The following is a 57,671-nucleotide window of genomic DNA, read 5'->3' as shown; positions in this document are numbered from 1 at the left end:
AGATGAGTATCTGGTTTTATCATTACCACCATTAATCGAAAGTCTATAATTTTTTTCAATAGCTGTGCGGGTTATATTCTCAAGCCAATCATCAACTATCAGTCCAGGGTAATCTGCTGTAATTGGAACATAAGTCCCCGTGCCATCATCAACTCTAAACGTTTCTGCTAAGTATTTTTTTTGATCCGTTAGACCCGGAGACCAAGGTTGGAAATCATTTCTAAAATTTATAAATTCTTGTGTAGTAAGAACATCTAGCCTACTTGATAAAGTTGAAAACCCCGTGAAGGTTTCCAAATTCAAATTGGCAACGCCGGGCCTCCCTTTTTTAGTGGTAATAATAACAACACCATTTGCACCTCTAGATCCATAAATAGCTGTCGCGGAGGCATCCTTTAAAATATCAATAGATTCAATATTACTCGGGTCTAAAGTTGCTAAAGGACTAACTGAGCTATTTCCTAAACCAGTTGAAGACGAAACGCCACCTCCAGAAATTGGAAACCCATCCACAACGTATAAAGGATCATTACTAGCATTAATTGAGGTTCCTCCTCTTACCCTTATTTTAAAAGCTGCATCTGGACCACCTTCAGAACTTACAACTTGTACACCTGAAATTCTGGACGCTAATGAGCCTTCAAACGATGTGGTTTTAATCTTGTCTATTTCTTCTGATTTAATGGTTGATACCGAACCTGTTAAGTCTTTTCTTTTAACAGAGCCGTATCCAATTACGACCACTTCGTCTAATTTAGAAACATCTTCAATCATGGATACATTGATTTTTATTTTGCCTTTAACAACAATCTCTTGATTTTTGTATCCCAAGTAAGTAAATACTAAAATATCGTTTTCTGAGACCTCTAGTTTATAGATTCCATCAAAATCAGTTACAGCTCCAACTTGCTTACCTTTTATAGTAATACTTACTCCTGGAAGCGGCATACCGCTACCTGTTACTGTACCTGTTATACTTTTTTGTTGTGCATGCAATTCTAAAAACCCAAAAAAGGCTAATAGGACTGTGAGCATCAAAATCTTTTTTGATTTTTCTGAAAATGAATTTTTCATAATTTAGTTTTAATTTAGTTTAATCAATTATAACCCCAAGCTTCAAAAGTGTAAATGCCTTAATAGAAGGGCCTAGTTATAACTGCAAGTTCATATTTTGTGTAAAATTATGGAGGTTATCCTTTTTTGATTAGCTTCAAATTACCAAGAACTGCTCAAAAATTATCAATTATAATTTAACTTAAAACATGAAATGGTAAATTCTGATTTGTAGATGATAGAATCTGCAACAATAATTCTATGTATCTTTATAATATTTGTTTTATTCAATTTTTAAGCACTATTCGAAAAAGATATTTTCAAAAAAACAACTAACTTATTTACTAAAAGAAACTAATAATGAAATATTTAAGTAAACAACTTACAATTGTAATGATTTTGATGTTAAATCTAAATTGTTCTGCGCAATCTCATCAAAACCTTGAAATATCCTTAAATGGGACATGGGATATTATATTTGATGATGCCAATGAAGGAGTACAAAATAAATGGTATTTAGATGAAAAATTTGAACAACATCCAAACAGTAAAAATATTCAAGTGCCAAGTTGTTGGGAACAAACTGAAAAGGATTACGAAGGTGCTGCTATTTACAGAACAAAATTCAATATCCCAACAAACTGGAAAGACAAAGTCATTGAATTGCATTTTGAGGCCGTCAACTACAAATCCGAAATTTGGCTGAATGATCAAGTGGTAGGTTTTCACGAAGGCGGGTACACCCCCTTTAACTTTAGGGTTGATAAACTCGCTAAACTAGGAGAAGAGAACACATTAATTGTTCGGGTTATAAGTCCTATTATATTAACCGACAAATACATTGATGGTTTAGGCAGACAAGAAGTTCCTATGTGGAGAGGTGCTATTACTGGTGGTATTTGGCAATCTGTTTCTATCGTTGCCAAAGGCGCTGTTGGATTAAAAGATGTATTTATTGAGCCGAAAATAGATACCAATACGGCTACCTTTAATATAGAAATTGAAAACACCAAAACAACTATAAAATCTGCTGAAGTACTTGTAAATATACTATCTGAAGACGGAAAAGAAGTAGCTTCAAAAGTTGAGCCAATAGAGGTGTTACCAGGTAAAAATAACATGACTTGGGATCTTCCTATAAAAGATGCCATCTATTGGGATACAGAAAATCCTTATTTGTACAAAGCAGATGTGAGTATAAAAATTAATGGCGAAACTTCAGACCAATGGGAAGCAAAATTTGGAATGCGTGAATTCACTGTAAAAAATGATGAATTTTATTTAAACGGGAAACCACTTTATTTAAAAGCTGCCTTTTTCGAAGGACTATATCCTGTGGGATTAGCCTATCCTGATAGCAAAGAAATGGCAAAAAAAGAAATACGACTAGCCAAAGAAGCTGGTTTTAATATGATTCGTCCTTGGCGTAAACCAGCTCCACCAATGTGGTTAGATTTATGTGATGAAATGGGTGTTTTAACTGTGGGTAGTTTGGTTGTAGAATGTATGCACCGCCCTATTTCATCACCACGTTTACCTTTTGTGGTTGAAAATGAATTACGTAAAACCATCCTAAGCAATCGTAATCGAACCTGTATTGTACAATGGGAATTGTTTAATGAAATAAATAGACCCATTTTAGCGCAAATGCTTAATTCTATGTCAGTTTTAGCACGGGAGTTAGATCCTACACGGATGATTTTAGATGAGTCTGGTGGCTGGGGTGAAGGCGCCAATATTTATTTACCTTTTGAGCGAACACCCACAAAATTTAACGACATCCACCATTATAGTGGTTCACAAATTGACCAAAAAGAATTTGATGGCTACTTAGCCACAGCAAAAACAAAAGAAGATTTAGTAAAATCTGGCTTAGAAGGGGTTAAAAGTTATGGTAAAAATGTTGTACCTGGAATGATGACTTATATTTCTGAATTAGGCTATGGAAGTACACCAAATTTAGGAGAAAATATTAAGGAGTTTGAAGCTAAAGGTAACCCTATTGTTGCTCCAACAATATATCACAAAGCGATACATGAAGGTACCATTGCAACATTAAAAAAGTTGGACTTTGATAAAATTTATCCAAATGTTGAAGATTTTTATTTAGAGCAACAAAAAATGCATGGTATTGCCAATAAGCGCATGATAGAAGCAACAAGGCTTAATAACACTATTAAAGGATATTGTGTTCATGCCTTAGTTGGAGGAGACTGGGTTCTTGGCGCAGGTTTACTGGACTTATGGCGTAATCCAAAAACCTTGGTATATAGTATGACACAGGAGGCCAACCAAAAACAAACAACTCCTATACGTATTCTTCCTCGTAACGTTTATGCTGAAACAGGCACAAAGCTTGAGATACATGGTGTTAATGAATTAGCAGATGAGAATGTCAGTGTTTCTATCAAAATAATTTCTGAAAACAAAGAAGTTGTTTACAATGAAAACGTACAAAAAGTTTACAAAAATGGTATTTCAAATCTGTACTCTACTAAATTAAACACCAGTAATTTAAATGGTAACTATACGGTACATGTTGAAGTTAAAAACCAATCAGGAGAAATTATAGTTAGTAATAATCAATCTTTTGATGTGTTTAGTAAGGAAAGAATGCCTATCCCAAAATCAAAGATTGCAGTGGTAGATCCTGAGGGGACACTAACTAAATTTCTTAAAATTAATAAGATTGATTTTATTCCTTTCAATAATGAAATAGATAAGGATATTCCTGTTTTTATAGGTAAGGCTCTTAAAAATAATGAGCAATACAAGAATAGAGTTAGGAACGTTGTTGCATTTGTTAAATCTGGTGGATATGCAATTAATTTAGAAGTAATTGGTAATATGGTGCCAGGTTTTGATCGCGAATTAAAAGAAGTGGAAAAAAGTGCCTTACCATTTAATTCGGAAATTCAAGGTGATTGGGCAACCCTTGGAGGTTGGGCAGCTAGATCGCATGTCGTTACAGAACATCCCATATTTAATGATTTACCAACCAATTTAATTATGCATGGAGCCTACGAAAATGTACACCCAGTAAATTCTATGCTCAAAATTGAGGGAACATATATTGCAGGGTTAGTGGGCTATGATCACTATCCAAATAATGATGATATGAGACGTCATTATAATGGTACAGGAGACGTATGGTGGGCTGCAGATGTACTAGAAGTACCTTTTGATAAAGGTGAAATGATATACTCTACACTAAGAATAGTTGAGAATTTGGGAAAGGATCCTGTTGCAGATAAAATATTATTTAACATGATAGCGTATGCATCTTCAAAAGAATAACTCTGATTTGATCCCATCACCTAGATATAAAAACTTAAAAGTGGTTGCTACTATTTTAGCAATCACTTTTTTTTATTTTTCTCAAGCACAAATATCTCAACTTTCAAACCGAGTAAAGGGAATCTGGGAAACAGCCGATATAGCGGGAACTAAAAAGTTTAACTGGGAAGCGCAATGGATTTGGTTACCAAATTCTAATAGTTCTCATACTATGCTAGCACGAAAAAATTTCAATTTGGGCAGTCTTCCTGATACAGTACAATTGCGTATAACGGGATCATCTAAATATGAATTGTATATCAATGAAACCTTCGTTTGCCAGGGTCCTGCCAGAAGCGCACCTCATCACCAATCATTTGATATTCTGGATGTGACTAGTTTATTAAAAATAGGAACTAATAATATCTCTGTACGTGTGCATCATCAACAAGGTAAGGTATCTTATCATTTAAAAGGACGTGCAGGGCTTTTAGCGCAGTTAGATTTCAGTTCAAATAAAGCATCTATTTTCACAAATAGTGACTGGAAAGTAAGTAGGGACCTCTCTTGGAATAATGATTCGCCAACGATTAGCAGATTTCAAAATGTTGTTAATGATCGTGTGGATTTAAGAAATGAAATCAAAGTATGGAACCAGATAGAATTTAACGATACTTCATGGGAAAATGCATTGCCTCTTTTACGAAATTCGGGTTGGCCAGCACCAAGGAAAGACGAAAAAGCGACGACTTTAACCACACCATGGACTTCTTTAATTGCAAGAGATATCCCCTATTTAGAAGAAAACACTATTAAAGCAACCCGTTTAATTGAGGCAAGGGTTTTAGAGAACACTAGTATACCAGACTCGATTCAACTTACGAAAATTATATCTAAAGACATTCGGAAACAGCTGAAACACTATCTAAAAAATGATAACCCCATCATTTTAGAATCACTTAAAAGAAACAATACTTGGTTTTTATTATTTGATTTTGGGAAAGTAATTAATGGCATGCCGAAATTAACTATAGAAGGTGCCTCAGGAACCGAAGTCAATATCTATTCAGCACCCTTTATGGTGGATAATATCTTTTCTCATAATATTGTAGATTCTAGCCTTCATGATCAAATTTTATTATCGGGTGATGTTGACACTTGGCAATCTACCTATTTCAAACCCTCTCGATATTTAGGTATTATAATTAATGGAAATACAAGTGCTGTTAAATTACATGGGGTTGGTATACACCAATTAAAATATCCATTTAAATTAAAAGGAAGTCTTTCAACACCAGAAGCGCCGTGGATTGAAAATCTATGGAACGCCTCCGCAAAGACTATTGATGTTTGCACCACAGATACTTTTACAGACAATTATCGAGAAAGACGCCAATATGCCCAAACAGGCTATTACGCAGCACTAGGGAATTATTTTACTTTTGGTGATACCGCATTACAGCGTCGTTATTTATTGCAGGTTGCCCAAGAACAAGAGGCTAATGGCATGATGCCAGCTTATGCACCCTTAGCAGGAGATGATTATATGGTTATTTTAGATTCTAATTGTTTATGGATTCGCAGTTTATACAATTACCTATTATACTCTGGAGATTACAAAACAGTAAAGCACATATTGCCAACCGCCAAAAAACTAATGACGCTTTTAGATTCTTTTACGAACGATTTGGGATTATTAAACAATCCTCCTTATGCCTATTGGTTAGATCATGCCTTGAACGATAGACGTGGAGCCAACTTCAATTTAAATGGTCATTATCTAGGAGCACTTAAAGATTTTAGAAGATTATTAGAGTTTCTTGATGATGATGAAAGTGGTAAGGTTAAGAAACGTGCGACACTTTTAAAAGAATCTTTACAAGCTTATTTTTGGGATCAAGACAAACAATTATTTGCAGATGCTTGGATTGATGGCAAACGCTCTACACAATTTAGCGAACATGCGAATGCCATGGCTTTAGCAGAACATTTGGCAACAGAAAATCAAGCTAAAAATATCATTGAACAATTACTAAAAAAGGACAATCATAATTTCATAAAAAGAACAAACGGGATGACTGTGGTAACGCCTGCTATGTCCTATTTTCTTCATAAAGGCATTGCGGAGTATGGTTATGAAGAAGCGTCTTTAAAAATGTTACACGAACGGTTTAACAAGATGTTGAGTTCAAATAGTAATGGCACACTTTGGGAAGAATGGTGGCTAGATGGTACCGGAAGAACCGGTAGATTCCAAGGCCAAAGAACGCGAAGTGATGCACAAACTGAAAGTGCATTTCCTCCTGCTTTGTTCGCTGAATATATTTTAGGAATCAAAGTAACCAAACCAGGAATGGAAGAAATTTCAATTTCAAAGCCAGCTACATCTTTAACCAAAATTGAAGGTGAAATACCGAGTCCTTTTGGTAGTGTTTCCATTCAATGGAACTTAAAATCACAAAAGGATTTTAAAATTAGTATTCCTAAAGGCATGCTTGTAAAAGTTCAAATTAATAGCCTAAACTCTGATAATAAAGAAGACATAAAACTCAATGGTAAAAAAGTTATAAAATCTGATTTTATTGAATTGATAAATGGTGAATATACAATCTGTTTTTAGCTAATACCTATATAAAATGGAATAATCTACTTGGTAATTTATGATGTGGTTCAGTTAATTTTCGGCATGAAGACAATCTTATAGTGTAGTAACTTTGCTTAAACCTTAGTAGTAATATTCTAAAATTTATATTTAAAATGCAGAAAATCTATATGAATGCTTTGAAAGGCTTATTTATAATAGCATCATTTTTCTTATCGTGTGAAAAAGATAATTCAGTTGTAAATCAAGAACCTATGCAAGAGCAGGGTTTACTTGATTACGTGCCAGAGAATTATGACCTCATTCTCAAAGACGATTTTACATCTTTCAATCGTGAAAATTGGTCTAAAGGAATGACCAATGATATAGACCCTACAATTAGGATGATTTGGAATCGAAAAACCGGAGGAGAATATTTATTGAACGATAGTTATGCAGGATATCTAATAGATGAGAATGTGTATATTCAAAACGGGCATTTATATTTAGATAACAAGAAAGAAACTTTGCAAGGCACAGATCCAGTGGGCATTTTTGATTATACTACGGGTTGGATTAATTCTCTACAAAAAATTAACTTTAACGGAACTCAAAATAGTATTTATATAGAAATTAAGGCTAAGTTCCCAAAGGGAGATAAAGTTTGGCCTGCTATTTGGCTCATAGATGATTCTGAAGTAAGAAGCTGGCCACCAGAAATTGATATTTGGGAATATTTTGGTAAATACTTTAATACTGTTAATTCCGATCAAATGTATATGCGTTTTATTTATGGAAAATGGTACGACCATGATAATCACAGCGTTGCCATTGAGAATTTTCAAGAAGATTACAATGCATCTGATGACTGGCATATTTATGGCTTCCAATGGACTAATAATACAATGAATTGGTTTATAAATGGAGAGGAAGTTCATACCAAAACAAAGGGCGTACAGGTGAAAGATGAAGATTGGCCAAATCAACCAATGTGCTTTGTAATTAATAATGGGCTAATGACTGTTGTGGAAGAGGGAAACACAGTCTTTCCTAATTCTCTTGTTTTAGATTATTTGGAAGTTTATCAGGAAAATTAATTAAACATTTGAAAGCCTATTATTTTTGGCGTTACTTATTTAATTACTTACACCTAATATGTCATTTCGATATTAAAATAAAAAGTATATCATCTGAAGAATGTTTAAGAAATAATCCAATGCTACATGGCTTTTTCAAAGTTAAAGAAAACCTACAGATTAACCGTTTGACTATTTAATATTAATAAAAGGCATGCCCTTAATCACTTTTTAAAAAAATCATTATGAAATTAATAGGGAAAATATTTATTTTATCAATAGGCATTCTATTGTTAGCTAGTTGTCAAATTAAAGCTCAAACAACTTATTATTTGGACGCTGAAAATGGTTCTGACTCTAATAAAGGAACCTCAAAATCTCAACCTTGGAAAACGTTGTTTCAAATTTCTTCAACAGTTTTAAAACCTGGTGACGTTGTAAAATTCAAAAAAGGAAGTCGTTTTAATGGTCATTTTGTTGTAAATGGATCTGGGTCTAAAAAAAAACCAATAGTTATTGGTTCTTATGCTAGCGGAGAGCTACCTATACTGAGTGGCGAAGTCGGAGAAGAAAAGGGCGGTGACTACCAAGAAGCGGTATTAATTTTAAATAATGACAATATCATTGTTGAAAATATTGAGATTCAAAACAACAGATTAAACTCTAAGCAGGGTGTAAGGGATCAAGATGCCTATGGCATATACGTACTAAACAACGGAAATAAATCTCTTGAGAATTTTGTTTTTAGAAATATTATCTTCAAAAATATTTATGCGGCACTTCCTGTTTTAAAAGAAAAAGGAGAAAATGCTTTTAACGGACTAGAAGTATCCGCCCTTCGGTTTTTTTCCACAAGAAATACTAAAAAATCTATAAAAAATATTAAAAACACACTAATTGAAAATTGTCATTTTTCCAATTTACAACGCCTTGGTGTTCATATAAAACATGCTGGAGGAGTTTCAGAAGTTGGCACCGATAAAACCAATAGCAACGTTGATTTTGTCTTAAGAGATAATGAATTTCATAATACTGGAGGAACATGTATTTTACCAATAAGAACTTACAACTGTCTTATTGAAAAAAATATTTTTGATCGCCCAGGGGACAATTCAGATCCAAGAATGGCCAATCGAGGTAGTTCTGTTTGGACTTGGAGATGCCACAATACCATTATTCAATATAACGATTGTTTACACATTCGAGGCTATTTAGATTCGCACGGTGTACATATTGATCATGAAAATGTAAATACATTTATTCAATACAACTACATGGAAGACTGTGAAGGTGGTTTTGTAGAGATTTTAGGAGGAAATAAAAATTCCGTATATCGATTTAATATAAGTGTGAACGACGGTTGGAGAGAGAACCTCAAGTGGAAGACTAGTAATCATACCTTATGGATAAACGAAGTTGTACCAAAAGGAAAACATAGAGCCGATGGAAATTATATTTATAACAACACCATATATATTGATAATCCATATGCCACATCAATAGACATTGACGGAAAAAACAACTTCATTTACAATAATATTTTCACAGGAATCAATGGTGCTAAAATTGGAGCAAAACAAGTTCTTGTAAAGAATAACGACACTCCGTTATTTATGAAGAACAATCTATATGAAGGTCAAATAAATATCCGGTTTAAAAGTCTAGATAGCAACCCTATAGATGGTTCTACCCACTTCACTAATCCAAAAGCTGGAAATAAATATGGTTTTCAATTAAAGGCTAACAGCAGTGCAATTAACAATGGTGTTGCAAAACTAGGTCCACCAATTCCAGGAGCTGGAAAAGGTATCTTCAAAAATATTTCAAAATATCCAACTGTCGATTTTTATGGAAATCCTGTAGATTTAGCTAAAGGGACACCTAATATTGGGGCTTGTAATGCCAAAAAATGAGTATAAACTAAATAAAAATGTATTATTTAAAACAAAACCTCTTTTAATTATTAACAGTAACTATGAAACTCTTAAAAAAAACATATATAGTTAGCCTCTTTTTTGTAGGCATTTTTGCTGTTAATGCGCAAATTAAACTTCCTAAACTTATTAGTAATGGTATGGTATTACAGCGAGATACCAATATTAAAATTTGGGGATGGGCTCAACCAAATGAGAACATCTCTATTCACTTTTTAAATAATGAATATAACATTTCTGCAAATAAAAAAGGTGAATGGGACCTTATACTTTCCAGCTTAAAAGCTGGTGGTCCATACAAAATGATCCTTACTGCAAGTAATTTAATTGAAATAGATAACATTTTAATAGGAGATGTATGGCTAGCTTCAGGGCAGTCTAATATGTCTTATGAAATATACAAATCCTCAAAATTATATAAAGATGATATTGAAAATTCTGAAAATACTCATATTCGACAATTTCAAATACCACGTGATTTTAATTTTAAAGCCCCTCAAAAAGATGTAACCCATGGTGAATGGGTTGCTTCAAATCCAAAATCTGTTGGTAATTTTTCTGCTGTTGCCTATTTTTTTGCTCAAAAGCAGTTCGAAAAACATAACATTCCAATTGGTATTATTAATTCAAGTGTTGGTGGCACACCAGCGCAGGCATGGTTCCCTAAAGATGGATTAAGACAATTTCCTCATTATTTTGATGAAATACAATTCTTAAAAAACGATGCGTTTATCATACAAATTCAAGACAAAAACGCCAATAATTTAAAGAATTGGGTAAAGAAAACAAATACCAAAGACCTTGGTTTACAAAACAATTGGAAAGCCAAAAATATAGATGATTCTGATTGGAACACCTTGATGCTTCCAGGTTTTTGGAATAAGAAGATTGGTAATAAACAAGGTGCTGTTTGGTTTAGAAAAAATTTTCACTTGAAAAAAGCTCCAATTAAAAAATTTATAGCACTAAACTTAGGACGAATTTCAGATGCAGATTCTGTTTTTGTAAATGGTAAATTTATTGGATCAACCACTCATAAATATGCGATTAGAAATTATAAAATACCTAACAATATATTAACCCAAGGAAAAAACACAATTACTATTAGAGTGTTATCTTATAGATCTAATGGCGGATTTATTAAAGGAAATCCTAGAAATTTACTGATTAACAATCAAGTCGTAGACCTTAATAATGAATGGAAATTTAAATTGGGTACACGATCCAAAGCTTTAGATCGTCCTATCCAACTAACTTGGAAACCAACAGGCTTGTACAATGCAATGATTAGTCCTTTGTTAAATTATAAAATAAAAGGCGCCATTTGGTATCAAGGAGAAGGGAATGTTCGTAAAGCTAAAGAATATAAAACCTTGTTCCCAACACTAATTAACAATTGGAGACAAGCGTTTCAGCAAGGAAACTTTCCTTTTGTATTTGTGCAGTTAGCTAACTATTTAGAACCCCAAAAACAACCTTCTGAAAGTGGTTGGGCACTCCTTAGAGAGGCACAAATGCAAACCTTAAAACTTCCTAAAACAGGAATGGCTGTTATTATTGATATTGGTGAAGCATACGATATTCACCCAAAAAACAAAAAGGATGTTGGCTATAGATTGTCTTATGAAGCAGAACGGATTCAAGGAGATACCAAAAATCATCCTAAAACACCTATGCTGAAAGAGCATAAAATAAAAGGAAACATGATAGAACTATCCTTTTCTAATGCAAATCTCTTAAAAGTATTAGATAACAAACCATTGACCCAGTTTGCTATTGCAGGAAAAGACAAGAAATTTGTTTGGGCCAAGGCCGAATTAAAAGGGTCTAAAATAATCGTCTATAATGACACCATATCGAATCCCGTGGCGGTAAGATATGCCTGGGCTAATAATCCAGATAATGTAAATCTATTTAGTATTTATGATATGCCTATATCGCCTTTTAGAACGGATTCTTGGGACGAACAAAAATAAATTATAACAATATGGCCCTAACTAATCTTTAAACTTTTAAATCTATATCGAAAAGGATAATTATTGATAGTAAACTGATAATCATTGGGTTATTTTAAAACTGTCCAAGAGTGAATTTTGTAGCTAGTTGAATAAATTTTAATTAAAAAAATAGCATGAAAAAAAGTAAATTTTTATTCTTTTACTCTACATTCTTATTAGCTATTACTTATGTCTTAATAATAAGTTGTAGTAATGATGATAATCTTGAAAAAAAATATTCTATAACATATGATGCACAAGGAGGTCAAAACCCTCCGGTTGACAATACACTTTACTCAAATGGGGCAGAAATAAAAGTATCTGACTTAGGTGCGATGATTCCCGAATCAGACGAACTTATATTCATGGGATGGCAGTTTCAAGAAGAAATTTATCAACCAAACTCCACATTCGTCATTTCAAATTCTGATGTTGTGTTTTTAGCTATATGGGAAAGCAGGGAAATTATCCCCCCATTAAACAACCCTAATGGAAGAATTTTTTATTTGGATTCTAACAATGGAAATGATGGAGCTGATGGTTTAACAATTGAAACAGCTTGGAAAAATTTATCCCGTGCTAATAATGAAAATTTTATTGAAGGAGATTGGGTTATGCTGAAAGCAGGTCAAGTATTTAACGGAGGATTAAACTTTAATAATACAAATGGCTCCGTAAATGCTCCAATTGTTATTGGATCCTGGGGGCGTAATGATAGCAATCATAGAGCAATTATCAATTGTGAGTCAACAGAAAACGGTATAAATCTACAATATTGTTCATTTGTTGAAATTGAGAATATCGAAATTCATGGAGATGGTGGTACAAGTAATAGTGCTAATAGAAGAGGAATTTATATTCAAAGATGGGGGCAAAACGGTCTAAATGAACATTTTTATTTTCGAAATCTTTACATACATGATTTATTCGCACCACGAGAAAGTGCAAGTGAGGGCAGAAAGCCTACTGTTAACAAAGGTAATGCTATAGCTTTTATAACAAATAATAGCGGGTCAAGTCATTTTGAAGATATAGACATAAGAGGTTGTCATTTTGAAAACCTTGGATCTTCTGGTATAACCATAGGGAAATGGGCTAGAGATAATGACTTACCTGGTGTAACGTGGCATAAAAATGTCGTAATTGAGGATAACTACTTTAATAAATTAGGTGAAGACGGGATAGTAACTGCTGGCGTTGAAAATGTTTATATAGCTCATAATACCATTTTAAATCCAGGATGTTTTGATGATACCCGCATGAATGGCAGAGGTGATGGCTTATGGACCTGGTTCACATTTGATTGTATTGTTGAATATAATGATTTAAGAGGTGCTAGAGGGCGTATTGATTGTACAGGAATGCATATAGATATAGGGTCGAGAAACAATATTTTTCAATATAATTTAAGTATCGATAACGAAGGTGGTTTTTGCGAAATAATAGGAGATTCGTACAATAATGTCTATCGTTACAATGTAAGTATAAATGATGGTACTAGAGTTAGAGGGGATAATGAATTTGGGAGGCGTAAAGTTGATGGAATGGTTATCAGTATTTCAGGATATAATGGTGATAGATTTGGAGTAAATGTTAAAAGAGGACCATTTAATTCGTACTTCTACAATAATACAATTTATACAAATTCAGAAATTGTAGCACGTTTTGATGTAGATCATACTGCGAAAGGCGCCCTTATTGCAAATAATTTATTTTATATTGAAGGTTCTTCTGATGATATTTCTGGTGGTTGGTTAAAAACAAATGAAGACCATGAAAATATAATTATTAGAAATAACAGAACTGTGATAGGAAAAGCCTCCTTACCTAGTAATGTGAGTCAATCAATTAATGATAATTATGCTTGGGATATTTTTGAAGACAACATAGCTATTGATCCACAACTTATAAACGCTGGTGGTTTTGAAGCTCTAGATTATGTCCCTCAAAATACACCTGTCATAAAAGACCAAGGTATAGACCTATATAAATTACCTGGGGATGAATTAGGTGTTCTGGGAGGCTTTGTGCCTTCTGGTGATTATAAAGGAACGACAATAACTGGGAAGCCCGATATCGGGGCATTTGAAATGGACTAAAATTAAATCGTAGATTCACTATTTATTTTCCTATAGGCATTGCTTAAGTGCAATAACCTTATAACAAATTACTAGTATATTCCTTTTTGCATTTTAAGTTATAATCTTAAATTATTTAGCAGTTCGTATAACTGTTAATAGAAAATCGTGTCGATAACGGTTTGAAAAATAAAATTTGATTACAAATAAAAATTTCACTTACAAAATTGAGTGAGATTCACCTCTGTAATTGATAAATTTTAATCTAAATTTAAAACGAATTAATATAAATAATTATGGGGATTTTAAAAACACCTTCTTCCTTATCTTTATTAATTTGTATATATTTTTAAGTTGAAATTTTAGACCAAACAGACTAAATTATATTTGTATTTACAATATGATTTATATACGAGGAAAAAGGAAATTAAATTATTCTTTTCGAATAAATTAGTAAATATAAGTTCTAAGGATAACTTGTTAATAACAGTTATCCTCATTAAACTATACTTTTTGATAATTAAAAAGAATACTTACAATAAACAAGTTTATAAACTTCTTTTAAGGCAAGCTCTTTTTATCATAAATCTTTTGATTGACATTTACATTTTAATAAACTTAAGAGCAATTTGTGAATCAATGACTAGTAAATAAAATCCATTTTTAAGAAAGCTAATATCTACCTGTCCATTGGAAACACCTTCGGCCTGAACAGCGCCTAGAATTGATATTACTTGGTATGTCACAGGCGCTTTTAATCCATTTATTTTAAGTTTTGACGTGGCTGGAACTGGTGAAATTGACCATTTAGCAGAGCCCGGGTCTACTTCTTCAGAACTTAAACTAGGATTTAAAACCTCTCCATATAAATGCACAGCTCCAAATTGACCTAACCAAGCATTAGTACCTCCTTCTAGCTCCACCTTGAAAAACTTCGTATCAGTGGGTATGTTCGCATCTGGCACAATAGCAAACTGCTCTAAACTACTATTGATTCTCAATTCGACCATTTTATTTGAAATCTCTGTAAACTGCTCATCCTCTCCGGCAATATATGTCTTGATTACTCCGACTTCTGTATCATGGTTGGCTTCTGTTAAATTAGACTTACCAAAAAACTCTACTCTGAAATGATCAAGTTCTTCCATCTGATATGTCAAACTTGCTTTAGCCAACGCCCCTCCTTCAGGTACACATCTTACTGCTCGTCCGCTATCATCAAGATAATTTGTATTCTCTTCGCCTTGACCAGTAATATATAGACAGCCCTCATTAGCATAGACCATATTTAAATTATCTAATGTATCAGTCATAGTAGGTAATTCAGGTGCTACTTCACGTAATTGTGACGAGTCATACTGAAATAAATTTGGATCTACGGTAACAGGAATAGTCTCAATTCCAGTATTAAATATAACAGGATCAGAATCAAATAATCGTATTGCACTAATATATCCCTTGTCCAGATTTGGTTCTTCACCCGAAATCCATTCAATTTTTAAATATTTACTACCTTCCGGAATAGGGCTAGTAGGTGTATGAAATAAAAGTGTGTTAGCTGTATTCCAAGTTTGACGGGACGAGGTATAACTCATCGTTACTTCGGTATAAATTTCATCTAATCCTGCAACATAGGCTTTTAATTCTCCTACATCTATTGGACCACTTCCATCATTTGTATTCCAAAAATCAATACTAAATTTATTCAATCCATCTAATTCATAAACTATCTCTGCCACGTCACTTGTTATTTTTTGCACCTGATCTGAATCACTTTCTCCCATGTTTCCTGTTGAAAGTGTGCTCAGTTTTAGATTGCTATGTGAAGACATTTTTGAAAAATCTTGCATTTGGTCCTCAATTACTATTGATGGGTATGTGTGTTTAATCAAATTTTCTCTAAAAGCTGAAATTACACTTGTATAAGCAGATTCGTTAGCCATGTTAAACCACTCATTCGGATCATATTGGTGGTCGTAAAATTCTTCTTCTCCACCTGCCCTTTTAATATATCTATATCGATTTGTTGCCAAGGCATAATTTTGTCTGCTAGGGTCAAAATAACCCCATCGCTCTACTACTATTAAAGCCTCTTCATTTCCTTCCCAGACACCATTAATTGGGTCGTCTAAAAGTGGCATTAAACTATGACCATCCAAATCCACTCCTTGACCATTTTTCTTGGTATCGCCAGTCAATTTGCAAAAATCCTTTATTGTAGGAAATATATCTACAAGTGTAACTGGCTTGCTTATTTCCATACCAGCTTTGTCTTTATGTTTAGGTGACTTGATGATTAAAGGAACTCTAGATGTTTGTTTCCATAGATTGTATTTCCACATATAATCTTTTTCTCCAATAGCATAGCCATGGTCACTAAATAAGAGAACTAGCGTATTATCAGCATAATTACTATTTTCAAGGGCAGTCATTAACTGTCCAACCATATCATCGGCAAAAGCAATACTAGCTAGGTAGGCTTGTAAATAACGTCTAATACCTTCTTGTTTATCTGTGTATGATTGGTCAACAGCAGCTCCGATATTAAAGCCTCTATCTCCAAGATTTCCTTGTAAATCCGCTATATCGTTTAGAAAAATATTTGGTAATTGAATGTCTTCTAAAGGAAATAGGTCAAAATATTTTTGAGGAACAATGAAAGGTGAATGAGGTCTTATAAGACCAGCAGCCATTAAAAATGGGTCTTTACTATTTGCATCAGATAACATTTCCAGTTGTTCTGTAATCCATTCTACACTTTTTTCATCAGGCATTAAATCACGATTCCCATCATTTACATAGCTAAACGGAGCATTCGATGTAGTAGAGTACCAACCAGTATAACCGGGATTACTAGCATCTGCAGGAACACTAGGAATATTGGCTAGTGAACCAAATGAACCATCTAAGGAACCTCCTTCTTTGGCCATTTCTATAGTAGAGAATGGGTGAACTGCAGCCCTATTTCCATTGTAAGCAAGAGGACCATAATCTTGAGAATTTTCTAAAACATAATCCCACCAAACATCCTCTCCAGAAGCACTGTGTGTAATTTTACCTGTTTTGTAAGTGGTATAACCATTATCCATCATATACTCCGAAATCATTTTTGAATTTTTAAGTGCTGGAAATGATTTAAAGTTTCCCGTACCATATAAACCTGAGGAAGTTGGGAGCACTCCAGATAAGAAACTAGCTCTCGATGGTGCACAAAGTGGTGCATTACTATAGGCATTTGTAAATAAAACGCCTTCACCTGCCATTTTATCAATATTTGGTGTTTTTGCTTGTGGGTGTCCTCCCATAACGCCTATATAATCATTTAAGTCATCAAGAACAATCATCAGTACATTGTAATTTTGTTCTGTTACTTCCACCTCAAAAGATTTCGCTGTAGTACCTCCAATTCCATCTGAAATTGTAATTTCTATTTCGTAAATATTGTCAAGATTAGCATCGGCTGGAGCATCATAAACAGGTGCTGTATTAAAAGTTAATATACCAGTTGCCGAGATAGATAATTTTGTTTTGTCTAATCCATCTGTAATATTATATAAAAGCGGTTCATCATCATATGCTATGATTTGATAGGATGGTATATCTTCTGCAATTTTGATGTTGGATGGAGAAACAAATAACGGAGATAAATTAGCACCTGTTCCAGCCTCGTAAGATCCAATATCTGGATTTATTCTTAACGCTCCATTAATATCTGTTGTGGATGCTGTTGGTGCATCTGCAGCATCTTTAGCAATACTAGAAGAATAAACAGGTAAGTAATAAAGACCATCATTATTTAAGGTTAAATCACCGAAAACAATTTTTGATGCGTCAACTTCCTCAGCATTCACATAATTCCCTGAAGCCAAAGTAATAGATTGGTTATCATCATAATACACGGTATTACTTGCGTAAGATATTATGTTGTTTTTAGATATGACTTCAGTTGGTGTTGAGCCAGCTAAATCAAGACCTCCATCTTTGTCGTTGTCAGCTTCAATATTATTGAATAAAATATTATTAGTCAGTACTAATTTACCTGCATAGCCATAATGTACGCCTTCTGTTTTATTGACTGCGTCGCAGGTGTTAAAAGCAATAGTGTTGTTATTTAAAGTAACTACTTTAGACTTTATAAACATGGCAGCACCGTTATTTGTTGCTGAATTGTTTTGATAGAATAAACAGTTTGTTATTGCAGAGTCATAAACACTCGTGTTGTGATATACTGCTCCTGCTGCTGCCCCAGCGATATTACTTACAAAAGAAGAGTTACTGATATTTAGGGATCCTTTAACTGATATTGCAGCTCCTTGGTTGGTTGTATAGTTATTAAGAATATTACAATTATTTATATTTAACCCTGCTTCAACACTTGCATAAATAGCTCCTCCTTGAGCTGAAGCAAGATTTCCGTGTCTGATTGTCAAGTTGTTAAAAGTTACTGTGCTTGCAGCAGACGTCAATCGAAAAACCCTATTATTAGCAACAGGAGCTCTAGGAATTTCATTATGAGGATTTCCTTCTTGAGCTTGGACAATAGAAGTACCTGGTGTATTCCCTTCTATAGTCAAGGTCTTGTTAACTTGAATATTATTCTCTGTAATCGTTCCTAAAACATGAATTATATCATCGGCAACCGCTTGACTAATAGCATAAGTAATAGTCCTAAAAGGGGCTGCTTGAGAGCCATTATCGCTATTATTTCCAGAACTACTCACATAATAGGTGGTTTGGCTTGTAGCAGAAAAAATTATGAAAAACAACAATATTAAGAAAGTCGTTTCTTTTTTTAAGGTGGTGTAGAGTTTCTTCATATAACAAATATTTATAATTTGTTATTGATTTTTGTAGCATCTTTTACCAATTCTTACTTATAAATTATCCTGTTAATTAATTTATATGTTTCTAACATTTATAAGGTCTTGCCTTCAAAAGGTGTAGAATACTATAAAATTACAAAATGATAAAAATGCCCTGTCTTTAAGTTTTGTTGTGATCCGCTTTTATGCTAATTTATGTTTGAAAAATTCTATAAAATTTAGTCCTATCCCCTTCTCAAAACTATTCTAAATAGTAAAAAAAGACTTACAGTTTGTGTTTTATTTTTAATGATTGGTATTAATTTGTTACAATAAAATTTATAAACTCAAATGAATAAAGTCCAACCTTGCAAAGTAGCAAAATGTATTGACTTGATTGTAATCAAGGATAAATTTCACTGTTAATCTTTTGCTTGGTATGTAACGAAAATCTATTTTCCTTGCAATTACTTTATGAGTATAAAGAAAACAAAGACTTGTGAACATTATTTATATACATTCCTTCTATTACAAAAAAACAGATTAATATTTGTAATTATAGGAGTTTCATATTGCTATTGAACATAATTTTTTTGTGCAAAGGTTTATAAATAAAAAATAATATTTTTTTGATGAAACAAGAAAAACCAAAGCACTGCAAAATTTGCTTAGACCAATAATTCTAATAAATTAAATTTAATAAATACTGAAGAATTCTATTTCTCTTTTTAAAAAAACGTCTGGTATATCTTATTTATTTATAGACTTAAATTGTGTTTCTATAGGAACACCATAAATAGATTCTATTTCCTCTATGCTTTTTGTGTAAAAACTAGTGGCAGGTGGTGCCGAAAAATTATTCCAGAATACAGTATTATATGGCACTTTTAAATCTCCAATATCCATATTAAGTGCTCCACGATCTTTCACTTTTATGTTCTTTTTATCGGTTTCTAATCCTAAAACAAACATTTCGTGTCTGTATGCTGTATTAACTTGGGGCTTCTTTTTACCTAATATTTTTTGCATTTCTGGGGTTATTTTTCTCTTTTGTTTAAATTCGCGATTATGATAACTTAAATATAATTTACCGTCAATATTTTTTTTGTAAACATAAACAGAATTCAAGCTTGAATTCTCAACTTTATAAATACTATATGTATCCATACCAATATATAGTCTTAAATAATCATTTTTCCATCTAGATCCTTCAATAATAATAACATCTTCCCCATCATAAGTAGTATCACCTTTACGTGTCCATTTATATTTATTAAAACCATCCCTAGTTCTTAGCACGTTAGACCAATTCATAATTTGAATAGCATGGACTTTTTGTTTTACCTTAACGAACCTATAATCTGCAGATTTTCGACCTTGTAAAACTTCTATTTTGTCAAATGTAGGGGAATTAGGTCCTCGATCTACTGTTTTTAAATAATGCTCAACAAAAAAACGTGCTTTGTTATCTTCCACAGAAAACCTCCTATATAACAAATTTAATTGATAGGGTTTACTTATCGTGGTGATTTTAATATTCTTAATAGCATTTTTTATATAGTCTTTCGGTTTTAAAATATTTATTGCAGAAAGTTCTGCTATATCCTCTTCCAGAATAATAACCTTGTCTTTTAAATTAATATAATCTTGTACCTTTATTTTAAAAGACTTATAACCTATACTAGAAACAATAAGTGAATCTGATAAATGTTTAATACTTAAAGATAATTGAAAATCCCCTTCGTCATTAGTTGCGGAACCTATATACTTAGCAGGTATAGAAACGGCCGCATAAGGAATTCCTATATTAAATGGGTCTAAAACACTACCTCTAATTTCAATGGATTTATTTTGTGTATTAATGGAATTAACAAAACAAAGGACAAAAAGGATCAGGATAATATTTAAGTTTGAATTTAAATTCATGTGAACTGAAGGGTATTATAATTTTCTATAATAATATTTAGTGTAATTCTATTTGTTCAATTTTTGTATTAATATTGCCTTTAATAGCTTTAAAAGCAGCAACCAATTCAGCAAGTTTTTCTGGGTTAGTTGTGGCTAAATTATGCTGTTGTCCAGCATCTTCTTTTAAATTATACAGTTGATATTCCTTTGAGTTACCAATCTCAATATTTACTTGTTTAGAAACTGCGGGACCATTGTATGGTGGAATCATAGCCCAATCTCCTTTTCTAAAAGCTGTTCTTGAAGTCGCTTCAATAACCAACTCATCACGTCCTAAAAAGCTTTCTCCTAAAAACACCTCTAATAATTCTTCACTGTCATTTTCACGAATATCGCTGTCAATCAATTTCGCTAAAGAGGATAATAAATCCATTTGGCATACCATAGCATCAGACACCGTTGGCTGAATTCTTCCTTTCCAATAGGTAATAAACGGTACATGCGTACCAGCTTCAAACAAACTGTATTTCCCACCTCTAAAAGGGCCAGCTGGAGTATGATTTCCTAATTTTTCCACAGCGTCATCATAATAGCCATCATTTAAAACGGGGCCATTATCACTTGAAAATACAATCAAAGTATTTTCTAACAGACCTTCAGATTCTAAAGTTTTCATAAACTCGCCAATAACCCAATCAGCCTCCAAAATCACATCACCTCTTGGTCCCATTCCAGATTTACCAACAAAACGAGGATGTGGTGTTCTGGGAACATGAGGCTGTTGTAAGGCATAGTATAAAAAGAAAGGTTCGTTTTTATGCTGCTTTACATAATCTTGTGCTCCCTTTAAAAAGTGGTCAGCCATATCTACATCACTCCATTTAGCAGATTCTCCGCCCTTCATAAAACCAATCCTTGGAATTCCATTCACAATACTACTATTATGACCGTGATGCCATTTCATAGATAATAACTCTGGGTTATCGATCCCATTTGGTTGCCCTTCGAAATTCTTTTTATAGTCAATTTCTATTGGGTCGTTAGGATCTAAACCAACAACATCGCCATTTTCTATATACACCGTAGGAACCCGATCTTGAGTGGCTGCCATAATATAAGAATAGTCAAACCCTACTTCGTTTGGCCCTGGTGAAACCGTTTTGTTCCAATTTACATTTCCTGACCCTAAGCCTAAATGCCATTTTCCAACAATACCCGTATGATAGCCTTTGGTTTTTAACATTTTCGGAATCGTCATTTGAGTGGTGTCTATAATCAATGATGCAGTGCCCGGTAGTATTTTTGCGCTTTTGTTCTTCCAAGGATACACTCCTGTCAATAAAGCATACCGACTAGGTGTACAGGTCGCAGAACTTGCATAACCATTAGTAAACCTTACCCCTTCATTCGCTAAAACATCAATATTGGGTGTTTTAATTTCAGTAGCCCCATTGGCACTAATATCGCCATAACCCAAATCATCAGTATAGATAATGATAATATTTGGCTTTTTTATTGTAGGTATAGACTTTTGAGCATCACTATCTTTACACGAAAGTATGCATATAAATATTGTCAGTACTGCAGTAAATAATTTTAGTCTTGTTTTTTTCATCAGATATTTAATTAGTTTATCGCACTTGTAAATTAATAATTTTAGTCCTTTCAATAATAGTGGACAAATTACCCAAATAAAAGCATAAATTATTAATATTTGATCCTAATGCATGGAGTATTTAAGATTGAGATAATTTTTGATATTAAAAAGATAATAAGTAAGCGCTAAGAGATTCACTTCTAAAGTAATTTTACTTAAAAAAAAATAATTATCTATGAAAATTAAAAATATACTTCGTAAAAATCCTGATTCAAGGTGTTTTATTGATCTGCGAATATTTCGAACTACACTAACGATTCTTTTTTTTTACTTTTTTTCATTTTTTGGGTATTCACAAACCACCTATTATTTAGATGCCACGAATGGCTCTGATGATAGTAGTGGTACTTCAATAAATTTAGCTTGGCAAAGTTTAACTAAAATTTCAATGCAGGTTTTACAACCAGGAGATGAGGTGTTGTTTAAAAAAGGCGAGCGATTTGATGGTCATTTTGTTGTAAACGGTTCTGGGACTCAAACTCAACCCATACTAATTTCTTCTTATGGAACAGGCAATAAACCTATAATTACAGGTGAAGTGGGTGCAGCTGAAGGTGGCGATTACCAAGAGGCCATTTATGTAAATAATAATGAGCATATAATTTTCGACGATTTAGAAATTAACAATGAAAGATTGGTAACAAGAAATGGTATTGATGATAAAGATGCATTTGGCATTTATATTCATAATACAGGGCCGGATGTATTAAGAAATTTCACGTTTAGAAATCTCACGCTTCAAAATGTATATGCTGTCCAGCCTATGCTAGACCCAGAAGATTTTAATGGTTTAGAAGTTGCAGGAATACGTTTTTTTTCTACTTGGAACACTGCCAATAATCACAAAAACATTCAGGATGTCCTGGTTGAAGATTGTTATTTTACAGATTTACAACGCTTGGGGGTACACGTTAAACATGATGGAGGCAATGGCGATGATGATGAATCAAGAAATAAGAATTTTGTGTTTAGAAATAATACCTTTTACAAAATTGGAGGTACATGTATATTGCCAACCCGAACTTACAATTGTTTAATAGAAAATAACATTTTTGACTATCCTGGAGATAACTCAGATCCAAGAATGCCTGCAAGAGGGAGCTCGGTTTGGACGTGGCGTAGTATCAACACCGTTATACAATACAACCAATGCTTACACATACGAGGATATTTAGATTCTCACGGTATTCATGTAGACCATGAAAATGTAAATACATTTATTCAGTACAATTATATGGAAGACTGCGAAGGTGGGTTTGTAGAAATACTGGGTGGTAACGTAAACGCGGTTTACAGGTTTAATGTTAGTGTAAATGATGGATGGCGAGAAAATCCGGGTTGGACAAATAGCAATCATACCATCTGGATAAATGAAAAAACTCCCGGAGATCAAGTTCACTATTCAGACGAAAGCTATATCTATAATAATACGGTGGTAATGAATTATAATTATTCTACTGCAATAGATATAGATGCCACCAATACACATATTTACAATAATATATTTTATGCTATAAATGGTGCTTCTTTAGGAGGTAAACAAATGGTAATAAGAAACAATGGTACGCCACTTTTTATGACTAACAACCTGTTTTTTGGAAGTGTACGCGGTAGTTTTAGAAATAGCGATTCTAGCCCTGTAGATGGGGAACCCTTTTTTAATAATGAAAATTCAGGAGACAAATTTGGCTATCAATTAAACACAAATAGTAATGCCATCAATACAGGTGTTGCTCATCAAGGACCTCCAGTAGCTGAGGCAGGAATAGGAATTTTTGTAAATGTACCGGAATACCCAAATGTAGATTTTTATGGACATCCTATAGATTTATCATCTGGTACCCCAAACATAGGGGCTTGTAATGCTAAAAATGGTGAACTTCTATCGACTGATAATGTTAAGCTTGCAGATAATTTTAAAATTTATCCCAATCCAACAAATAAATTTATTAGTCTTACTGCAAAAAGTATTAATAAACACTCAAAATTAATTATATATAATACACTGGGACAAATTGTGATGAAACCTCTGTTTAAAGAATTTATCGATGTTTCTAATTTAGAGAATGGTGTTTACTTTCTTAAAATAAATGATATACAAACGAATAGATTTATTGTGAATAAATAGTATTTTCACGTATGTTTTTAATTATTATAATAATGTCAAAGGATAACTATATTGATTTAGATGAAGAAAGAAAAAATATTTCAAACTAAATCAGTGTGTTTTTATAACTCTTAATATCTTCCGAATAGATTATTTTATGGGTTCAAAATTTAAAGTGTCGTCAGTTAGTTGCCTGTTAAAAAACACCAAAAACAAGTGTTTTGCTTCTTTTAAAAATCATCTATCAGTTCTCAAAAAAACATATATTAACATTGTACTTTTTAAAACATGCAAAATTATTGAACTAATTTACAATACCTCTTTATCGTTTAATATAAAAACTAAAAAGCTCCCAGTATAGTTTACTATATTGGGAGCTTATATATATAACGTTATAAATTATTTTTTGATAAACTTTTTAGCAGTTGAAGCGCCATTTTTTGCAAACACTTTCAAAATATAAATTCCCTTTGCAAAGTTTGCCGTATTTACACTTTTCAGCTTGCCTTTTTGAGTTGTAATTGTTTTTCCTAAAACATCTGTAATTTGAATAACAGCAATCTGTTCTTCTGATTCGATATTTAAGATATTATCCACCGGGTTTGGATAGATTGAAAAATTTACATTAGAAAAAGGAACTTTAGCAGAAAGTGTAGGAGCTAACACTAAGTCTCCAGAGCTGGTTAAAGTCAATTCTTTTCCAGTAGTATCAACATCTACAGTAATTTTGGCTAATTGTTCCTCCGTAAGACCAGTAGCAACACCACCAAAATTCAGTACATTGTCTGCAAAATTAATAATGTTAAGCGTTTGGTTCGCGGCCCAAACTACAGGAGTACCTCCACCACTATGATCCTCAAATTGAAGAGAAGTCACACCTGGCCCTATAGTAACATTTATAGCATTAGTAGTTGTATTACTGTTTGCAAGTAAAATAAATTTACCTATGTTATCTTGATTTGCGTTAAATACCACATTAAGAAATCTATTATTACCGCTGTTACACCAAAATTGTACAGAATTACAAATGTTTGGCGAATTAATCGTTACGGTTCCTGTGCCATTTTCCTGCTGCCTGATTTGTTTGCCTGTCACGCCATTGATAGGATTTGTTGTATCAAAAATAAGGTTAGTACCTTTATATACACGATAATTTCCATTATAACCAGAGAAATCTGCAGTAGCGCCAATAGTAGCGTTTACATTGGTCATAAACTCTAAAGTCCCACCGCCTTGTAAATTACCTCCAAATACGTAATTATTTGCATCTGCACCTAAAGAACCTATTTGAGTAGTTCCACCTATCCTAAGATTGCAATTAATAGTCATAATGCTTGGTGTAGAAGATATATTTTCCAAAGTCCCATTATTATCAATAGTCAGTTTATTTACACCATTGATTGTCACATCTGATGCGCCCGCAGTATTTATCAATCTTGATTGAGTATAATCAGCATCGACATTAGAAGTTGCGACATCAATAATTGTTGCTTGACCCGCTATAGGTGTTCCACTACTCCAACTACCTGAACTCCAATCGGGACCTACTGTTAAAGTCGTCTGACCAAAAGTTGTTAGTGAAGTTGCAAAAAGCATCATTAAAAGGTAATTTTTATTCATAATTATTAGTTTTAGAAATTGAATTGTTTAGTTTTTGTGACAATGAACTTAAATAGAATCAAAAATATATTGCAGGAATTACCCTTGTTACTCCACTTTTTACCTCTAAGTCAATGGTTTTCAGTTCACCGTAATTAATCGCATATTATCGGCAGAATTTTGTAAGTTTTTTTTGAACATCTTAGCAACCTATCAAAGATCTTAAGAGAAAGGTGAACTTTATTTTACTTAAAAAAATTATTAGCTTTTCGCAAGATTGAATGAAAATGTTAATCAATAACTAACCATAAATATGGTATAGAAGTTGTTTTTGGGATAAAGAAATTGGCAAACTTATTATGTTTCGGTGTGTAAATTTTAATCTTATTTTAGTTACAATAAGCGACATTCTTTTTTAAGGTTTAAACTTCTTCTCAGTGCCCAATGTGCATATGGAATACTGTTTTTTTTCACTTGTGAAAATTGGTAATTCAAGTTTGTATAGTTATCATTAAATAGCTTGTGATAAAAAACTACTACTTATGGGTAATTTTTGAACATTCCTTTAGATAATATGGTTATAAATTTGATTTTTTGAGATACTAGGGAATTAATTAGTTTATTCGACTTATTACGGTAAATAATATTCACTCCAGTTAGTTTCAATTTTTTAAGCCATTTTAAAACAATAAAACAAATACCTACTTAAGTTTTTTTATAACCCAAAAATCGAATTAAATGAATAAAATATTAAAAATTAAAAGGAAGACAACCCTTATATTTAGAAATAAAGAATGCATTGCACTCATAGTGATATGTTTTTATTCTTTGATTGCAATTGGTCAAACTACCTATTATATCGACAACACCCAAGGCTTAGATTCCAACAATGGTACCTCAGAGTTAAGTGCATGGCAAAGTATAGATAAAGTTAATGCTACTGCTTTCTCTCCTGGCGATCAGATTCTATTTAAATCAGGACAGGAATTTTTCGGAAAATTAATACCATCATCAAGCGGGAATAATACTTCGGTTATTACATTTGGAAGTTATGGAGGAGCAACAAGACCAGTAATTAATGGGAAAAACTATAAAATGTGTATAGACGCTTCTGAAAAACAATATTTGACATTTAAAGATTTAATATTAAAAAATGATGCCAACGAAGATGATGGTACTCTAGAATCTGGGGCAGATAGAAATCGATATGGTTTTTTTGCTCATGTTCTTTACTCTGGAATAAAAAAAAACATCACATTACATAATCTCAAAATCCATAAAATATACCCAACAATCGCATCGGGGTCTGAAAACAGTGATGCCTATAAGGGATATGGTATTTATTTTACTTCTGATGGCATGGGGAATAATAATTTTTTCGATAATATTATAATTGAAGGTTGTGAAATTACTGATATAGGTTACGTGGGTATAAGCGTTAATAAATGGATTCCAGACGTCAATCCTCCGGTAAACCAATATCAAAAGAATATTAATATTAGTAACAATAATTTACATCATATTGGGGGTTCTGGTATCGTTTTTTTTAACGTAGATGGCTTTCTTATAGAAAATAATATCTCTAGATATACTGGCGATTATTCTCTAGATACCAGACAACATGGAAGAGGAAGTGGTTTTTGGTCCGTAAGATGTAAAAATGGTATTTTACAGTTTAATGAATTTTCTCATGTTAGAGGTGCCGCAGATTCTTGTGGTGCTCATATTGATATTGAAAATGATAATATAATTGTTCAATATAATTTAAGCTATGATAATGCTGGAGGCTTTGCCGAATTTATGGGGGCAAATACCAATTGTATTTATCGTTATAATGTTAGTATTAATGATGGTGCTCGAGTAAAATGGACTAATGGTTCAACCATTGTTAGTAACCCAGAAATGTACAGTCCTAATGGTGAAAAAAATGCTCAATCTGGTAAGATTATTTGGTTTTCTAATTTTACAGGATTTCAAGGTCAAACTAGAATAGGCTCCAATAATAACCATGTTTACAATAACACCATTTATGTTAGTACAGGAATGACTTCTCGCTTGGTAATTGGCGAGTCTTCGTACGATAATACTGTTAAAAATAATATTTTTTATATTGATGGTAATTTAATTTTTGAAGAAGAAGATTTAGGTTGGACTCCAGAAACTCCAGGCTTTGACAATTTATTTGATACCAACCTTTGGTATGGTAGCGGGAGTTATCCTAATATTTCTTCTGAAACACTCTATAATAATTCACAAAATGATATTTATGATAATCCGCAATTAACAAACCCAGGAGGATTATCCGTTAATGATTATTTGCTCCTTAATAGCTCTCCTGCCATTGACGCGGGGTTATTAATTAGTAATAATGGAGATAAAGATTTTTTTGGTAATATGCTATCAAGTAGTTTGCCTACAGATATTGGTGCTCATGAATTTAATGTTTCTTTAGGTGTTTCAGAACTAAACGACACTACTTTAAAAGTATACCCTAATCCAACTACAGATAAGTTACACATCTCAAACAACTCAAAACCAGTCTCCTACATAATTTATAGTATGTCTGGCCAGGAAATTAGTACCGGAAAAACTTCAGGTGCAATTGATATATCAAATTTTGAAACCGGAATGTACATTCTGGAAATTAAAGGAAGTCGAAGTCAATTAATTTTAAAAAAATAAAACGACAAGTTAAGTTATTCGTCATGAAACAATAAAACATTCAAAACTTTATAATTATGCAAAAAAGCAAAATCTATTTTTTACTGACACCCTTTTTAGGTATTCTAATTTCTTTGAACGTTTTCGCTCAAGAAACAAGGAAACCCAATGTTATTTTTATCATGTGTGACGATTTAAATGATTATGAAGGCGTTTTTGGAGGGCATCCACAAGCTAAAACGCCTAACATAGATAAACTAGCGGCAACTGGTGTTCAATTTGTAAATGCGCAGTCTAACGTGCCTGTTTGTCAACCTTCGCGTAATAGTCTATTTACCGGGGTTTATCCGCATGATTCTAAAGATTTTGGATGGACAGACCACAGAAAACAAGCTGTTTTGAAAAATAACAAAACATTAATGAAATTGTTTCAAGAAAATGGATATACAACTCTGGGAACTGGAAAATTAACGCACGGTAAAGCCACTGATGATTGGAACGAATGGGGTATGAAAGAACAACATAACTATGGCCCTTTCTTTTTTGATGGAAAGAAAACTTCAGTGAATCCCTCTGTACCAAGTCCGTACAATTCAATTGGTCCCATTGATGGTTCATATGGGCGTTTATCTGATGGAGGTATATCTCAAGGCGAATGGGGAGAAAAAGGACTGGTGTATGGCTGGGATAATAAACCTTTAAAATATACCAATGATGACAATCGTGATTTATTACAAGACGAATTGCATGCGCAATGGGCGGTTTCAAAATTAAACGACCTTGAAAAACGTGAAACGGAACAGCCTTTTTTTATGGGCATAGGTTTTGTAAGGCCACACACACCATTACATGCACCAGACAAATATTTTGATATGTTTCCTCTTGATGAAATTCAATTAGATAATTGGTTGAAGAATGATGAAAAAGATACTTATTACAACAATAATTTTGAAGCGAATAAAGATAATAAAGGTCCTAAGTATTATAAAATGCTATTAGAATCTTATGGTGGTAATCGTGAAATAGCACTAAAACATTTTCTGCAAGCCTATTTAGCCTGTGTAACCTTTGTTGATGAACAAATCGGAAAAGTGGTGGATGCCTTAAATCGAAGTAAATTTAAAGAAAATACAATCGTTGTTTTTACTAGTGATCATGGTTGGCAAATGGGAGAAAAAAGTTATTTATTTAAAAATTCACCTTGGGAAGAAAGTGCAAGAATTCCGCTAATTATAAAAACCCCTGAAACAAAAGGTGAAAAAGTAGAGCACCCTGTATCCTTAATAGATATATATCCTACCTTGATGGAATACTGCTCCTTACAAGGCGATACCAAATTGAACTCTAAAGGAGGTAATTTAGGAGGTTTTAGTTTGTTACCCTTTTTAGAAAATTCAAAAACCAAAGATTGGAGCGGTCCAAATGGTGCATTAACTGTAGTAGGAAATTATGGGTATGGAAATAAAAAAGCAATAAATAAACAAAATTATTCGTACAGAACCCAAAGGTATAGATATATATTATATGGAGATGGTTCCGAAGAATTGTACGACCATAAAAAAGATCCATACGAATGGAAAAATATAGCCCATAAAAAATCTTTAAAAAAAATAAAGAAAAGTTTAAAGTCTGAAATGCTTCATATTATTAAAACAAGATAAAGCGAACATAACTATGTGTAAATACCTGATAACAGTATTTTTGATGTTTTGGTTTCTTTTGTTCAATAATGTGAATGTTATGGCACAAAATAAAAATGGACGCCCTGCTCCCAAAGAAATTAAAGTTCCAAAAGGGCTAATTTACAAAGTAAAACATTACAGAGAAGGTAAATTTACTAGAGCTTCAGAAATGGATATTTCTTACAAGGAAGATGGAAATAAAAAAAAACCTGTAATTGTATTTATTCATGGAGGTGGTTGGACAAAAGGCGATAACGACCAAGTTGCTTGGCAAGTTTTTGGAGCAGCTCAACAAGGTTTTGTTGCTATTAGTATTTCATATCGATTATTATCGGAAGCCCCTTTTCCAGCTTGCATAGAAGATGTAAAGCAAGCCATTCGTTATTTAAAATCATTAAAAAACGAATTACCAATTGATGTGAAGAGAATTGGCGTTTGGGGATATAGTGCAGGAGCTCATTTGGCATTAATGGTAGCCTTAAGCCCAGACGAAGAGTTTAAAACAGCGTCTTATAATAACTATAACGCAAATATTAAAACGGTAATGGCAGTTTCTGCACCTACAGATTTTGTAGCTCGAGTAAAAGATAAAGGTACTCTTACAATATTAAGTAAATACCAAAATACAAGTATGGATTTTTTAGAAAGTATATCTCCAATCTCATACATCAATAAAAACCAGATTCCTGTGTATATGTTACACGGAACTAGTGATCCTATAGTAAAACCCTTTCATTACAAAAATTTTGAAAAAAAAATACATCAAACCCAAGTAACAAATTTTAAACTATTTGAGTTTAAGGAGGCTGGTCATATGTTTTATTTCAGAGATAGTAAAAACGTAAAACCAATTTTTCAAGAGTTTTTACAAAGTATATGACTTGTAAATTTAAAATTAATAGAAGAATATGAAATCCATAATTCCAGCTTTTCTTATCGTTTTTTTAAGTTGCCATCTTGTAAAGGACAAGATAAAAAGTAAACCACCTAATCTAATCGTAATTATGACAGATGATATGGGTTGGGCAGATGTTGGTTTTAATGGGTGCAAAGATATTCCTACGCCTAATATAGATCAAATTGCAAAAGAAGGTGTTCGTTTTGAAGATGGGTATGTTACATTTCCGGTTTGTGGCCCAAGTAGAGCTGGTTTTTTAACAGGGCGTTATCAAGATCGTTTTGGATTTACTACAAACCCCTCTATAAATCCTAGTAATGCTATTTCGGGTTTGCCAGTTCAAGAAGAAACAATGGCTCAAGTATTAAGAAAGGCAAATTATAAAAATGCAATTATCGGTAAATGGCACATGGGTACAAATGCTGTTTTTCATCCTTTAGAAAGAGGTTTTGATTATTTCTACGGATTTTTGTCTGGAGGTCATAATTATTTACCAGAAAGATTAAACATCAAAGACTTATCAGAAGTAAAACGAAAATGGCAATGGTATAGTACAAAAATCATTGAAAATAGAAAGCCTGTAGAAATTGATGACTATTTAACAGATGAGTTGAGTAATGCAGCCGTTCAGTTTATCAATAAAAAAGCAAATCAAGAAGAACCATTCATGGTGTATTTGGCTTATAATGCTCCTCATGCTCCATTACAAGCCACCGAAAAATATTTATCTCGTTTTCCAGATATAAAAGATAAGAAAAGAAAAACGTATGCAGCAATGGTAAGTGCTGTAGATGATGGTGTAGGAAACATTTTAAGAACGCTTAAAAAAAATGGTATTGATGAAAACACCATTGTAGTTTTTTTATCTGACAATGGCGGTCCAGAACAAAAAAACGCATCTGATAATGGTTTGTTAAAAGGTGGAAAATCAGATCTTTTTGAAGGTGGTATACGAGTACCATTTGCAATGCGATGGAAAGGCGTAATACCAGAAAATCAAACGTACACACATCCTGTTTCTTCTTTAGATATTATGGCAACTATTGTTGCCCAAAATGATATTAAAATTAATAAAGACCGTCCATTAGATGGGGTAAATCTTATTCCATTTTTAACGGGTAAAAACAAAAGCAAACCTCATGACATGTTATTTTGGAGAAAATGGGAACAAAATGCCATGGCCATTAGACAAGGAAATTACAAATTGGTTTCTAATACTCAGCAACAAAAAAATAAACCTAAATTATTTGATATTTCTAAAGATATTTCTGAAAAAACAAATATACAATTATCAAAAAAAGAACTTCATAATATACTTTTAAAGGAATGGAATATTTGGAACGATCAAATGAAAGATCGCGTATTTCCAACTCTTAGCGAAGATATTTGGTGGACAAACAAAGACTAAAAAAATATAAACACATGACTAGAATATTTTCTATTATCTTACTTATTGGTTTATTTTCAAACACATTGTTAGCGCAAACAATAAATGTTTGTAAGTTAGATACAAATCAAGATAAAACCTATCGTTTAGATGTATCGCACAATGCTAATGAAATTATTTTTAGTTATAAAAATTGTCACCTAGATCTCTCTGAGTTTACCTACATGGCTTTTGATATCATCAATAAAAGTAACAAAAGATTAATTGTTGATATCAGCTATCAAGGTCCTCAAAAAAGACATGTAAATCAAGGACGATTTTTTGTTTCAAAAAATAAAAATGAAATAAAAAAACTCATCTTAAACAGAATGAAACTTCCGGATACGTCAAGTTGGACGTCCAATTTTTCAAAAGTTAGAGGATTACCAGGTGGCTATGTTAGGCATTGGAATGCATTCGACTTAAAAAAAATAAAGTCAGTACAAATCAAAATATCAAGTAATCAATCATTAACTGAGACAGATACAATTTTTATCAAAACCCCTTTTGGATACAAAAATTTAGAATTCGCCAATAAAGATTTTCAAAATCAAAAGCTTCCAATATTGGATGAAATGGGACAATATGTTTCGGACAATTGGGATAGTAAATTAAACCAGATAAAGCCCCTTAAGTCGTTTGGCGTTAAGGATTTTAAAACGTATTCTAAGGAAAAATTTGAAACTCACTTGACTAAATATGGGGGTTTTAAAAATAGTCCCAAATTTAAAGCAACAGGATTTTTCTACACAAAAAAGCATAATGGAAAATGGTGGTTTGTTGACCCAGAGGGTCATTTGTTTTGGTCGCAGGGAATTACTGGATCTGGACGTGGTTCGAGTACGTCTACAGCAAGTAGAACCACTTTATTTCCAAAGTTAAAAACGGAACGAAAACAAGCGGTTTCAGAAGAAAATAAATTATTTTTTGAAAATCAGACGATTAATTTTTACAATTTAAATTTAAAACGAAAGTATGGCAAAGCATGGCAAAACAAACATGCACAAGTAACACTTGGACGCATGAAATCTTGGGGATTCAATACCTCCGGTGCTTGGTCTGATGCTTCGATTCAAAAAGACCACCCATATACACTCATTATACATCCAAATAAGCAAGGTGTTGGTAACATCGCAAAAATGGTAGATCCTTTTTCTCAAGATTTTAAGAACGATTTATTAATGAGAGCAAAATGGTTGGTTAAACATAAGGATAATCCTTGGTTACTAGGTGTTTTTGTGAATAATGAATTGCATTGGAAAGGAGAACTCGAGATTCCATTTCAGGTGTTAGAACTGAAAAAATCAGTTCCAGCTAGAAAAGCTCTGGAAACTTTTTTAAAGGATAAATATTCATCCATAGAAAATTTAAATACTTCCTGGGGAAGTGATTTTTCATCCTTTCAAAAAATAAATGGCTCTAACAAGCAATCCTATGAAAAGACATTTCAACAAGATATGATGGCCTATTTAGATTTATTTGCAGATACGTATTTTAAAACAGTTGCAGAAGTTATAAAGAATACACTTCCTAACCACTTGTATTTTGGAAGTCGCTTTCATGAGGAAGTAAAATACAACTCAGTAGTACAAAAAGCAGCTTCAAGATATTGTGATGTTATAAGTTTTAATATCTACGAATACGACGCTAAAGATTTTAAAATTCACTCGGAAATAGATAAACCCGCCATTATAGGAGAGTTTCATTTTGGAACTGGATCTCATGGGGTTTGGGGAACAGGTTTAAGAAGTGCTTACGATGAAGCTAACCAAGCAGCCTTATATGAACAGTATATCTTAGAAGCTTCAAAACACCCAAATTTTATTGGTGCACACTGGTTTCAATGGTGTGACCAACCAGCAACTGGTCGCGGACAAGATGGTGAAAATTTTAGAATTGGTATTGTTAACGTCACAGACCAACCCTACCAGAAATTTGTGGACGCTGTAAAAAATTCGGCAAAAAACCTATATAACAATAGAATTAATTAAATATGAAGACATTAAACAGCGCTTTACAAACTTTAAAAAACGGCTTCTTATTAGCTAGTTTTTTAGTTCTTATTTCAAATATTGTCATCTCGCAAGAAGATCCAAATAAAGAGACTACTATCAATTTCGACTTTACCAAAACATATACATCAAATGATGTGCAACTTAAAAATATTACTGCAGAAAATTTAGAGAGTGGGTTATCATTAACCATCGCACCAGATATTGAAAGTGCACTTACGATTAAAGGAGATTGGGATTTAACTAATTGGATTTATGTAACCTATACTATTAAAAATAACGGGAAAGAAACCGTTCGTTTTGACCCTTATATTTCAGGAAAAAAGCAAAATAGTAAGTGGAGCAAACCACTTTGGAGTATTGGTTGGATTCAACCTGGAGAAACAAGAATATTTAATACTCTTTTACTTCCAGATTATTCAACCCGTAAAAAGAATTACCCTAAAATGCATGAAGATTTCCCGAATATGAGAGGGATGCCAGATGGCATTTCTTTTGCTAGATCATTCGATTTAAAATTGACGAATCAAATTCAATTAAAGTTTCCGGCTTCACAAGAAAGTAAATCACTTACTTTAATTTCTATTCAAACACAAAATCCTTCTAAACCTAAAAAATATTTAGAAGATGCAGCTAGTTTTTTTCCTTTCATTGATAAATATGGACAGTATAAATATGCCACTTGGGATGGTAAAATCACAAATGACAAACAACTGAAAGAGGAGATAAAAAAAGAAAAGAAAGATTTAGCATCCTATACAGGTTCTAGCGAATGGAATGAATATGGAGGATTTAAAAACGGACCTAAGTATAAGGCAACAGGACATTTTAGAGTTGAAAAGTTAGATGGTAAATGGTGGATTGTTGATCCTAGTGGTGCCCTTTTTTGGTCTAGTGGGGTAAATTCTGCAGGCAAATTAGGAGTGAATACACCTTATAAAAATCGTGAACATTTTTTTGATGAATTACCTAAACAATCTGATCCTATTTACGGTAAGTTTTATAAAAATAATGAGTACAGTTTTGGTCAAGCAACTATCGTAAAAAAATATGGCTCTTTTGACCAATATGCTTATACAGAAAAAAGCTTAGAGCGCGCAAAAAGCTGGGGATTAAATACGTTTGGATCTTGGTCTGATGAGAATGTAGGGAAATATGCGGAGGATCAGCGTATACCTTATGCAACTTATGTAGGTACTTTAGATATTAAGTTGAATGAAAAATTTCCCGATGTATTCAATCCGAAATGGGAAAAAAGTGTTAGAAATAAAATTCAATCAAAAGCATATAAATTAAATAAAGACCCTTACTTTTTTGGGTATTTTGTGGATAACGAAATGCATTGGTACGAGCCTAATACTATGGCTCAAAAAACCTTGATGAATCCAGCTGCAAGTTATGGCAAGCGTGCTTTAATAGACATTCTTAAAGAGGAATTAAAAACCATAGAAATCTTTAATCAAAAAACAGTATCTAGTTTTAAAAGTTGGGATGATTTATTAAACAACAGAACAAAGCTAAAAGTCGAAAATATCGAAGAAGCAAATATTCTATTCTATGAAAAATTGTCTCATATTTATTTTAAAACCATAAAAAAAGCCATTGTAGAATTATCTCCTGGAAATTTATATTTAGGTTGTAGATGGCATGTCGATGGCGAACATAGAAACAAGTATAATGTGCCTATTGGAGCTCAATATTTAGACATTATTTCTTTTAACCAATATGACAATGAACTTACAGATTTCGAGTATCCTGGTAAAGGTACTTTTGACAAACCTTATCTGATTTCAGAATTTAATTTTGGGGCATTAGACAGTGGTAAATTTTATCCAGGTTTAGGTCATGCTTCAGACCAACGTAACCGTGGTGAGAAATATCAGAATTTTATTGAAAGTGGTTTAAGAGATTCTAATTGCGTAGGTGCACACTGGTTTATGTGGGGGAACTCAACCACAGCAGGTAGAAGTGTAGTTGGCGAAAATGCCAATTGCGGATTGGTTTCCGAAATGGATACCCCGTTTTATGAAATGCTAAAATATTTTAGAGCAACTAATTATAATTTATATTCGTATCGATTAAAAAATTAAGAAAATGGAAATGAAAATAAAAATAAAAACATCTATAATTTGTCTATGTATCTTGATCACAACATTCAGTTTTGCTCAGGAAAAAACAAATGTATTGATGATTGTTCTCGATGATTTAAATGATTATGTAGGTGTAATGGGAGGTCATCCGCAAGCGAAAACACCCCATATTGACAAATTAGCCAAAGAAGGGGTTTTGTTTACAAATGCGCATAGCAATGTACCCGTTTGCTCGCCATCTAGAGCAAGTTTTATGACAGGTATTTTACCTTCTACTTCTGGAAATTGGGGGTTTGGAGACTGGCAAAAGAATGAAATCTCGATGAATTCAAAATCGCTACCAGAACACTTCCGCGAAAATGGTTATAGTACTTATCAAACAGGCAAGGTATTTCATAGAAGTAAAAAAGGAGTTTGGGATGAAATGGGTGCTGTTGCAGATTATGGCCCTATGGCATATAACGGAAAAAAAGCTGTCCAGCACCCTTTATGTCCAACAGAAATGGGAGTGTTAGGTGCTTTAGATGCGACGTTTACATCGCTTAAAAACGTTCCTAATATTCCTAAAACTGCAGACGCACCTGGCTATAATGGATGGTACAACACAAATTGGAAAATCAACGCTCCGTTTAAATACATCACAGATGATAACAGAGATTTAATGACCGATGAAAAAAGTGTAGCTTGGTATAAAAATAAATTGGCTGATCTTGAAAATGACAATACTTCAAAACCATTTTTTATGGCGGTTGGTTTTATTCGGCCTCACACACCATTGGTAGTTCCTCAGAAATACTTTGATATGTTTCCTCTAGATAGCGTAAAAATTCCAGTACTTTTGGAAAATGACAAGGAAGACACCAAATTAGATGAAAATACCACAAATGAAACAAGAGGAAGAACAGCTTTTAGAACCTTAACAACGTCTTCAAGTTATGCGTCAAAGGAGAAAGCCCTACAAGTGTATGTTCAAGCCTATTTAGCTAGTATTGCTTTTGCAGATGATATGGTTGGTGAAACTTTAAAAGCATTAGAGGTCAGCTCGTTTAAAGACAATACCATGGTGATGCTTTTTGGTGACCATGGTTATAATTTAGGGGAAAAAGACTATTTGTTTAAATACAGCCTTTGGGAAGAATCTACACATGTGCCACTGATTATCAAGCATTCTAATTATTCTAAAAATGCTGGAATGACCGTTGATCATCCTGTGAGTTTGGTAGATGTATTTCCAACATTAAAAGACTTATGTAATCTTCAAGGCCCTACTTTAATTAATGAAAAAGGGGCGAAATTAGATGGTTTTAGTTTGAAACCCTTTCTTGAAAACCCAGAAGCTAAATCTTGGTCAGGACCAGATGTGGCATTAACAATCATTTCAAGTTGGAAATCTAAAGAGCCTGAGGATCAACATGTATCTGTAAGGTCTAAAGATTTTAGATATACGTTATATGCGAATGGTTCAGAAGAACTCTATAACCATAAAAATGATGCTTATGAATGGCATAATGTAGCAGATGATAAAAAACACAAAAAGATAAAAAAAGATTTAAAAAATCAATTGCTTCAACAATTATCAAAATAAAATAATTTTATTATTGTTGTAATTTGTAACTAATATTTACTTCAACCAATAGCTTTAGTATACAGTAAGGGTTTATGATATTCAATTTATCGGCTATAATAGTCATTCTAATTCTGCTCATCTTTTCTATTTCAAAGTGGAAACTACATCCGTTTTTTGCATTGCTATGGGCAGCGATACTTTTAGGTTTTTTAGTTGGTTTTGATGGCCAACAAACGATAGATGTCTTATTAAATGGGTTTAGTAATACGCTCAAATGGATTGCTATTGTTGTTATTTTTGGCGCATTTATAGGTGAAGTATTAAATGAAACAGGAGGTGGTGTTAGAATATCCGAAAAAATTTTAAAATTAGTTGGTCAGAAGAAAATTCCATGGGCTATGGGGATTACCGGATATATAGTATCTATTCCGGTTTTTGTTGATGTAGCCTATATTCTTTTTCAGCCCGTAGTTGAAGCCTTATCAAAAAAAAGTAAAACACCTGTACTCGTTGTAGGCTTATCTTTAGCAGCAGGACTCACGGTATCTCATACACTTATGCCACCCACCCCTGGTCCCATAGCGGTAGCCTCTTTATTGAATGCGAATATTGGACGCTTGCTCTTGATTAACTCATTCGTGGCTATATTTGTAGTTGCTGGTGGCGTGTTGTGGGCTAAACATTTTTGTAAAAAGTTTATTTTAGATTTTGATAGACAACAAGATGTTGAAGTTAAAAGACTAGATGCTATGCACGATTTGTCATTAAGGAAAGGTTCCATATTATTAGACTTAATGCCAATTATAGTACCTATAATTCTAATGGGAATTGGTGCTTTTTTAGATTCAAATGATACAATTGTTGGTAAGTTATTTTCATTTTTAAGTATTCCTATGGTTGCTGTTATGATTGGAGCATGTATTGCCGCTGTCGATTATATTTTTGGTCATAAGAAAGCGCATATTAATAAATTGGCAGAAGCGGCTATTATAAAATCGGCTTTAATTATCATGATTACTGGTGCTGGAGGGGCTTTTGGTTCTATTATTAGAGAATCTGGAGTACAAGAATCATTAGGAACCTATTTTTCAGCATTGCCTTTTCTTGGGTTTTTACTTCCTTTTTTGTTAGCGGCAGTTTTAACAAGTGCAACGGGGTCTATTACAGTTTCCTTAATTGGTGCGGCATCTATTTTAGGAAGTATGTCATCATTAATGCCCTATTCTCCAGAAATAATGGCTGCATTAATTGGTTCTGGCTCATTTTGTGTTTTTCATGCTAATTCAAGCTTCTTCTGGTTGTTAAACAGATTACATAACATTCCTATCCATGTTTTATATAAAACATATACACTTCAATCATTAGTCATGGGACTATCTGGATTAATTGCTGTAGGCATCCTTTATTTGCTTGGTGTTCGTTAGTGCATACCATTTTTTTAATTAAACTCGATAAATTAATAGTTAGACTCTTTGTTATTTTATAGCGCGTAATAAAATATTAGCTTTGATTTTTATATAAAACATATAAATTTCTTATATTCATAAAAAAAAATTGGAATTAAAATATTTACCATCGGTTATACCAGAATCACAATCGTTTTATTCAGAACGAAAAACAATACCATATTTTGGAGGTCATTGGCATTATCATGAAGAATATGAATTGATGTTCACTATTAAGGGTAATGGCATTCGAATAGTAGGAGATCATATGGATCATTTTCATGATGGCCAACTCGTTTTTATTGGAAGTGGGGTTCCGCATTTATTTAAAAATGAAGAAAAAGATGGAACTGAACTTGTTGACTATATAGTCATTAAATTTAATAGTGCTTTTAAAGGTTCTAATATTTATTTATTACCTGAATTTAGTGGTATTTTAAATTTCTTAAAACGCTCAGCTAGAGGTCTTATTTTTTCGCAAGATGTTGTTGATAAGTTAAGCGAACAGTTAATTCAGTTAACTAAAAGTGAAGGAGCAAGCCGAATTATTAATTTACTTGCTATTTTAAAATCGCTATCTACTGAGGTGGATTTTCAACATTTATCAAGTGAACATTTTTCATTAAAAAATTCAACTAAAGGAGAAGATAGAACCCAGAAAGTGATAGATTATATTACTGAGAATTATACGAATGACATTTCTTTAGATGATTTAGCCGCTGTTGCACATATGACAACAAATTCTTTTTGTCGCTATTTTAAGAGCAGAACAGGAAAAACGGTATTTCAATTTATTCGAGAATTTAGAATAAATAAAGCCTGTCAGATGCTAATTAATGGCGAAAGAAGTATTTCTGAAATTTGTTATGATACTGGTTTCAATTCGTTCTCTACTTTTAACAGAATCTTTAAAAATTTAAAACATGTATCAGCCAGTGAATACAAAAGCAGATACATGTTATTAAATAAATCAAGCAAGCAAGATTAATTTAAAGCAAGATTCCTCTGATAAAAAAAGTCTATTTTTAAGGTGTTTTAATCAACAACAAATAGGATTTAGTTGTAATTATTATAAAATTTAGCTCATCCCCCATTCATAAAGATGAACAGCCTAAACTTTTTAATAATTAAAATAATTTTTATCCGACAGTATTAGAATAACCTAGAATTATACTTGCTCCTATTAAAACTATTAGCCCCACTAGAAGTAAATTAAATGGTTTTTTAGCGCCTTTCCATTCGCCAGCTCTATAAGCCCAGAAATTGCTCACAATTAAGGATAAACCTAATAACATGGGCCATCCAATAACTCCACCAATAGGTCCTATTAATGCAGCGCCTTGACCATAAACTCCAAGAGCTCCAAACCAAAATATACTAGCTAGGATAGCCCATCTATATGCTTTTTTAGAGCCTTTGATTTTAAAATTACTCCAAGACTTATTTTTAAATAATAAAAAGATCGCATACCCTGCATTCATTATAAAGGCTCCAATTAGTACCACAACCCAAGCTGCTAAACTGGCATTTCTATCAATGGCTCCCATCTCTTCTGCCAATTTTGCAATGGGCGCTGCATTTACAAAACCAACATTTAGTAGTGCCGATAAAACACCACAGGCAACGGCTATTAAAATACCTTTTACAATATTAGATTTTTCTCCTGATGCTTGAGTGGTCATTTTGTCTTTGTCAATCCCAGCTTTAGCTGTAATAGCAACACCCACAAGTGTTATTGCTAGTCCTGCTATAACATAAGGGAACTGCGGGGTTGATGTTGCATTTTCCATTTGCAGTAAAGGAATTAAAGCACCAACTGAACCAGCCAGCCCCATAACAATACCCATGGTTAATGATAAACCAATATACGGCACACTTACGCCAAATAATATGCCTCCAATACCCCAAAGAAAACCAAATAACATCGCAAGATAAACAACACTTTGCATAGAAGGATCTGTAAACGAGGTACTTAAAACTTGTCCTAAGTCTGGCACGACTATAAAAGCCCAGGCCATTGGTATAATAATCATTGCTATAGTAGCGTGAACAAGCCACCACGACTCCCATTTTAAGGGGGCCATGTATTTCATACCTAGTCCGAAAGAGCCTTGAAAAATACTAGCAAAAATGATTAAAAGAAAAGGAAAAAACATAGTATCCATATATAAAAATTTAGTTCTTTATTTTATTTGTAATTGTTTTATATGCGTTCATTACCAATCCAACATCTACTGCATATGCAATATATTGTACGCCAATATTTTGCCATTGCTTAGCATCTTCTACAGATTCTGTAAAGGTTCCTACAAACTTTCCATGTGCTTTTGCTAAAGCTACAGCATCTTTCATTTTTGTTATTACTTTTTCATGATGCACTTGCCCAGGCACGCCACATGATTGAGAAAGATCGTAAGGACCTAGAAAAATCACATCTATTCCCTCCACCGAAAGTATTTCAGAAAGATTTTCTATTCCTTCTAAACCTTCTATATGTATGATTGTAATTACTTGATTATTTGCACTAGAAAAATGGGTATTAGCGTCTATGTTGGTATACTCTGCAGCTCTTACATAACGACACATGCCTCTTTCTCCGTTTGGATAAAATTTAGAGGCTTTTACAACATACTCAGCATCTTTTTTAGAAGATATTTGTGGCACTTGAATGCATTTTGCGCCTACATCCAAGGTTCTAAGTATTAAAGAATCGGAATTTTCTGTAACTCTAACAATAGGTGTAATGCCTTTTGCTTCTGCAGCTCTAATTAAATTTTGAACAGACTCTATACTAAAAGGACCATGTTCCATATCTAAAATCACAAAATCAAATCCTGCCAATGCAGCGATTTCAATCATGGTTGGATCTTGGATTTTACAAAAAGGCCCAAAAACGGTTTTGCCTTTTAGTAACGTATCTTTAATAGCGTTTCTTTTCATGTTATACAATCGCAGTTGAAATTCTTTTTTTAACTAAATAGTCGTCTAAGGCTAAGTGCGAACAATCATGACCAATACCACTATTTTTTATACCGCCATGAGGAAGATAGATAGCATATTTTACACCATTAATTTGAATTTCACCAAACTGTAATTCTTCAGTAAATCGTTCAATTCTTTTGTGGTTATTGGTGAAAATATAGGACGCTAAACCGTATTCGGTATCATTTGCCAATTCTAAAACCTCATCATCAGTATCAAAACTCATAATCCCTGCTACAGGTCCAAAGGTTTCCTTTCTAAACAAATCCATATCTGGAGTCATACCAGAGACGACTGTAGGTTCTATCCAATTACCTGCTTCCGGAAAACCTTCTGGAATGTTACCTCCATATTCTAGAGTACCGCCTTTACTTATTGCGTCTGCCACTAAATCTAACATTCTATCTCTATCTGAACGTGTAACCACAGGCCCCATAAATACATCTGGGTGGTCTTTAGTACCAAAACCTAACTTTAATTCCGAAGCCTTTTTCACATAGGTCTTTAAGAATTTATCATAGATACTTTTATGAACGAATATTCTATTGGCAGCGACACAAATCTGCCCTGAATTTCCAAATTTTAATCCAATGGCTAAATTTAAAGCGGTATCAAAATCGGCATCATCAAACACTATAAACGGTGCATTGCCTCCTAATTCCATCCCCAATTTCTTTATAGAAGTGGTACTATCTGCAATTACTTTTTGCCCGGTTGCTGTAGAACCAATCATGGTTAAAACCGCAGGAATTTTACTCGTGGTCATTGGTGTTGCCACCTCACTACTTGAGCCTGCTAAAATATTTACAACCCCCGCTGGAAAATTAATATCATGCAAAATTTCACCAATCATATAGGTTGATAAGGGTGATAATGTAGAAGGTTTAATAATTAAAGAACAACCTGCAGCCAATGCTGGTCCTAATTTAAAACCAACATTTAGCAGTGGAAAATTCCAAGCCAAATACGCAACTGCAACTCCAGCTGGTTTAGAAATCATTTTATGAGTATGGGTGTTTTCGTAATCTGGAATTTGTTCTTCTCGCAAGTTTTTCATGGCAGCTGGATACCATTCCAAGGCATTTGTAACGGCCTCAATATCCTCTAAAGCACCAGCATAAGTTTTACCCATTTCGTGTACCATAGCGGTTCGTAATTCATGTGCTTTTTCTAAAATTGCCACACGTAATTTATGCATCCAACTTGTTCTTTCTGCTAAAGATAGCTTGGACCAAAATTTAAAGCCTGCTTCTGCAGATAATAAGGCCTTTTCAGCATCTGCTTTTCCTGCTTTCGCAATTTGTGCAATGGCCTTACCGGTGGCAGGACAAATTACATCTTCTTTTTCTCCACTTACGGCATCAACTAATTCTCCGTTAATGTATAATTTTTTATACCCAAAATGTTCTGTTTGCATGGTCGTTATAGTATTTTCTATATTAAGGATTTTTTCAATACTGTCTTAGAAATCGTATATCTTTCTAAAACTGCTTCATCTATATCAATTCCAAGTCCTGGTCTATTAGGCACTTCAATCATACCGTCTTTCATTTCTATTACAGGATAGGATAGTTTATCACGAAGTGCATTTTCAGTTTGATCATATTCCATTAAAAAGTCAGGTTTCATCATTCTACCTGGTACCGATTCTAAATTAGAAATAAAATGAAGTGCTACATGCAGTCCTATAGCAGTGCCCCAAGTATGTGGAATGACATCTATACCATAGGTACTTGCTAATGCTGCAATTCGTTTAGCCTCAGTTATACCGCCACATGCACAAATGTCTGGTTGAATAATATCTACCGATTTAGTTCGTAGTAATTGATGAAAGCCAAAACGTAAATACTCACATTCACCTCCAGATATTGGGATGCTCGTTTTTGTTCTTAACTCGCTATATTGTTCATAAAATTCTGGTGATAACGGTTCTTCAAACCAACTAATATCAAAGGGTTCTATTTTTTTAGCTAATTGAACGGCCTCTCTAAAACTATAAGCATGATTGGAGTCTACCATAAGCTCAATATCATCACCTATAATTTCGCGCATTTTTTTTACATGCTTATAATCCTCTTTAATACCTAAACCAACTTTCATCTTGATGGCCTTAAAACCTTGAGCTATATATTGCGCAGCTTCTTTTTCAAAATCTTTAGATGGATTTGTTTTACAGGTAAAATACAAACCGGTAGCATAGGGCTTTACTTTATCTCTATGCGCTCCGCCTAACAATGTAGAAATTGGCAATCCCAAAATTTTCCCTTTAAGATCCCAAATAGCAATATCAATAGCGCTTATAGAAGCCACGAGTGTACCACGTCTTGCAAAATCTAAGGTTTTGCGATACATATTATTCCATATAACTTCATTTTCCAAGGGGTTATGGCCTATCACCATGGGTTCTAGCATTTTTATTCCCGCTTCTAAAACGGTAGCTGGACCATAGCCCTCTCCCCAACCATAGGTACCATTTGATGCCGTAACCTTTACTACACAAATACAGCGTTCTGAATATTCCCATTGTGAAAAGAAAAAGCTTTTTGATAAAGTATCTTTTAAGACGAAGGTTTCAATTTTTGTTATCTTCATATTTTTAAAGGTTGTATAACTAAAAATAATTCTTAGTTATAAAATGATTAATGGCATCAAAGCACATCTTTTTTTTTTAATGTAGCTACGACAAAAAGTCTCATAAACCCATCTAAATTGTTTCAGTATTGGATTATAAATCATAATCCACAATTTGCTCATCTTCCTGAACAGACTGAATGTAAGCAACAACGGCATCGTGAATAGGGTATTTTGTATAATCCCAGAAGGTATCTTTATTTTTATAGACCCCTATGACACTTACATCAAAAAATGATGCGCCGTAATCACCTATGTTAATTCCTGTTTCGTACGACACGATTTCTGGAATATGAGCTGGTAATTCATCTAATCGTCTTTTAACTTCTGTAGCTAATTCTTGCTTTGACATGCCGTTAGCCTGTTCCTTTAATTTCCAAAATACAATATGTTTATACATGCTATACTATTTAGTTGTTTTTAAAGTCAAAAAAGAGCTTCTATTCTATATTGAATAGAAGCTCTAAAAAAAAAATAATTAAAGGAGTCTCTATATTTATATAGCGGCTGTTTTTGAATACTATTTGATAATTTATTCATTTCTAAAAAAATTTTAAATAAGATAAACTAATAAACAATGTCTCAGAAAAAAACTCGCAAATATTAAGACTCCCTTAGTACTGGAAATAATTTGCTATTAATCACTTCTATTTTATTTTATTTATTTCTCTTAAAAATCAATCTGACTCTAAACATATATTGGTGTTTACAAATTTATTGCCAGCAATTTTTAAAAAATAAACGCAATGTAAGCTATATCTTTATAGAATAAAAATAGTTAATTCGAAGTATCTAGCTACTTCAGATATTACCTAAAGACAATCATTTATTAACTAATTAGTTTAATTAATTATTTAGAGGTTGTACCGTTATATTTTGGTTGGCAACACAAAATCTTAAACTTATGATCTTTATTATAGGCAAAAAAAATCCTCAACTCATTTTTTAAATATAGTTGAGGATTATAAATAAGTAACTAACTAACAATTCTTATTCTTTAATTATTTTTCTTGTAACCTGAGCACCATTTTCAGCTTCAAGCTTTAAAACGTATAAACCTTTACTTAAGCTTGATACGTTAATACTTTCTCTAGGTTGCTGTATACTTAATACTTCCTTACCTAGGATATCAAAAGCTTTGGCTGAAACTATTGGTTCTTGTACCTTAAATTTCAAAACATCTTTTACTGGGTTTGGATACGCACTAAACTCAAACGCATCATTATCATTAACTGATAAAGGGGGACAAGATGTACATGTTATCTCCATATTATCGAATTGTATAAATGAAGTTCCAGTTTGTCTTAATCTAAAGCCATGATTAACAGATGCGTTCGCTGTAAACGTTACTAATTTTTCCGCCCAATCATTTGTCATAGCTGGATTTGATTCAGTAATTAACGTAGTGTTTGTTCCAAGTTCAAAAACCTGTATTTGGGATTCTGCATCATTACCGTTGGTACGTTTTACATCAAGTTTAAACTCATAAGTTTGTCCAGCTACAAGTCCGAAAACTTTTTGAACCTGAGTAAAACCTCCAGTGGATATTTCACCATACCAGTCTGAAGCATCCGCTCCATTACCAATATTATTTATAGATTTTGCAATATACGCTGCATTAAAAACCTGCCAGTTGTTAACACCTACCAAATCAGCACCGTCAACATAAGCAAAATCAGAAGGTTCAAAACCATCCGAATAAACAATTGATTGCGCATTTAAAGCAAACGAGAATAAAGCTATAAAAGCTAAAAAGTAGAATTTTTTCATTTTTATTAAAATTTAATGGATTAATATCTCACTAAATTACATCTGTTCCAGCATATTTAACAACCATTAATTACCTAATAACTCTCACTAATTAACCATAAATAAATGAGAAAGCATTTGATAAAATGGAGTTAAAAGTATGGTAATAGTTGTAAGATATTTTTTATCAATCAGGAAGTTCAATTTAATGAATAATATGTAGTTTAAATTAAAAAGGAATTTCAGTCTTTTTTACTTCTTAACTAATTTAAAGTGGTTTAACTACATTATAATATCAGGTGAATAACTGCAAATTTGAATACACACATTATATTTTCTTAAAAACTGTAATTTCGATTTCGTGCAGGTTGCCATTTATTTAATTCTAGCTTTTTGAATATTATTTTCTCTTAAAAATATTTTTTTTAAATAGTATCAAAAAATAAATACTACAATAAACCCAATTCTATTCAGAATTGGGTTTTGTAAACTAGAAACAAGATTTATTTTTTACTAGATTTTAACTAATTTAAAGTTGTCTACGTGCATTTTAACGCCTTCTGCCCATCGGTACACTTGAAGACAAATATTTTCTCTACCTTCTATCACTGTAAACTCCCCTTCATGCAATTGCCACTTGTCCTGCCTTGGCTCTTTTAATTGCTCATTTACATAAAAATGCATGTCCCCCTCTTTGCCTGACAATACTTTAACGGCGTAGTTAGTTTTCCAATTGACGTCTGCATTCGTCATTTTTACAGCTACACTAAACACATAAGTTTCACCAACCTCTAAATTTCTATATTTTACTAAAGTAGCATTTACTTCATCACCGCTAGTTGCAAACTTATCTGAATCATTAAATCCTTTTCCTTTCTTTTCGGTTACTGTCCATGTACTTTTACCCCAGGTGTTAAATTTATCTCTATCTAAAGATAAAATATCTTCTTTTTTTTCTAATGCTTCAAAATCTTGAGAAGTAATAACCTTTTGTGCATTTGTAATGCCTATAAAACAGCATATTGCTATGCCTGCCATAATTGATTTTCTCATTGTATAATTTATTTATTATTCCTCATAAAATTAGAACACTTATGGCTATTAAATAGTTTTAAAATTAGCATCTTATACTCAGTAATTACCAATAACGCCCGCAGAGGGTAACGTATTTTATTACATACACTTAATTCATAAATATTGCAACCACCTTATTTTTTATTCTGTTTTTAATAATAACCATAAAACTTTTAATTTTTTCTAATATTAGAAAGGCAAATCGTTGAAAATGAATGGACTTAAGTTTTTAATAATTAAGGTGTAAAGATTATGATTTCTGATAACTACCGCTCGGAATATATAAGATTTTTCATTTCCTTTTTGAGCTGTTTTTTAATAGTGTTGAAGTCTGTATTTCAGCTAAATTTAACCATTCATCAGCATTTTCAGAAATGTTGTAGAGCTATTATTTTTTATTAAGAATAACTAGGGCTACTAATAAAACAATCAATACCTATTTTATACGCTCCAAGACTATAACACTTATCGCTATTGACAGGTTTTTTAATATTAACGCTTTATGCGCCATAATTACCATCATGAAGCTCGGGCAATGTTTTAAAAATTAAATTTGTGATTAAGGATACTAAACCTGTTGTGTATTTTTAGAGAAATTTATCTATTCTAACTAATTTTACTCTTTTTATGAGTAAAATTAGTATTGAGAATAAAATTTTCCACTTCAAAGCTTGTTTTCGATACTATTTTCCTATTGAAAATTACTCGAACTAACATTTAGACAATCAAAATGCACAATGGGTAAAGCCTGCAAATGCCGTTGCCGCTTGCCAACCAATTAATGTTTTTGAAGATGAAAATTAGGTGCACTGCCAAAAAAAACAAGTGTCTTGCGCTGGTTAACTTGCTTTTCTCCACTTTTCAACCAGACTGACTCATTGGATGTCAAGTTTTAAAACATCGTGTTTATCGTTATTATTTGCTACAAATACTACTTTTTTTTCTTTCATCTTTACCAAAACGATATTTCTAACATCTTTATCTACAAAAAAGCCTGATTCTAAATGATTTATAGCAGTGAAACTGCCTTTGCTATCTCCCAATAAAATATTTCCAACACCAGCATCTGCCCTCGTTGTTTCAACTTCTGATTGATAATTATTTCCAGCTAGCAACAAATCATCATGCCCATCGTCGTTAAAATCATAATATAAAATACTATTTACTGGAGATTGTTGAATTTGATTTGCGAATGGCTGAAAGTTAAAATTGTTATCACCTTTATTAATAAATATTCCAGACCTAAATTCATTAGCCTCATAATGTAATGCTTTTTTTATTCCAGGACCTAAAATTCCTTCAATATCTCTATTTGCAAAATCTGTATATGATTTTATTTTAGAATTCAAATGAGGCATTTGTTGTGCAGTACAACCTTTACCTCGCACTGGAACCTGTTTATTATTATAATATTTTGCAAGAAAGACATCCTCAGTTCCGTTGTAATCAAAATCAGAGGTGTAAATGTGAAATGGTTTTTGCTTAGATGCATGAAACTTATAATTCAGGCCTAAATTACCAGCTACAATATCTTTATCGCCATCATCATCTATATCTACGATTAATAGTTTGTTCCACCAGCCTTTGGAATCGTTCAATGTTTCATAATAAGTTGTCTTTTCCAGTTTGCCTGAGGTGTTGAGAAACACCTCTATACCCATCCATTCTCCAGTTAGAATTAAATCTAAATCGTTGTCATTATCAATATCAAACCAGCTAGCATCTGTTACCATTCCAATATTCTGCAATTCAGGAGATAATTTATAGGTTTCATTTTTAAAGGATCCGTTATTATTTATTAATAATAAACTTTCAGGAGCATGAGGATATCTTGCAGGAATTACGCGTCCGCCAACAAATAAATCCATATCACCATCATTATCATAATCCGCCGAAACAACTACGGATCCTGCTGAGTAAATTTTTGGTAATGATGTTTTTTTAAATTTTCCTTTACCGTTGTTTATGTAAAGTCTATCCTGAAGCATTCTGGGGTTTTTGTCAAACTCATAACTACCGCTTACAATAAATAAATCTTGATCTCCATCATTGTCAGCATCAAAGAAAGTTGCTCCAGTATCTTCAAATTGTTTGTCTAAGGCAAATGTTTGATGATTTGTGATTTTAAAAAGGCCTGATTTTTGCCCTAAAAGTAACTGTCCTGCTTGCAGATGCCCGCCACCTATAAAAACATCTTCAATGCCATCATTATTTACATCAGCTTTTGCTAAGGCTGGCCCCGTTTGAGATATTTTGTGCGGCAGTAAAACTTGACGACTATAATCATTAAAATAAGGGTCTATATGCTTATAGTTTGAATCAATTCTTTTGAATAATGTTTTCTTATCATAATTAGAAGATTCATTTACAAGTTGAGATTCTTTATATTCAATTGTTATTTCTTTATTTCCAGCAATATTATGGAGTACTTGTGTTTTACCATCTTGCCAAACGACTTCAATTTTTTTTATGGTTTTAGCTTGTCCTATCCCAAAATGTAATTTGTTTGAAACAGCAGATAAGAATCCTCTAGAGTTTATTAATTGACGTACCATTTTAGTGTCATCTTCCAAGATAATAGTGACATGTGTTCCTATGCCAAATGTGTTGCCCTCGGGTCCTTTGAATGAAACTTTTAAGAAATTTCCTGTATTTAAATCTCTAGCATTGTTTTTTAAAATAGTCGCCTGGTCATTAATATTACTAATAACAATATCTAAATCTCCATCATTATCCAAATCAGTGTAGATAGCACCATTTGAAAAGGTTGGTACAGCGTTAACCCACTTGGTTGAAGTGTCTTCAAAAGTAAGATTGCCATTATTCTTAAAAAAATAATTAGTTAATTTTTGCTGAGGTAGCATTTTAGCAAATTTTAAGAAATCTTCTTTACTAGGTTTTCTATTATTTTTTTTAAGCTGTTCAACGATGGCTTTATTGGAGTCTCTATCAATAACATCTCTAAAAACGCCGTTGGTTACATAAATATCATTTAGTCCATCTAAATCAAAATCTGCTGAAATCATGGCCCAACTCCAATCTGTATCTCCCATATTAGCCATTTTAGAAATCTCACTAAACGTGCCATTACCATTATTAAGCTGTAACATATTGTGCATATATTGATAGTGATACCCATTTGTAGTCATTTTTTCAAATTGACTTATTGAGGTCATACCCATGGTAGTTTTAGATCTTATATAATCCTTTGGGTTCATATCAAGAGTCATTAAGTCCAAGAAACCGTCATTATTCATGTCTGCTACATCTCCGCCCATACTGTTAAATGACATGTGTTTAACGACCTTATCGGCACTTTCGGTGAAGGTTCCATTTCCATTATTCAAAAACGCGTAATCAGGCATGTTAAAATCATTATTCACATATATATCAAGCCATCCATCATTATTTAAATCTACCACTTCAGGATTTAAACCAAAAGCCCTCTCTGGCATAATTCCCGCTTTTAATGTGACATCCGTGTAGTGGCCAGTGCCATCATTATTGTATAATTTATCGCTTCCTTTTAGTTTAATAGTTTCAGGATTCGTTTGAATATCTTTCAAATCAAGTACCTCAGTTTGATTGCGGTTAACAATATCAGCAGAGTTTGAAATGTATACATCTAAATCGTTGTCATTATCATAATCAAAGAAGACGGATTGAATGGTTCTGTTAGAATCTGCAAGCCCTAATTCTTCTGCCTTTTCAGAGAACGTTAAATCTCCATTATTGATGTATAGCAGGTTTGCGAATCTATTATCCTTATCAATCCAGCCACCTCTTGATACATAAATATCTAAAAAACCATCATTATTGACATCTACAAACGTTACTCCAGTATCAAACCCTTTTTTATTTATGATTCCGGCCTTTTCAGAGATGTCCTCAAACTTAAATCCCCCTTTGTTTAAGTATAACTTATTTTGATTAGAATTTGATGTAAAAAATAAATCTACAAAACCGTCATTATTTATATCGCCCGAAGCCACACCACCTCCTATATACAAATAATTATATTGAAAGTAATTTGCATCGACAGTTTCCTCTAAAATATTCACAAAACCAACACCTGTTTTATTTGCAGATAATGAAGTAAACAACTTGTCTTCTGAAACTGTTTCTTCACTTTTAGGCCTTTTTTTTTGTTCTTTTTCACAAGAGAACAATAATAAAAATGTCGTAATTAAAATCAATAAACTTTTAAAGGTTTGAAGGCTTTTCGATGTTTTCATTTTATTATGGCATATTAAGCTAGTAAGCTATGGTTATTAGAATATTAAGAACTCTAATTGTACAGATACAAATGTAATAATTTGTATGTTTTAAGAAAACAAAAACACGACAAGAAATACATGTCTCTTACCGTGTTTTAGCAACTTAAAAATAAAACTTTTAGTCTGCCAAGGAAGGGTTTCTAGCAACCGCATCGGCAGGAATAGGAGCTAGATAATTACTGGCTTCTAGGCTGCCTATTATAGGGTTATGCTCAGGAATTAAACCACTAACGTTATCTCTAATAGAAAGTACGTCTTTAACTTTTTCTCTTCGCATTAAATCGTACCATCGTTTGTACTCTCCTGCAAATTCCCATTTGCTTTCTTCGAAAGCTAGGTCTTCAATAATTCCAGATGTGATATCCACGCTAGGGTCTGGAGTTGCATAGGGCAGGCCTGCAGCTCTACGACGAATTTTATTAAGCGCTTCCCACGAATTAGAAGTTACATTGCCTGATAGACCAGATGCTTCAGCATAAATTAATAATATTTCTGCATATCGCATAATAAAGTCATTTCTTTCGGTAATAAAATCACCTGGGTTTAAATTCCCAGGAGGACCAGTAATTTTTTTGAAAACAGGGCTTTTTTGAGCATTAAAACTCTGCCAATCTAGATCTAACCTATAAGTTGCATCTTTTCTAGGGCCAGCAGGAAAATCTTCGAAAAATTTGATTTCTGCAAATGTTTCATTCCATCCACCTAAATCAGCTGGTAATCCTAGTCTGCTAAATTTTCTATTACCTACGTCGTTGTTAGGACATTGTTTACAGAATGCTATAGTATACAATGATTCCTTGCTAAAACGTCCATCTAATGTCCACAAATCCTCTAAATCATCAACTAGGCCAAAACCATGGCTATCTGCGTTCTCCATTACTTGTAATGCTGAAGACGCTGCCTGAGTGTATTTACTTGCGTCCTTCATCGGGAAACCTCCCCAATCCATATATAGACGTGCTAAAAATGCTCTAGAAGAACCTGAATTAGGTCTTGATGCTCCAGATGGAACTCCCGGATATATAGCAGGAAGTTTTTCTTCTGCAAGTAATAGGTCAGATTCAATTTGTAGATATACTTCTTCTAATGAAGATCTAGAAATATTAGGATCAGGGAATTTTGTTAATGGTAATGGAATTCTTCCATGTACACGTGCTAATTGATAAAACAAAATACCTCTTAAAAAATGAGCTTCACCAATATACTGTTGTAACAAATTTTGATCTACGGCCTCTAATCCAATCAATCCTTCTGAACGATCTAAAACACCGTTAATAGAATTTATAGCATCAAAAATAGCATTCCAGTTTCTTAATAATCTACTGTTTGAAGAAAGAACAGCTCTTTGGTCAAACTCTCTAAAGTCTGCCTTATTGAGAGCACGGTGAGTGGTCATATCGTCTCCGGCCCATGCTGGTGCATAAAACGTGGTCATCCGGGCAGCTAGGGTTACCTGGCTATATACACCACCAATACCACTATCCATTTCTTCTAAACTTCCAAAAGATTCTGGAGGTAAGTTAAATTCTGTTGGATCTGGGTCTAAATCCGCACAACTTTGTACGGTAACACCGGTAATAGCAAATAAAAAGAACAGCCCTAATAAAGATGTGCCCTTTAATCCTTTTTTAAAATTAATTGTATTCATATTCATGTTTTTTTAATTAAAGATTTTTTTAAAACTGAACTTTAAGTCCTATTGTGAATGAAACTGGATTTGGATATGCACCACTATCAATTCCTGCACCTGCATCTTCGTTTGCACCTCCTTGAACTAATGATGACACCTCAGGGTCATAGCCTTTGTAGTCTGTTATTAAAAATACATTTTGTCCACTTGCATATAATTGTAGGCTATTTATTCCACTAATAAGGGTGTCATCAAAAGTATATCCTAATTTAAGGTTGCTTAATCTAACAAAATCACCTTTTTCAACCCAACGTGAAGAATTTAAAACATTCCCAGTTCCTGCTCTTGGCAAATCTGTTTCGTTTTCAGGAGTCCATCTGTTATAAACATCTGGCGAAAGGTTACTTCTATTCCCTCCATTTCCAGTAATAGTACCTCTAGCTTGGTTGTATACATCAAATCCCAATGAACCATTTAAAAAGATGTTTAAATCCCAATTTTTGTAAGTAAACGTGTTATTAAATCCAAAAGTTACGTCAGGTAGCCCACTACCAATAGTATTGAATTCTAATTCATTGTTTTCATCCAATTTGAATTTTGCATCACCCGGCTGGAACAATGAATTCCCATCCCCATCAACCGGTATATTATCAGTAGTCTTCCATGTTCCTTGTGCTTCATAACCCCAAAATGTTCCAAGAGGTTCTCCCACTTTTATAACATTAAGCCTGATTCCAGCACCACCAATTCCACTGGCGTTTCCAACAATAAAATCTGCACCATCATTAAGTTTAGTAACTTTGTTTTTAAGAGAAGAAAGATTAAAACTAGCATTCCAATTAAAATCGTCCTTTTGAATGATATCAGCACCAATTGAAAAGTCAATACCTTTATTATTAACCTCACCTGCATTTATGAAGGTTATAATAGAGGTGCCAGGAACAATAGTTTGAAGTAATAAATCTTCAGTATCCTTGTTAAACCAGTCAATAGATCCTGTTATGCGACCGTTTAAAAAACCAAAATCTAAACCTATGTTAGTCTGAGTAGTTGTTTCCCAAGTTAAATTTGGATTACCCTCCTGAGATTGAACAGATCCTGTATTAGTAGTTTCACCGTCAATTGTATAAAGACCAGAGTTATTGTTTAGTGAAAACCTAGCGCTTGCATTAATGTTTTGGTTTCCTACTTTACCCCAACCAGCTCTAAATTTGAGCGATGATAACGGTGATTTTTCAATAAATTCTAACTTTGCTAAGTTTACTGCAATAGCTCCAGAAGGGAAATACCCGGTTCTGTTATCTTTTGAAAACCTTGAAGACTCATCAACTCTTAGAGACCCTGTCAAATACAGAAAGCTATTAAAGTTGTATTGTGCACGGCCCAAATAAGATTGTATTGCTGATTCATCTCCAGAATTAGAGAAGGTTTCATTAGCACTCTCATCTGCTAGGTATAAACCTCCAACATTTAAATCATTTACTGCATAACCATTATTGAGTGCTCGTGTACCTTGAAATTCATAAACACCGGTAACATCAAAATTATGCTTGTTAAATGATTGATTCCAGTTTAAAATATTACTTACTTGATGTGATGTGGCATTATTATTTTGGTAAGAAATATTGGTAAAACCTGTGGCATCAAAATCGCCTTCAACTCTAAACGATTCCGTATTTCTATGAAATGTTGAAACCGAAGTAACTAAAGTATAGCTAATATTATCTGTAAAGTTGTACTTTCCGTTTAAGGTAATATTTAAACGATCCGCAGTTACTTCATGGTCACTTAGTTCTAACCTTCGAATAGGGTTAAAGTTATTATTTGCAACTTCTCTAGGAGATCTTAAAATATAGTCGCCATTTTCATCTCTTACAGGAGCAGTAGGATCCCAAGTCATGGCTCTTAATATACTACTACCGTCTGGGCTATTAAAAGCGTCTTGGTCATTATTTGTAATTTCTCTACTTGCAGTCACATTAGCAGTAACACTTAATTTATCATTAAATTCTTTACTTACGTTAGATCTAAACGAGTATCTTCTATAATTAGAAGTGATTTGTGTACCTTTTTGATCCATAAAGTTTCCAGATAAAAAATATCTTAATTTATCATTAGTACTCCCACTAATAGAAAGTTGCGTGTTGTTCGTGAAACCTGTTTGAAACATCAAATCTTGATACCTTATTGGACTAGCTTCAAAAGCTTCAATTTGCGCTGCAGAATAAGGAGCGTCGGCCGGATCATTAACTGGGTTAGCAATAAATTCTTCATTTTCTAAGGTTGCAAATTGAGCAGAACTTAAAGTTGGAATCCTTTTGTTAATATTGGATACTGTTATAAACTGATCAAAAACTACTTTGGCTTTACCTGAACCTTTTTTAGTTGTTACTAAAATAACACCGTTAGACCCTCTGGACCCATATATTGCTAGTGCAGATGCATCTTTAAGCACCTCCATAGAAGCAATGTTATTTGGGTTTATTGTTCTTAAATCTCCTCCAAAAACACCATCAACCACTACAAGAGGGTCGTTGTTACCAGTAATAGAGTTAACACCCCTAATTCTTACTTTTATTCCTTTTCCTGGCGAACCCGAACCTGCAACGGTAACACCAGACGCCCTACCTTGTAATGCATTTTCAACACGAACCAATGGTTGGTCTTCAAATGACTTTGCCGAAACTTGAGAAACAGCACCTGTTACGTCGCTCTTCTTCGCAGTTCCGTAACCAATTACTACTACCGTTTCAAGTTTTGCAGTATCTTCAGCTAGCGTTACATTGATTGTTGTTTGATTACCTACTGTAATAGTTTGTGTTACATATCCTAGAAAAGAGATTTCTAAAACATCATTTGATGATGCTGAAATACTAAAGTTTCCATCAAAATCTGTGACAGATCCTTGAGATGTTCCTTTTATTATGATATTCGCCCCTGGAATGCCAACACCAGAGTCATCAACTACAGTTCCATTAATGGTTTGTTGTGCGTTAGCTTGGTCAAAGCCCATAAACATGAGAAGTATTCCCAGAAAGAAACTTCTTCTCAATAACACAGTAATTTGTTTTTTCATAATTGTTTAGTTTTAGTTGTATTAATTAATAAAGGTGTGATTTTTTAATAGTAATTAGCATTAAATGAGAGTGCTTTAATAACCACTAAATCAATATTTTTCGCAAGAAAATTGAATTTTTCTGTGTTTGTAACTCAATAATTATCCCTTAATGATCATATTTTATCATTTCCTTAAAATCTTAAAAAAAATCTAAAAGCTAGATAAGTGTTTTAGTTTACAAGAAAGCATATACCTACTTTTTAAAAAAGATGACTTTTACATTTTAGTACATGACAAAAATATAATTCATTGATTTTCAATAAATTAAGCATTGATTAATTAGGTTAAAGCATTGATTTTCAGTATATTAGATGAATAATTCCACTTATTTTTCTAATGAAGAAAACCAATGCTGTCACTA

The 57,671-nt window shown here is 33.0% G+C and carries 31 protein-coding genes (1 of these 31 running past the window's edge); 16 read left to right on the top strand and 15 right to left on the bottom strand.

Translation table 11 applies throughout. The annotated features are described in order from the left end of the window. Positions 1-1,074, bottom strand: partial view of a TonB-dependent receptor gene (locus tag P8K68_RS08560; RefSeq protein ID WP_300249586.1) — the 5' portion only. 2,232 nt of this gene lie to the left of the window's left edge; 1,074 of the gene's 3,306 nt are visible here — the first part of the coding sequence; it begins with the start codon at positions 1,072-1,074; its stop codon lies off the left edge, out of view. A 339-nt stretch (positions 1,075-1,413) separates the two neighbouring features. On the opposite strand from P8K68_RS08560, the gene P8K68_RS08555 reads away from it, so the two are divergent. The 6 genes from P8K68_RS08555 (at position 1,414) to P8K68_RS08530 (ending at position 14,016) form a co-directional block, all read left to right on the top strand. Beyond that, positions 1,414-4,350: a sugar-binding domain-containing protein gene (locus P8K68_RS08555; protein ID WP_300249583.1), complete on the top strand. Its 2,937-nt coding sequence runs from the start codon at positions 1,414-1,416 to the stop codon at positions 4,348-4,350. Beyond that, positions 4,331-6,949: a family 78 glycoside hydrolase catalytic domain gene (locus P8K68_RS08550; RefSeq protein WP_300249580.1), complete on the top strand. Its 2,619-nt coding sequence runs from the start codon at positions 4,331-4,333 to the stop codon at positions 6,947-6,949. The genes P8K68_RS08555 and P8K68_RS08550 overlap by 20 nt, the downstream gene beginning before the upstream one ends. Positions 6,950-7,086: 137 nt before the next feature. Beyond that, on the top strand, positions 7,087-8,007 hold the full coding sequence (locus P8K68_RS08545; protein WP_300249577.1) for a glycoside hydrolase family 16 protein: 921 nt from the start codon (positions 7,087-7,089) through the stop codon (positions 8,005-8,007). A 224-nt stretch (positions 8,008-8,231) separates the two neighbouring features. Continuing rightward, complete coding sequence (locus tag P8K68_RS08540) at positions 8,232-9,899, top strand: right-handed parallel beta-helix repeat-containing protein (protein ID WP_300249574.1); 1,668 nt, start codon at positions 8,232-8,234, stop codon at positions 9,897-9,899. Between the two features lie 62 nt (positions 9,900-9,961). Next, positions 9,962-11,896: a sialate O-acetylesterase gene (locus tag P8K68_RS08535; protein ID WP_300249572.1), complete on the top strand. Its 1,935-nt coding sequence runs from the start codon at positions 9,962-9,964 to the stop codon at positions 11,894-11,896. A 155-nt stretch (positions 11,897-12,051) separates the two neighbouring features. After that, complete coding sequence (locus P8K68_RS08530) at positions 12,052-14,016, top strand: right-handed parallel beta-helix repeat-containing protein (protein WP_300249569.1); 1,965 nt, start codon at positions 12,052-12,054, stop codon at positions 14,014-14,016. Between the two features lie 581 nt (positions 14,017-14,597). Here the strand turns inward: P8K68_RS08530 and P8K68_RS08525 are convergent. From P8K68_RS08525 to P8K68_RS08515, 3 genes are all read right to left on the bottom strand, one after another. Further along, positions 14,598-18,812, bottom strand: a complete 4,215-nt coding sequence (locus tag P8K68_RS08525; protein ID WP_300249566.1) for a sulfatase-like hydrolase/transferase — start codon at positions 18,810-18,812, stop codon at positions 14,598-14,600. 735 nt (positions 18,813-19,547) lie between these two features. Beyond that, positions 19,548-20,723 carry a carboxypeptidase-like regulatory domain-containing protein gene (locus P8K68_RS08520; protein ID WP_300249564.1) on the bottom strand — a complete coding sequence of 392 codons (1,176 nt, stop codon included), beginning with the start codon at positions 20,721-20,723 and terminating at the stop codon, positions 19,548-19,550. 37 nt (positions 20,724-20,760) lie between these two features. Then, a complete protein-coding gene (locus P8K68_RS08515; RefSeq protein WP_300249561.1) occupies positions 20,761-22,320 on the bottom strand; it encodes an arylsulfatase in 1,560 nt (519 codons plus the stop codon). 217 nt (positions 22,321-22,537) lie between these two features. Here P8K68_RS08515 and P8K68_RS08510 point away from each other — a divergent pair, with 217 nt between their 5' ends. Further along, complete coding sequence (locus P8K68_RS08510; protein WP_300249558.1) at positions 22,538-24,490, top strand: T9SS type A sorting domain-containing protein; 1,953 nt, start codon at positions 22,538-22,540, stop codon at positions 24,488-24,490. 378 nt (positions 24,491-24,868) lie between these two features. Here P8K68_RS08510 and P8K68_RS08505 read toward each other — a convergent pair whose 3' ends face one another. Beyond that, the gene (locus P8K68_RS08505) at positions 24,869-26,089 is read right to left on the bottom strand and encodes a T9SS type A sorting domain-containing protein (protein ID WP_300249555.1); all 1,221 of its coding nucleotides are present in this window, start codon (positions 26,087-26,089) and stop codon (positions 24,869-24,871) included. Between the two features lie 717 nt (positions 26,090-26,806). Between P8K68_RS08505 and P8K68_RS08500 the strand changes: the two genes are divergently transcribed. The 9 genes from P8K68_RS08500 (at position 26,807) to P8K68_RS08460 (ending at position 40,837) form a co-directional block, all read left to right on the top strand. Further along, positions 26,807-28,750 (top strand): T9SS type A sorting domain-containing protein, encoded by a 1,944-nt coding sequence (locus tag P8K68_RS08500; protein ID WP_300249552.1) that lies wholly within the window; start codon positions 26,807-26,809, stop codon positions 28,748-28,750. A gap of 56 nt (positions 28,751-28,806) precedes the next feature. Beyond that, positions 28,807-30,390 (top strand): sulfatase, encoded by a 1,584-nt coding sequence (locus P8K68_RS08495; RefSeq protein ID WP_300249549.1) that lies wholly within the window; start codon positions 28,807-28,809, stop codon positions 30,388-30,390. A gap of 79 nt (positions 30,391-30,469) precedes the next feature. Then, positions 30,470-31,291: an alpha/beta hydrolase gene (locus P8K68_RS08490; RefSeq protein ID WP_300249546.1), complete on the top strand. Its 822-nt coding sequence runs from the start codon at positions 30,470-30,472 to the stop codon at positions 31,289-31,291. 28 nt (positions 31,292-31,319) lie between these two features. Then, on the top strand, positions 31,320-32,717 hold the full coding sequence (locus tag P8K68_RS08485) for a sulfatase-like hydrolase/transferase (RefSeq protein ID WP_300249543.1): 1,398 nt from the start codon (positions 31,320-31,322) through the stop codon (positions 32,715-32,717). 14 nt (positions 32,718-32,731) lie between these two features. Next, entirely contained in the window at positions 32,732-34,726 is a 1,995-nt protein-coding gene (locus P8K68_RS08480; RefSeq protein WP_300249541.1) for a beta-galactosidase, read from the top strand. Positions 34,727-34,728: 2 nt separating this feature from the next. Beyond that, positions 34,729-36,837, top strand: a complete 2,109-nt coding sequence (locus P8K68_RS08475) for a hypothetical protein (RefSeq protein WP_300249539.1) — start codon at positions 34,729-34,731, stop codon at positions 36,835-36,837. A 97-nt stretch (positions 36,838-36,934) separates the two neighbouring features. Continuing rightward, positions 36,935-38,422, top strand: a complete 1,488-nt coding sequence (locus P8K68_RS08470; RefSeq protein ID WP_300249537.1) for a sulfatase — start codon at positions 36,935-36,937, stop codon at positions 38,420-38,422. 74 nt (positions 38,423-38,496) lie between these two features. After that, positions 38,497-39,828: a GntP family permease gene (locus P8K68_RS08465; protein WP_300249534.1), complete on the top strand. Its 1,332-nt coding sequence runs from the start codon at positions 38,497-38,499 to the stop codon at positions 39,826-39,828. Positions 39,829-39,958: 130 nt separating this feature from the next. Beyond that, entirely contained in the window at positions 39,959-40,837 is an 879-nt protein-coding gene (locus tag P8K68_RS08460) for an AraC family transcriptional regulator (RefSeq protein ID WP_300249531.1), read from the top strand. Positions 40,838-40,988: 151 nt separating this feature from the next. Here the strand turns inward: P8K68_RS08460 and P8K68_RS08455 are convergent, their stop codons facing one another. The 10 genes from P8K68_RS08455 to P8K68_RS08410 all read right to left on the bottom strand — a co-directional run bounded on the left by P8K68_RS08455 (position 40,989) and on the right by P8K68_RS08410 (position 57,268). Then, entirely contained in the window at positions 40,989-42,014 is a 1,026-nt protein-coding gene (locus P8K68_RS08455) for an L-rhamnose/proton symporter RhaT (protein ID WP_300249528.1), read from the bottom strand. A 10-nt stretch (positions 42,015-42,024) separates the two neighbouring features. Beyond that, positions 42,025-42,789, bottom strand: a complete 765-nt coding sequence (locus P8K68_RS08450) for an aldolase/citrate lyase family protein (RefSeq protein WP_300249526.1) — start codon at positions 42,787-42,789, stop codon at positions 42,025-42,027. Position 42,790: 1 nt separating this feature from the next. Further along, complete coding sequence (locus P8K68_RS08445) at positions 42,791-44,248, bottom strand: NAD-dependent succinate-semialdehyde dehydrogenase (protein WP_300249523.1); 1,458 nt, start codon at positions 44,246-44,248, stop codon at positions 42,791-42,793. A 17-nt stretch (positions 44,249-44,265) separates the two neighbouring features. Next, the gene (locus tag P8K68_RS08440; RefSeq protein WP_300249520.1) at positions 44,266-45,423 is read right to left on the bottom strand and encodes a mandelate racemase/muconate lactonizing enzyme family protein; all 1,158 of its coding nucleotides are present in this window, start codon (positions 45,421-45,423) and stop codon (positions 44,266-44,268) included. Between the two features lie 133 nt (positions 45,424-45,556). Next, the gene (locus P8K68_RS08435; RefSeq protein ID WP_300249517.1) at positions 45,557-45,862 is read right to left on the bottom strand and encodes a Dabb family protein; all 306 of its coding nucleotides are present in this window, start codon (positions 45,860-45,862) and stop codon (positions 45,557-45,559) included. A gap of 590 nt (positions 45,863-46,452) precedes the next feature. Then, entirely contained in the window at positions 46,453-47,232 is a 780-nt protein-coding gene (locus P8K68_RS08430; RefSeq protein ID WP_300249514.1) for a T9SS type A sorting domain-containing protein, read from the bottom strand. Positions 47,233-47,724: 492 nt separating this feature from the next. Next, on the bottom strand, positions 47,725-48,264 hold the full coding sequence (locus tag P8K68_RS08425) for a hypothetical protein (RefSeq protein ID WP_300249511.1): 540 nt from the start codon (positions 48,262-48,264) through the stop codon (positions 47,725-47,727). Between the two features lie 896 nt (positions 48,265-49,160). Then, positions 49,161-52,520: a VCBS repeat-containing protein gene (locus P8K68_RS08420; protein WP_300249508.1), complete on the bottom strand. Its 3,360-nt coding sequence runs from the start codon at positions 52,518-52,520 to the stop codon at positions 49,161-49,163. A 160-nt stretch (positions 52,521-52,680) separates the two neighbouring features. Further along, the gene (locus tag P8K68_RS08415; RefSeq protein WP_300249505.1) at positions 52,681-54,210 is read right to left on the bottom strand and encodes a RagB/SusD family nutrient uptake outer membrane protein; all 1,530 of its coding nucleotides are present in this window, start codon (positions 54,208-54,210) and stop codon (positions 52,681-52,683) included. A gap of 28 nt (positions 54,211-54,238) precedes the next feature. Continuing rightward, positions 54,239-57,268, bottom strand: coding sequence for a TonB-dependent receptor (locus P8K68_RS08410; protein ID WP_300249503.1), 3,030 nt, complete (start codon positions 57,266-57,268; stop codon positions 54,239-54,241). Positions 57,269-57,671: the final 403 nt, after the last annotated feature.

Source organism: Algibacter sp. (genome assembly GCF_029245835.1).
Taxonomy (GTDB): Bacteria; Bacteroidota; Bacteroidia; order Flavobacteriales; family Flavobacteriaceae; genus Algibacter_B.
This window is presented reverse-complemented; position numbering and strand designations above follow the sequence as displayed.

Coding starts and splice junctions, on each gene's coding strand:
- P8K68_RS08420 (WP_300249508.1), bottom strand. CDS start 52,520: ATGAAAACATCGAAAAGCCTTCAAACCTTTAAAAGTTTATTGATTTTA.
- P8K68_RS08495 (WP_300249549.1), top strand. CDS start 28,807: ATGCAAAAAAGCAAAATCTATTTTTTACTGACACCCTTTTTAGGTATT.
- P8K68_RS08535 (WP_300249572.1), top strand. CDS start 9,962: ATGAAACTCTTAAAAAAAACATATATAGTTAGCCTCTTTTTTGTAGGC.
- P8K68_RS08520 (WP_300249564.1), bottom strand. CDS start 20,723: ATGAATTTAAATTCAAACTTAAATATTATCCTGATCCTTTTTGTCCTT.
- P8K68_RS08475 (WP_300249539.1), top strand. CDS start 34,729: ATGAAGACATTAAACAGCGCTTTACAAACTTTAAAAAACGGCTTCTTA.
- P8K68_RS08480 (WP_300249541.1), top strand. CDS start 32,732: ATGACTAGAATATTTTCTATTATCTTACTTATTGGTTTATTTTCAAAC.
- P8K68_RS08525 (WP_300249566.1), bottom strand. CDS start 18,812: ATGAAGAAACTCTACACCACCTTAAAAAAAGAAACGACTTTCTTAATA.
- P8K68_RS08545 (WP_300249577.1), top strand. CDS start 7,087: ATGCAGAAAATCTATATGAATGCTTTGAAAGGCTTATTTATAATAGCA.
- P8K68_RS08415 (WP_300249505.1), bottom strand. CDS start 54,210: ATGAATACAATTAATTTTAAAAAAGGATTAAAGGGCACATCTTTATTA.
- P8K68_RS08440 (WP_300249520.1), bottom strand. CDS start 45,423: ATGAAGATAACAAAAATTGAAACCTTCGTCTTAAAAGATACTTTATCA.
- P8K68_RS08510 (WP_300249558.1), top strand. CDS start 22,538: ATGAAAATTAAAAATATACTTCGTAAAAATCCTGATTCAAGGTGTTTT.
- P8K68_RS08485 (WP_300249543.1), top strand. CDS start 31,320: ATGAAATCCATAATTCCAGCTTTTCTTATCGTTTTTTTAAGTTGCCAT.
- P8K68_RS08470 (WP_300249537.1), top strand. CDS start 36,935: ATGATTGTTCTCGATGATTTAAATGATTATGTAGGTGTAATGGGAGGT.
- P8K68_RS08425 (WP_300249511.1), bottom strand. CDS start 48,264: ATGAGAAAATCAATTATGGCAGGCATAGCAATATGCTGTTTTATAGGC.
- P8K68_RS08435 (WP_300249517.1), bottom strand. CDS start 45,862: ATGTATAAACATATTGTATTTTGGAAATTAAAGGAACAGGCTAACGGC.
- P8K68_RS08505 (WP_300249555.1), bottom strand. CDS start 26,089: ATGAATAAAAATTACCTTTTAATGATGCTTTTTGCAACTTCACTAACA.
- P8K68_RS08540 (WP_300249574.1), top strand. CDS start 8,232: ATGAAATTAATAGGGAAAATATTTATTTTATCAATAGGCATTCTATTG.
- P8K68_RS08490 (WP_300249546.1), top strand. CDS start 30,470: ATGGCACAAAATAAAAATGGACGCCCTGCTCCCAAAGAAATTAAAGTT.
- P8K68_RS08455 (WP_300249528.1), bottom strand. CDS start 42,014: ATGGATACTATGTTTTTTCCTTTTCTTTTAATCATTTTTGCTAGTATT.
- P8K68_RS08450 (WP_300249526.1), bottom strand. CDS start 42,789: ATGAAAAGAAACGCTATTAAAGATACGTTACTAAAAGGCAAAACCGTT.
- P8K68_RS08555 (WP_300249583.1), top strand. CDS start 1,414: ATGAAATATTTAAGTAAACAACTTACAATTGTAATGATTTTGATGTTA.
- P8K68_RS08500 (WP_300249552.1), top strand. CDS start 26,807: ATGAATAAAATATTAAAAATTAAAAGGAAGACAACCCTTATATTTAGA.
- P8K68_RS08530 (WP_300249569.1), top strand. CDS start 12,052: ATGAAAAAAAGTAAATTTTTATTCTTTTACTCTACATTCTTATTAGCT.
- P8K68_RS08410 (WP_300249503.1), bottom strand. CDS start 57,268: ATGAAAAAACAAATTACTGTGTTATTGAGAAGAAGTTTCTTTCTGGGA.
- P8K68_RS08430 (WP_300249514.1), bottom strand. CDS start 47,232: ATGAAAAAATTCTACTTTTTAGCTTTTATAGCTTTATTCTCGTTTGCT.
- P8K68_RS08465 (WP_300249534.1), top strand. CDS start 38,497: ATGATATTCAATTTATCGGCTATAATAGTCATTCTAATTCTGCTCATC.
- P8K68_RS08445 (WP_300249523.1), bottom strand. CDS start 44,248: ATGCAAACAGAACATTTTGGGTATAAAAAATTATACATTAACGGAGAA.
- P8K68_RS08550 (WP_300249580.1), top strand. CDS start 4,331: ATGCATCTTCAAAAGAATAACTCTGATTTGATCCCATCACCTAGATAT.
- P8K68_RS08515 (WP_300249561.1), bottom strand. CDS start 22,320: ATGAAAAAAACAAGACTAAAATTATTTACTGCAGTACTGACAATATTT.